Source organism: Chryseobacterium sp. WG23 (genome assembly GCF_024586575.1).
Classification (GTDB): Bacteria; Bacteroidota; Bacteroidia; order Flavobacteriales; family Weeksellaceae; genus Chryseobacterium.
In genome coordinates, this window is sequence record NZ_JALCZE010000008.1 from 230,686 (window position 1) to 288,356 (window position 57,671).

The following is a 57,671-nucleotide window of genomic DNA, read 5'->3' on the forward strand; positions in this document are numbered from 1 at the left end:
TGTTCAAAAACTCTTATTATAAAATAAAATCGGAAGTAGGAAATGATACCGTGCTTTTTTATTCTACAAGGAGTGGCGAAACAATGGCTTTAGAAAGCCACACTGCCCTACTGTATGAAAATGAAAATTATGATGATCTTCCTGAGAATGTTTTTTCTAAGCTTCTGGCATCAGACCTCATTGTACCAAAAGAAGAAAATGAGCTGGATGAAGTGATACTAGAAAATAAAACAAGTATTGCCGAAAGCAGAACGTTGTATCAGGTGATACAACCTACAGCCAACTGCCAGTTGGGATGTGGATACTGTGGGCAAAACCATACCAAAGCCCTATTGAATAATGAACAAATGGATGCTATTGTTGAAAGGGTAAAATTTAAACTTGAAAGAGAAAATAATTTTGACGCTCTGGAAATAGGTTGGTTTGGAGCGGAACCGCTAATGGCCTTAAGCAATATTAAAGCATTAACTCCAAGATTAAAAGCATTAGCCGACAAGCACAATTTAAGATACTCTTCAAAAATGGTAACTAATGGGTTGTCTTTAAAATTGAATGTTTTCCTGGATCTGGTTAAAAACTATCACCTCAGCTTTTTTGAAATTACATTAGACGGTACAGAAGAATACCATGACAAAAGAAGATTCCTGAAATCAGGAGAGAAAAGTTACAGAATCATTCTCGACAATCTTATTGATATATTCAACTATGAAGGTTTTTCTGAATTAAATACTACTGTAAATATCCGCTGTAATGTAGATCAAACCAATCACGACAGCGTTACCCTGTTAATTGATGAGCTGAATTCTTTGGGAATTCATAAAAAGCTTTCCAGTTTCTATGTTGCCCCTATACATTCCTGGGGAAATGACGCCCACCTGATGTCTCTGGAAATTGCCAACTTTGCAGATAAAGAGATTGACTGGGTGATGTATTGCCTTAAAAAGGAATTCAATACCCCTGTGGTACCTAACAGAAAAAAACAGACATGTATGGCTATAGATCCAAAAGCAGAACTGATAGATGCTTACGGAAATATTTATAACTGTACAGAAATTTCATATGTTCCGGCTTATGACAAATCCGGTTATATTTTAGGAAATTTAAACAGAACAGAACCCAGCAATTTATTGGAAGAAAGACCATTTATTGACTGGAACGACCTGATTAGGGAAAACAAATCAAACTCTCCGTGCCATACCTGTAAAATACTTCCTATCTGTGGAGGAGCATGCCCTAAAACATGGAAAGAGGGAATTTTTTCTTGTCCGTCATTTAAATTCAATATGGAAGACAGGATCGCTTTATCCTATATAATTGCTCAAAAAGGATCAGAAGTTTTAAGTGCCTTTTAAAATAAATACCATGAAAAAATTTGATAATCTTTATAGTAAACTAGATCAGCTGGAAAAGCTAAACAAGCAAAAATACAAAGAGCAGCTGAAATTTGACGAACATGTGAATGAGATGATTAATTCTGTATGTTTAAATAAAAAAATATTCCTATTTTACTATGAAAATTATCAGAAAGCTCTGGAACAATCCAGACATGGAAATATCCTTACCGCTGAAAATCTTATAGTAAGAGCAGGAAAATACATAGACAAATCTTCACTGAGTGAAGATGAAAAAAAACTATATGATTTGATTTGTGTACCTATTGATGCCTATCTGCACTACAGGAAAGGAGATTTTTCTGCTGCCTTCACAGGTACAAAAAAAACAATGGAACTGGATTCTTATTTTGAAAAAAGATTTCCTATAGTTTTCTTTCATAAAATTCAGCAGATCCACAACCTGGCAAGAATCAGTTTCAGATCAATGGAAGTGGACCAGGCGCTTATGATCTTAAAAGACATATTCAGACTATTGATAGACAAAATTCCAATCACTTTTGAAAATATTGTTTACGACCCCGCATACCTGGAATACAATAGTGACGACCTTCGCAAATCCATGATTTTTGACATCCTGGCCGATGTGATCACAACAGCAGAAAAACATAAGGAAAATGAAAAAATCACTATCTTAGATTTTTGTGATGAAATAATCAGCCATTCCTCATTTAATAAACTAGAAAACCAGCCAATCCTATGAAAGTATTCAAATTATTTATCGTAATGACCCTTTTCTTCTCTTTTGAAAAAGCTCATTCCCAAATGATTAAAAGCGAATTAAATACCGAAAAAACAGATTTTAAAGAAATCAGGATTGAAGATATTGCCCAGGTATTTTTCACTAAAGGTTCCGAAAATTCAATTATTGTGGAAAGGAGCTCAGACAAAGACAAAGAGATCCAATTCAGCATAACTGATGGTATTGCCTCTGTAAAGGCAGTCCATTCTACCGAAGAAAGCAAAAAAAATAATTACAACCTTTATATTACATCAAAAAGTGATGACATTTTCATCAATGCCTATAATCTGGGAATAGTACAAACCACAGATAAAGCCCAGTTCGGAACAATCAAACTTAAGGTTATCAATGCCGGAAAAATAGATCTCACCGTTGATACTCAAACCTTAGTTCTGAATATAGAAAATGTAGCTTCACTGAGAATTAGTGGAAAAACAGATCAGCTGACGTTAGATAAAAAAAATGTAATGCTTTCTAATCTGAGAAAATTGAAAGTAAAAAAAGATTAAGCACACACTGGGGAAAACAAAATTTTAATAACTGTATCCCTTAATTAATCCTGTTTCCGAAGCATAAATCAAAATGCTCAACAATACAAAATTGAAACAGGTTTTCCATCAAAGCACATGTTTTCATTGTTGCTCAGTATCCTTATTACCAATCAAAGATAAATAATTAAGATAGTGCGTTTTATTGCTCAATATGATCAAATGGATTGCGGCCCTGCTTGTATAAGCATGGTGGCCAATTCTTATGGAAAAGAATACCCATTGGAATACCTTAGAGAAAACTCCTATATTACAAAAGAAGGGGTTTCTCTTTTAGGCATAGGAGAAGCCTCAAAAAAAATAGGATTCGATTACCATGCTGTAAAAGAGGAGTCTGACCACTTAATTTCCAATATTGAAAATAGTAAGAAGCCTGTTATTTTACACTGGGACCAAAACCATTTTGTTGTACTCAATAAAGTTAGCAATTCCTTATTCTCCAAAAAAAAAATATTTGAAATTTACGATCCTGCTCATGGTATCATCAAAATTTCTCAGGAAAAATTCGAAGAATCCTGGATTTCAGATCACAGCAAAGGAGTTTCTGTCTATTTAACTCCTACAGATTCTTTTTATGAAAATGAACCTCCTCAGCAGAAACTACTAACCGTTAAGCAGACTGTTGAATATCTACAACCCTACAAAAAAAAAATAGCACTGATGTTCTGCCTGCTTCTTGCAGGAAGTGCCATCACATTGATCTTTCCATTTCTTACACAGTCTCTGATAGATGACGGAGTAAGTTCAAAGAATTTAAATTTTATTTTTATTATCCTGCTGGCACAGCTGTCATTATTTTTAGGCAGTATCGTTATCAATATCTTCAGAAACTGGCTGACCCTCTATATAGGTACCCATCTGAGTATCAAAATTATTTCAGACTTTTTAAAAAAAATAATAGAACTTCCCATCCGGTTTTTCGACACCAAACTGCTTGGAGATTTCCAGCAAAGAATTCAGGACAATAATAGGATTGAGGAATTTTTAACCTCCCAGAGCTTACTCACATTTTTTTCCATAGTCACCTTCTCTGTTTTTTTTGGTGTTCTCGCGTATTACGATGTCAAAATATTGTTAGTCTATTCCATTTTAACCCTGATCTCTATTGCATGGTCATTTTACTGGCTTAGAAAGAGAAAAGTAATGGATTATTTTCGATTTAAACTCCGTAGTGAAAATCAGGATTCCATCTATGAGATGCTGAACGGAGTTACCGAAATGAAATTAAATCAATTTGAAGATTTTAAAATCTCAGAATGGGAAAAAATTCAAAAGAAACTGTTTAAACTTAATATCAGGATCTTAAAAATTGATCAGTATCAAATGTCCGGATTTGAGTTTTTGAATCAGCTTAAAAATATAATTGTCACTTTCCTGGCTGCTACCTATGTTGTAAAGGGAAACATGTCTTTGGGAGCTCTTTTATCCGTATCTTACATAATAGGGCAGATGAATTCCCCCGTAAGTCAAATGGTGAATTTCTTCCGTTCCTTTCAAGATGCAAAACTAAGTATGGAAAGGCTTAATGAAGTTCAGTTTAAATCCAAAGAAGAAAAAGAAGACGACCAACCTATCGAATCCAATGAAGATACAGCAGGCGATATACGCTTTGAAAATGTATCATTTCAGTATGAAGGGCCTCAATCACCTTATGTATTGAAAGATATCTCGCTTACCATTCCCCACGGCAAGGTCACCGCGATTGTGGGAGCCAGCGGAAGTGGAAAAACAACCTTAATGAAACTTTTACTGAGATTTTATAATCCTGTATCGGGTAAAATAAGTTTCGGAAAAACGAATATTTTAAATATTTCTCCTAAAAGCATCAGAAAAAGTTCAGGAGTTGTTCTTCAGGACGGATTTATATTTTCTGATACCATCGCCAGAAATATCATTACCCATGATGAAGCGGGTGATGATGAAAAATTATTAAAAGCAGTTACAACAGCCAATATCAGTGAATTTGTAAACTCTCTTCCTTTGAGATATAATACCAGAATTGGAGCTTCAGGTAATGGAATTTCCGGGGGCCAGAAACAAAGAATACTCATTGCAAGGGCAGTATATAAAGATCCTCAATACTTATTTTTTGATGAGGCAACATCAGCCCTGGATGCTGAAAATGAAAAAGTAATCCATGATAACCTTCAGGAGTTTTTTAAAGGAAAAACAGTAGTCATTATAGCTCATCGTTTATCAACTGTGAAAAATGCCGACAACATTATCGTTTTACATGGGGGGAAAATAGTAGAAGAAGGCAGTCATCAGGAATTGGTCACTAAAAACGGTGAATATTATAAATTAGTGAAAAACCAGTTGGAATTAGGAAGTTAATATTTTATGGTTTTAACAAAACAAGCTTCCCTTTCACAGAGAAGCTTAATAAATAATGCAAAAAGTGATGATATGTAAAAAAATTATTACATAAAAATAATTAATAAGTTCATTTCACTTTTATGATCAGGATCATATAAAAAAAATCCTCGGAAATTCCGAGGATAAAAACTAATAACCATGAAAACTCAAATTAAACATGAGTTACATATCTACATTGAAAAATCGTGCCAAAATTTAAATTTTGATAAAAATATTTTAATGTATATTTTCAAAAGGTTAAATATTATATTTTAATATTTTCACCTGTTTTTTTCCATATTATTAAAAATAAAATCTCACTAATTACAATTATTCTAAATAGAAAACACCAAATAATCAATATAATTAAAGATCATTCAATAATAAGTCTAATAAAAAAGCTGAATTATAAAAAATAAAAAAAGCAGCCATAAATTCCAACCATTATAAATTGAAAATTAAATCCGTAAATTTAATGCAAAATATCTTGATAATTATAAATTAATTTGAAGATATTTTTTTTAAAATGAAAAATAAAATTTAATTAAAAAATGTTTATTGGGATTACACGTAAATAGTGGCATTGACAAAATACTAAGCTTATTGTTAAAATGAACAAAAGAAGAAACACGAATATTAAATCCTCTGGCTTATGAAGTTCATTTTTATAAGGACTCTTTTTTTTGGCTCCATCTGATTAGGTTATAAAAGCTAGTTCATCAAAATCGATTTCTAATCTATTTTCTCGGCTCATTTAATAAAAATAGAATATTGCATCAAAGAAAGACTGTATTGATGTAAGTTTATATTACCCAAACCTTTGCACCAGATCTGTACTATCTTTTCATCTGCTGTTATTTTTAAAATAAAAAAAGCCTCCAGAAGAGGCCTTAAAAAACACAAATGATGAAAAAAAAATTTTATATATTCAGAAATAAAATAATAATATTTAATCTTTATTCAAAATTATGCTGCTTTTTATTTTTATTTTATGACCTCAGTCATAAAATAATTTTTATTTTGTAATAATAAATCAAAACTAAAAACCTATAAAATAAGAAAAATATATCAACTATACTATGATCAAAGATATGTTTTTCATGAATATAGTTTTATAGTTTTACACATTAATTAACTCAAAAAAACGTGATAAAATTTTCTATACTTATAGCCAACTATAATAATGGAAAGTATTTTAGGGACTGCTATAATTCATTAGTCAATCAAACTTATGAAAATTGGGAAGCCATCATTGTTGATGATGCCTCTACAGATAATTCAGTAGAAGTTATACAATCAATTATCAAAGATGATCCCCGTTTCAAACTGTATCACAATACAGTAAATCAGGGCTGTGGATTCACCAAAAGAGAGTGCATGAAATATGCCGAGGGAGAGCTATGTGCTTACCTTGACCCTGATGATGCTATCTATACGCAAGCATTGGAAAAAACAATCCAGGAATTTGCAAATAATAACGATCTTGTAGCTACCTATTCCCAGATGATGCTGTGTGATGCCAATCTTATCGCTGATAAGGTGTTTGCCAGTACCAAACAAGTCTATAATAACCGATATTTTTTCAATTGCCCTATTCAATTCGCCCATTTTTTTACCTTTAAAAAAGAAACGTATTTAAAAACTTCAGGCATTAATCCAACACTGAGAAGTGCTGTTGACCAGGATCTATATCTGAAAATTCTGGAATATGGTGATGTAAAGTACATCAAAGAACCTTTATACCTCTACCGGCTTCATTCTAATGGAATTTCACAGCATAGCAGCAAGAAGGGAGCAAAAGAATCTTTCGCTAAAGTGATTTATGATACCATGAAAAGAAGAGGAATCAAGAAGATCAATAACCAGAATGTTCCCGAAACCTATACCAATTCAGAAGAAATATATCAACTCCTGGCTTATCAAACCAGTACTTTTCATCGTTTGCTTAACAAGATAAAGGTAACGCTACACTTATAATAAGAACTCCTCATTTGAGGAGTTTTTTATGGAATAAAAATAATTACTTATTGTATCTAAAACTCCTGTACCTTCCTTAATTTAAAGGTAGACATTCATTAAAAAGAATAATTTCTCCATTATTATACATAGAAAAGACCTCCAATCAGGAGGCCTAAAAAACACAAATGATGAAAAAAATCTATTCAGAAAAATCCAAACAGAATATCGTAAAATGTTTACTATTTATACTATAATTACATTTATGATTGATTTTACCATGAATGAAATAATAAGTATAAATTAAGTAACCAATGCAATTAACTTAATAATTAATTAAAAATACTTCTTTTAGAGGTTGGTAAATTTACTAAATATTTTGTTTTATGCAATATTATTCTTCCCAAGTTATTGGAATATATACTGTAATATATCCATCAGCATCTACCTGAGCATCTGAAACAGTCACTACAACCGATCCATAGCCAGTCCAGCCACCCTGTCCCTGCATTGCAGAAAACGTATAAGTTCCTGCGGGAATTCCTTCATAATACTGAGGTAAAGTCTGAAAGCCTCCGCTATAATACGTGTCATACACATCACCCGTAGTCATATTTTCAGCAAGAAAACTACCGACATCATGACTTCCGGAAAGAATTTTTGTTCCATTTTTAGAAAGCAAACCATATCGTATCTTATAAGTCTGTTCTTTTGTTTCATTCTTTGATACCTCTGGACGGGCTTGCGACTGTGTCTTCATAACATTATCAGTAGAAGACCATGAAACAGCAGTACCTAGCAGTCCGATGAAAGCCAGCGCTGTAAATGTTGTTTTTTTCATATTGAAAGTAATTTAGTTCTTCAAAATTAATCATCTCAGATTAATTTAAAGAAAACTATTAATTAATTAAAACTTACAATTAGCTTCTTACAAAAAAAATCCCATTACCAACACTCAAAAAACCTTTTAAACAAATAGCAAAAACTATACTGAACACACACCTAACGTACAATATTTATGATATTTTACACAATAGCTTCTGCCTTATTTGATAATTTTAACATCCTTTAACAGAAATTTGGCTTCATAATTGGAAATAGAAATAAAACTAAAGTTGTTTTGACTCTAGCTTATTAAAATTTGAATTATGAAAAAGGTAATATTAGCAGGTTTTTTATCCGTTTTTTTAATGACGGCCTGCAAAAAGGATGATAACATCGCTGAAAAATCTCTGGAAGCACAAAAACTTGAGTTTCAGGCCAAACAGCTTGAAATAGAAAAACAGAAGCTAGCCATTGAAAAGGAAAAGCTGGTTTACGAAGCTCAGAAAAAATCTGACAGCATTTCAGAACGCAAAAAAGCAAGAGCTGAAAATAATTCAAAGCCACAGGTTATAAGAGAAACCAGAACAGTCTACAGAGATAGAAACTCCGGTTCTAATTCCAGTTCCGGAGGAAGCAATGGAGATTATGCAGATAACGGAAGCAGTTCTTCACAAGGTACAACTAAGAAAAAAGGAATGAGTAAAGCCGCTAAAGGAACCATCATTGGTACTGTAGGTGGAGCCGCTGCAGGAGCTATTATTTCTAAAAACAACAGAGGTCTTGGAGCTGTAATTGGTGGTGTAGTAGGTGGAGCTACCGGATATGCCATAGGGAGATCAGGAGACAGAAAAGACGGAAGAGTACAGCCACGCAGGTAATATTTTTTAACAATACAATATAAAGATTGCTTATTTTTAAGCAATCTTTTTTTATGATACTGATTCTTTTTTCTGCTATTTTTATCATTCCGGTTCTGATTGGTGCAGGTAAAATCATGGACCTTTTCTGGGGCTCTCTCTTTCCTGGTATTGCCGCAAAAGCTTTAGCAGGAATTTTAGGAATAAGTATAGTATGGACTCTCCTTTCCTTTTTTATCCCCTTAAATATTTATGTAGAAATAGGTACCCTCTCATTGGGATTCCTTTTCTTTTTTAGAAATAAATCATACCTGGAATTATATCATTTCTCAGGAAAGGATATTTTTTTAATGATTACAATATCATTTATTATAATATTAGCCGGTACATTTTCGCCTTATATATTAGATCATTTCGGATACTATGTTCCAACCATACAATGGCTTACTGAATATGGATTGATAAAAGGAATTTCCAATCTGGATTTTACATTGGGCCAAATGTCTGTATGGCATATTTTTCAGGCTGGTTTTTCAAATTTCTCAGATCCTTTTTTAAGAATCAATACGATCCTGTTGATTATTTATACCATTTATATTATGGAAAGAAAAGCATGGATCCATCTGTGTTTTCTCCCTGTTTTATTATTGTTTTCACAATCTCCAAGCCCTGACCTCCCTGTTATTGCACTTTCTTTAATTATTTTGAATGAAATAATAGCTGGAAACAGAAATACAACCTTACTTTTTGCATTTTCCATTTTTATTTTTGCCATAAAGCCTACCATGATCTGGCTGCCCTTATTGACATTCCTTCGTACTGTTTTTATTTTTAAATCAGATTTTAAAAAACTGTTTTTTGGAATTTTTATTCTCCTTTTATTTTTCGTAAAAAATATCTGGACATTCGGTTACCCCATATTTCCCGTTGCCTTAGGTGATTTGGGAGTATCATGGAAACCTAATCCTGAAATCTTAAAAACTTCTTCACAATATGCTGTTCAAAAAACATATGATATGCAGTATTCTTATGAAGAAATTCAGAGATTCTCAACCTTTGATTACATCAGAAACTGGTTTTTCCTGGACGGAATAAAATCCATAATCAACATCCTGTTTATGGTAAGCCTGATTACTTTTTCAGCATTTGCCTGGATCAAAAAAAGAAAGCTGGTCACTTTAATTTATATTTCATTACTCATAAAAAGTATACTTGTACTTGCTTTTTCCGCTCAGTACCGTTTTTTCATTGATGTATTCTTTGTGATATTTTTCATATTTTTTTATGACTATTTTGACAAACGGAAATCAGTCACCGTTTTCTCAACATTAAGTATATTATTTATTTTCATTTTGTCCTTTCCAAACTTCATTCAGGAACATCTTCCAAGTTTTAGACCCGGAAATTTTATCGCTGGATTTGAAAAAAAACAATTTTACAGACCATCAACCTATGAATATCATCAATACAATACCTATGAGGTGGGCAATTTAAAATTCAATGTTTCGAAAAATTATCCTTTTAATTTTGACACTCCCCTTCCCGCCATATCAACAAGTTTTATTTTTGATGACGGCAAAGCAGGAATATTTCCCCAGCTTTCCGACAAAAACGACATCAGGAAAGGCTTTATATGGAAAAAAATGATTTCAAAAGAGAAAATAGAAGCCGAAGATGTTATTAACACTATCAAAAACACTGATAAATAGAACAAATACTGAAACTTTATTATCTGGAGAAAAAAAGGTAATTTTGTACTATGTTCAATACATTAGGTAATCTTCTTAGTCTTACAACATTTGGAGAAAGTCACGGAGTGGCTTATGGCGGTATCATCAATAATTTTCCAGCAGGTTTAACGGTAGATCTCGAAAAAGTTCAGTATGAGCTGAACCGGAGAAAACCGGGGCAGTCTGCTATCGTTACCCAAAGAAAAGAAAGTGACACCGTAAAGTTTCTTTCAGGAATTTTTGACGGAAAAACAACAGGTACCCCAATCGGTTTTATCATTGAAAACGAAAATCAGAAATCAAAAGATTATGACCATATTGCGGGTGCATATCGTCCGAGTCATGCAGATTTCACTTATGACCAGAAATTTGGGTTTAGGGACTATCGTGGGGGTGGGAAATCTTCAGCAAGAGAAACCATGAACTGGGTAGTTGCAGGTGCATTTGCCAAACAGCTTCTACCGGAACTTGAAATAAATGCTTACGTTTCTTCCGTAGGAGATATCTTCTGTGAAAAGCCATATCAGGCATTGGATTTTTCTAAAACTGAAAGCAATGATGTACGTTGTCCGGATGCGGAAACTGCTGAAAAAATGATTTCAAAAATTAAAGAAATCAAAAAAGAAGGTAATACCATCGGTGGAACCATTACCTGCGTTATTAAAAATGTTCCTGTGGGAATTGGTGAGCCTATATTTTCAAAACTTCAGGCAGAACTGGCAAAAGCAATGCTGAATATTAATGCATGTAAAGGTTTTGAATATGGCAGTGGATTCTGTGGTGCAAAAATGACCGGAAAGGAGCATAATGATGCCTTCAATACAGATTTCACCACAAAATCTAATCTTTCAGGAGGTATTCAGGGAGGAATTTCCAATGGAATGGATATTTATTTCCGTGTAGCATTCAAGCCTGTAGCTACTATTTTAAGGCCTCAGGACAGTATAGATAAAGAAGGAAACCCTGTTATTGTAGAAGGCAAAGGGCGTCATGATCCATGTGTGGTTCCAAGAGCAGTTCCTGTAGTAGAAGCTCTGGCTGCATTTGTATTGGCTGATCTGTTTTTGATCAACAAAACAAGAAATATCAATAATTTTTAAATATAATTTTTTGGTAATGAAAAATTACTGGGATAAAGGAATTTCATTTGAAGAATACCTTCAAATTGCAAAACAAAGATTAGAAAATCCAGCTAACCAACAGGAAGCGGACTACAAACAATATTACGAACTGGGACTTCAGAGAATGGACAGAACACTCAAGAAGTATGTTCCGGATGAAGAGCAATTGAAGGAATTAGCGGCTAAAAAATTTGACGGAAAGATTTTAATTATTTCTGAAGCTTGGTGTGGGGATGCAAGCGCTACCGTACCCGCCCTTTTCAAGTTCTTTGAAGGCCATAATGAAGTCAAAGTTTTCCTGAGAGACAGTGATAAAAGTCTGATCAATCAGTTTTTAACCAATGGAACAGAGTCTATTCCTAAAGTAATTATCATGGATAAAGATTTTAATGTGAAAAATTCATGGGGCCCACGTCCGAAATATGGATATGAGCTGCTTATGAAACATAAAGCTGATCCTGAAGGATATCCAAAAGACAGTTTTTACAATGACCTGCAGATTTATTATGCAAGAAACAGAGGTAAAGATTCTGTTCAGGAAATTTTAGATTTATTATAAAAATACGTCTGATACTTATTAACAGTAAAAAACAGTAAATGAAAAAGAACATTATTTATATTGTACTCATCGTCATTATTGCCATCATTGCTTTTGTGCCGGGAATAAGAAATTTCATGAAAGATCAGTTCTTTCCTATTGCTACTATTGAAAATGCTGTACATATAAGTGAGGAAGATTATGATATCGACCTTAAAGGGATCAACGCTTCAAGCACCAATCTTAAAAACTTTAAAAATAAAGCTGTTTTTCTGAACTTCTGGGGAACATGGTGTCCACCGTGCAGAAAAGAATGGCCCACTATTCAGAAGCTATATGATTCCAGAAAAGACAATGTTGATTTCGTCCTTATTGCCATGAATGATAAGGAAGAGGATGTAAGAAAATTTTTGAAAGAAAATAATTATACTGTTCCGGTGTATATTGCTCAAAGTCCTATTTCTGAAAAAATTCTTCCAAAAGTATTCCCCACTACTTTCCTTTTAGATAAAACAGGAAGGATTATTATAAAAGAGGATGCTTACAGAGATTGGAATACAGAGACTGTGCATCAGTTCATTGACAATATTATTAAATAATTACTTTAACTAAATTTTATAATTTGTTGGTATAAGATTTGCGAAATTAACAGCGTTGAAAACTTATTTAAAACCAAACACAAAATGAAATATTCAAAGTTAAACATTGCTAAAGAAGCTATCAATCACAAAGGTTTTGTGAGAAAGATTCCCGACATATTCAGAATGGTAAAAATGTGGAGAAAAGGAGCATATCCAATGAAATCCATAGATATCATTCTTCCTCTACTGGGAATTTTATACATCATATCCCCTATCGACCTTCTTCCTGAGTTTGCCATACCGGTACTTGGAGTAATGGATGACCTGGCAGTATTATCGTTAACGATACCCAAGCTCATCAAAGAAGTTGATAAGTTTTTACTTTGGGAAGCCGAGCAAAAATACAGCGGGGCCAAAGTTATTGATGCTGAAATTATAAAATAATAATTTATTATAGTCTTTAAAACCATCCTTCAGGGTGGTTTTTTATTTACAAATAGGTGATAAATTTTTAAGCCTTATTTCAAATCCTTAAATTTGCAATATCTAATAAAAAATAATGGAAAGTAAAAAAGAATTCTTCTTAGAGTGTTACAAGCTAGGGATCATCAAATTTGGAAGGTTTACCTTAAAAAGTGGTATTGAAAGTCCATTTTATGTAGACTTAAGACCTTTAGCTTCAGATCCGAAAATTTTAAAAAATCTGGCCAATTATTTATTGGAAATGCTTCCATTAGATAATTTTGATCTTATCTGCGGAGTTCCTTATGCTGCACTTCCGATGGCTACTGCAATGTCTTTGGAAAGTTACATTCCATTAATTATTAAAAGAAAAGAAGCTAAAAGCTACGGTACTAAAAAGCTGATTGAAGGTATTTATCAGAAAGGCCAAAACTGTCTTTTAGTGGAAGATGTTATCACTTCAGGAAAATCTTTATTGGAAACGATTCCTGAAATAGAGCAGGAAGATCTGAAAGTTTCAGATATTGTTGTAGTTTTAGATAGAGAACAGGGAGGAAAGCAGCTTTTGGAAAGCAAAGGTTACAGAGTTCATACTCTTTTCAACATTTCAGAGGTATGTGTTATTCTTCAGGAAACAGGAGAATTATCTGATGAAGAAGTAAAAAGAATTCAGGACTTCCTACAGGGTAATCATATCCAGTTTGAAGAAGAAATCAGAGCCTCTTATGAGCAAAAACTGAACAGTGCCCAACATTCTGTTTCAAAGAAATTATTAGAAACCGCTTTGTCAAAGAAATCTAACCTTATTGCTTCCGCAGATGTTACTACAACACAGGAACTATTGGATTTAGCTGAAAAAGTAGGCCCCCATATCATTGCTTTGAAAACACATATCGATATCATCTCAGATTTTGACTATGAAAAAACAATTCGCCCATTAAAAACTATTGCTGAAAAACATCAGTTTTTATTAATGGAAGACAGAAAGTTTGCAGATATTGGAAACACCCAGGAGCTTCAGTTCACCAGTGGAGTTTTCAAAATTACAGATTGGGCAGATTTTGTAACCTCACAGGTTATTGGTGGATTTGAATCATTGGATTGCTTTAAAAATGTAGGAGTGGTAGCCATTGTAGGGATGTCTTCTAAAGGAGCCTTAACTACTGCCAGCTATCGTGAAGATGCTTTAAAAGTAGCTTTATCCCATCCTAATGTAATCGGTGGTGTATCCCAGAATAAAATTCCTGAAGACCTTTTATTGTTTACCCCTGGAGTGAATTTAGCTGATTCAGGCGATGGTAAAGGCCAGCAGTACAATACTCCCGAACATGTTTTTAAAACCTTACATACAGATTTCATCATCGTAGGAAGAGGAATTTATAAATCAGACAATCCGGAAGCTTCAGCGCTAACTTATAAAACTGAGGGTTGGAATGCCTATATTAATTCTTTGGAAAAAAAGGCAACTCAGGGTTAAAAATCCTATAAAGTATTTACAAAATAAGTTATATTTGGTACTTTATCACTTATATTTGAAAAAGATCACGTTTTGCCTTATTTTGTTTTTAGGAGTTGTACAGGTTTCTGCACAGAAAGACAGTATATATATTGAAGCAAAGTTATCTGCTGACAGAAAAACGCTTGAAGTCAATCAGGAAATTGTTTATTACAATCACTCCGACAAGCAGCTTCAAACCGTAAAACTCCTGAACTGGATTTCCGCCTATCATAAACGTGGAACCGCATTAGTCTACAGGAAACTGGAAGACAGAAACAATGATTTGCACTTTGCAAAGCCTGAGCAGTTGGGTAAGCTTCTGGAACTGAGTATTAAAAATTCAGAAAACCAGCCTATTGCTATAAATACTCTTTCGGATGAAAATTTATTTCTTCCTCTGAAAGATGCTTTACAACCCGGCGAAGCCGTTACGTTAAAATTACAGTACCGGATACAGCTTCCTGATAAAACATTTACAGGATATGGAACAGCCGGCCAGAATACAGCCTTAAAATATTTCTTTATTGTTCCGGATCAATTTGATCCGGACAATATTTCTAAAAAAGAATACCGTGATATTGAAGAATCTGTAAGTTTTAATACTTTCTGGACCGTCAATTTTGATATTCCTGTCAATAATTTTATCGAAAGTAACCTTCCTCAGGTTCAGATGAATTCTTTTAAAGGATACCTGGATTCTGACCCGGAATTTATAATTTCCACCAACAGCTATCCTTCTATTAAGGTTGATGTTGACGGCTTCAGTTCTGATATTAAATTTGGGTACAATCTGAAACCTGAAGAAAAACAAAACCTGGAATTCCTCCTACCCTTACAGTTGAAATTCCTTAAAGATAAAATTGGTTTTGTCCCGCAAAACCTTTTCATTTCTGATAAATTCAGGGCTAAGGAAGATTTCTTCGGAAATAATGATATCAGATTCTGGAAATTCAAATTCCAGTTATTTACAGATGCTGAAAAAACCGACCTTGATTATTTTGGAATCATAACCAAAAAAATTCTTGATGAAAATATCATTGCTGATAAAGAGAAAGATCACTGGTTTAAAAATGGCTTAAAATCTTATCTTGAAATTCAGTATCTGAAAAAATTCTATAAAGACACCAAACTTTTAGGGGCTCTTCCGGAGACCAAGTTATTCGGAATTAAGCCTTTAAAAATATTTCATGCATCAAAAGTAAAGCTTCTGGATCGTTATGGCTTAGCTTACCAATATATCATGCTGCAAAATCTGGATCAAAAGATTGACGACAATTTTTCTTCACTAAGTAACTTTAATGACATGGCTGTCAGCAGTTTTGAAACAGGAAGCCTATTTGATTATTCTGCTGATAAAATGGGAAATGACACCTTCAATGGTATCATAAAAAATTATATTTCACAAAATTCCGGAAAAAAAATAAAGCCTGAAGAATTTCTGAAAGGCCTTAGCGAAAAAGATAAAGCTTCGGGATATCTCACCAATTTCCTTAAGCAGAAAAACAGGGTTAATTTTAAACTGAAAAACATACGAAAAGAGAATGATTCTCTACATATCAAAATCACAAAAAATACAGATGCCTCTATTCCGGTAAAACTTGAAACCCAAACACGGGAAGGAGAAAAAAAAGCATATTGGATAGAAACAGAAGAAAATAAGAATAATAATGAATTACTTCTTCCGGCGTCAGATAATATTTATAAAGTCACATTAAATACAGGCTATAGCTTTCCGGAATCGAATTACAGGGATAATTTTCTGTATGCAAAAGGTATATTTTCGAATGCTAAAAAAATAAAGCTTAAGCTCATCAAAGACATTCCTGATCCTGAATACAATGAGATCTATATCAGTCCGAGAGTACGCTTTAATAATGCTTATGATAAATTTCTTTTAGGAATCAATCTTAAAAATCAATCATTCTTTGATCAGAAATTTTTGTATTCATTCACGCCAATGTACAGTTCAGGAACAGGAAAACTCACCGGTTCCGGAGCAGTCTCCTATTCTTTTCTGCCTGCTGAAAGTATTATTCGAAGCCTTACCTTTGGGGTTTCAGGATCTTATTTCCACTATGATTACGGATTGGCTTACCGAAAGGCATCGGTACTTTCCAATATCAGCTTCAGGAAAGATCCCCGGAGTACGATAAGCAGAAGTATTGGAATGTCTTATAATTATTTCGACAGGGATCTCAGCCCTGTTATGATTGCTAATAATGATTACAAAAAATATAATCTGTGGAGCTTAGGGTATGGTTACAGTGATAATCAGATGATTCATGAAAAGAGTTTCAGCCTGAGCACACAAGGAATGGAAGATTTCAACAAAGTTACTGCTGAAGCCTTTTACAGGTGGGAATTTGCCCCGAAACAAAAACTGAGCTTACGTTTATTCGCTGGGTATTTCGTAAGAAATGATACCCGAAATAATTTATTTAATTACGGAATTTCAAGAGTTTCAAATTATGCGTTCTCTTACAGCCTTTTGGGTGAGAGTGCTAACAGCGGCCTTCTTTCGCAGCAATTTATTTTAGCTGATGGAGGGTTTAAATCATTTATACCCGGCTCCGTTAACAAATGGATCACTTCCTTTAATGTAGATTCCAGTGTATGGAAAATATTTCATGTATATGCTGATGCGGGGATCTATAAAAATCAAAACCATCCTACCAAGTTTATATGGGACAGCGGTATTAAAGTAAGAATTATTCCGGATTTCCTTGAAATTTATTTCCCTATACAATCTTCACTAGGCTTTGAGCCTTCATTCAAGGATTACGCAAAACGTATAAGATACACCCTTGTTCTCAATCTGGGGACCATTATTAATGCTGCCAGAAGAGGCTGGTATTAATAAATAGGAAACAGATAAAACAATGGTTATATTCTAAACCGGATATTTAAAAATAAAAGGCTATCTTACTTTAAGGTAGCCTTTCTCTATAAAAATTAATCTCTTACAATTTTCTGAGAAATAGGAACATTATTAATTGTCCCTGTTACGAAATAAGTCCCTTTAGGCAATTCTGCAATATCGAGAGCTAAGACAGTTTTTGTAGGTGCTTTTTTCACAACGCGCCTGAAGGTATCATACACTTTAACATCGGTAATTTCCGATCCGAAAATGATCTCATTTCCTTTTATAAATGGATTTTGTACAAAACCGGTTTTTGCAGTACCCTCAAGGGAGAAATCAACCAGATTATCATTGCTTGTACCCATTATTCTTTTGATCCCTGTTGTTATTGTTGGAGATGGAGCCGGACCGTCACCCATAAACTGATCTGCATTAGAGCCATATCCTACAAAATCCAGCACATTGGATGATCCCGGTCCGGGAACCTGTACATTATCGGATGCCAATGCAATTTTTCCGGAGACCCCTGAAATATGTATCCCCTTTGATTTATTAGGAGTTGCATCAAAATTAATTACCGTTGTAGCAATAAAATCAGGAGTTGGTAAATTGATGGTACCACCGCCAATCTCAGCCTCCTGAATCAAATAGGTTTGCTCCGGATTCAGGGTAATGTCAGGTAATGTATGATATTGGTTAAATGCCCCTACTGCCGGTGCATACTGAATAGTAGCTCCCGATAAAGAAACGGGAACACTTCCTATATTTTTTAAAATAATATAATTATTTTTTAATACAGCTCCGGAGTTTTCATTTCCTCCATAGATCTCATTGATAACGATTTGAGCATTTGTAAATACAGCAAACAGTACAGATCCAACAATAGTAAATATTTTTTTCATAGATGTTTAATTTTAGCGACAGGTTAATATAAAAATATCAAAAATAATACCATGGAATTGATAACTATCTAAAGCAACATGTTAGGAATATACCAAAAATACTACTGTTAAAATGATTTTGATTATTATTTTTTGAAAGTAGGAAGAGTCTGAAACTTAATGAGGGGAATACAGTATTCACAGTAGAACCATGGGCTAATGAAATTAATTTCAGGTTTTATTACTATTTTTCCAGTATAAATAGCGACGTTATTATTCGTTCTTTTTGAGTGCTGATTTTATTAATGTTTCTGTACCGAACCAGCCCCAGTAAATACGGTGATTTGTAATTTTGCCATCTTTAATCTTCATTAATTCCAAAATATCAATTTGATCACCATCGGGAGTCTCCCTCGGATATTCCCAGATTAATGTTTCTTTAGCCGTATAAGAATCTCCATTCCTATACCATCTTACCAATTCATTGGGGCGCCTTTTTGTCCCTTCTTCCAAAAACCGCAGAATTTCATTTTTACCTTTTAAAATCCCCGATTTTGTATCCAGAATTCTGGGTACAAGCGGGCTTTCAAAAACAGCATCTTCGGCATACAGATCAATCAGGTCCTGGGGTTGTCTGTTTTTGGCATACAGGTGCCATTTTTCGTAAATATAGTTAAGTTCATTTTCCATCTTTAACCTAATATTTTTCAACTTTTCTCTATTGTAGAAAACTTCAATTTACAAAAAAATTGTTGTTCTTTATATAAGAAACCGTATTCGAGACAGAAGAGGTAGTATTGGAATAAATGGTCAACCGCAAATCAAAACTTTAGATAAAAAATCCGCTATTTCAATGAAATAACGGATCTATATTTTATCTAAAAGCTTAGTTTTAGTCTTTCAAAATCTTTTGAGATACCGGCTGATTGTTTACTGTACCGGTTACAATATAGTTTCCTTTTGTAAGTTCAGCTACGTTTACAGTTCCGTTTTGTTTTACAGAAGCTGTTTTCACAACTTGTCCATACATATTGAAAACTTTTACATCTTTTACATCAGCTCCAAAAGTAATTTCTTCATTTTTAACGAAAGAATTCTTTACAAAGTTTCCTGATTTTCCATTTTTAAATTCTGAAACGGCTAATGTTGGAGAATATACTTTGGCCACTAGATTATCAATGGAGATATTCCCAGTTCCTGAAGTAGCACTTCCACCCTGTCTGATAGCTACCCCACCAATTGTTGCAGAAGCACCTCCTGTTCCTGTACTGTTTGTAAGTAATGGCTGTGAATTGATTTGTAAAGTCGCTGTATTTGTACCAGGAGTTACTGTATTATCAATAATATAAGTTACTGTAATATTGGCAGGTGTCCCATAAGGAATTTCAGTTCCATAAGTAGGTGTTACAGCTCCCGCACCGTTATTCAATACGCCTAAAGTATACCCTGATGCAGTTCCTTTAGCATAAAGTCTTGCATTAAAATTATTTCCCGGACTAGCCCCTGAAGTAATTGTAAACATTAAAAAATAATCTCCAGATGTACTTAAACCCGCTGCACTGGCTACATTAATTGTAGCAGAATATTCGGCTTTGCTAACGGCAGTTGCACTAATAGTATACAAAGATGAAAATGCTTTATTTACATCTTCTGTATTTCCTGCAACTAAATTAGCAGCAGTTCCGTTAGATGTCAATTGTCCCGGAATAGCTCCACTGTGAGTAACCCAGCCATTTGCATTAAGAGCTCCTGTAAAACTAAAATCTTCCGTCAAAACGGTAGTTTGCGCATTCATAAAACCAATAGCAGAAGCTATTCCCAAAATAATAAAGATTTTTTTCATTGTATGATGATTTAAATTTATAGCTTAAAAGTACAAAAAAACCATCACTCTACTAAAGTGATGGTGTATATTTAACAATTAGTTAAAATTATCTTTTAATAACCTTCTCAGAAACGTTTTTACCGTTTACAATTCCTGTTACAAAATAAATACCTTTTTGAAATTCAGCTACATTTAAACTTTCGTTTTCTCTCACTGAAGCTGTTTTGATCAATTGTCCACTTACATTGAAAATTTTAACTTCTGATTGTACTCCGAAGTAAATTTCATTTTCAACTGAAGTATTTTTAACAAAAGATTTGCTTGAAATTCTATTTTCTCCTGTTGCCAAGGTTCCTCCCTGAGGTGTTAAGGAAAAGTCATCTATAGCAAGACCGTCATCAGACTGATCAGCATTAAAATCAACAAACCGGATCCAAAATGTCTGTCCTACAGGAATATTTAGCGCCGTAATTGTTGAACTAAGTGCCGTTCTATAGCTTGCAGCATTCCCGTCTCTTGGTCCTGCAGTTCCTGTAGCGTTAGTGGTTTCATAGGTTAAAGCTGAAACAGCAGTCCATGTTCCTGTAGTCAATGACGCAGCATCCGTGCTGTATTCAAATATAATTTTATCATTACTCCCTCTGTTCAGCTGTCCCATTCTCCATTCTTCACCAGTATACGATATTTGAAGATCTGTAATTTGATTTCCTGTATCATTTTTAAACTGAGCACCCCATCTTGATAATAAGTTACTGCTCGCCACAGATCCTAATGCTCTGTCTGTGCTGCCTGCTGATCCATAACTATAGGTATTTCCAGCATTTAAAGCTCCTGTATCTGCTGCGTATGTAGAATTTGCATTAGCTCCTGTCTCTAGAATGCTCCACCCTGCTAAACCTCCGGTTAAAGCCAGGGAACCTGTTCCCGTATTTGCCAATTCATCAAAATTCTGAACGTAAGGAGTGTTTAGTGTCGTTAAGCTAATTTGACCAAATGCAAAACCTGTTAAACAAAATAAAGCTAACGAATAAAGTTTTTTCATGATTAAAATTTAAATATTAATAATTTCAACCGCTAAATTATAGCTAATTTTCAGTCATTCGCAATAATTATATTAATTTTCTGTTAATAATACTAAACCCCATTCCGTTAACATTTTTTAATTATTTTTACGGATTATTTTCAGGACTTGCGGAATTTTATTCTACTATTCGTATTCTTCTTTTTAGGGATCTTCTCAGGGAGTGCCCAGGTATTTTCATGGAAAAACCCCAATGTTCCTGAAGACAGTATAAAAAAGGACAGTATTCTGGCTGCAAGGCTGGAACAGGATATTTTCACAAAGGATACCCTTGACTTTATAAGGACCAATAATAAAATTATTATTGATGAAGCTGTACTGGCTAAAAATGATAAAAAAAGATTTTTAGGAGAACTGAATTCTAAAGGTTCCATCATCCGGGGGATTACTTTTGGGAATAATCAGGGGCAATCTGTACAAAGTTCTATGGATCTTCAGATTTCAGGACGCCTTTCCAAGGATGTAACCATTCTGGCGAGTATTTCAGATCATAATCTACCAATTCAGGCTGATGGATATACGCAAACTCTGGAAGAATTTGATAAAATTTATATGCAGCTTAATATTAAGGATAAATCTATTCTTAGAGCCGGGCATTTAGATCTTGTTGAATCTAAAAATTACTTTGCCAAATATCAGAGAAGAAGCATGGGACTACAGTTTCAGACTGAATTTGGAACTGAAAATAAAACGCTTGTAGATGTTTCTATGGGAGTTGCACGAAGTGAGTTTCACAGAATCCGTTTTCAGGGGGTGGAAGGAAACCAAGGACCTTACCGTTTAACAGGTAAAAACGGGGAACAGTTTATCACACTGATCTCGGGATCTGAGCAGGTATTCATTGACGGTATTTTAATGAAGCGTGGTGAAAACCAGGATTATATCATCAATTATAATACGGGCGAGGTTACTTTTACCAGCTTCCGCCCTATTTTCCAGCAGAATTTCATTACCATCTCTTATAATTACGCCAACAGAAATTATTCCAGATATTTATTTACGGGTAAACTGGAGCATCAGAGGGAAAAGTTCAAAGTAGGCCTTAACTGGTTTATGGAAAATGATAATAAAAATGCACCTCTTTCTTTAAACCTGTCTAAAGAGGATGAGGAAATTCTTGCCAATGCCGGAAATGACCCTAATTTGATGTATGCTCCATCGGGTGTTGTTACCGAATATGATGTCAATAAAATCTTATATATTTTACATTCAAGTCCTACCGGAGACTTCTATGAGTTTTCCACAGATCAGAATGGAACACTTTATCAGGTTTCCTTTACTTATTTTGGAGCCAATCAGGGAGATTATAAAGTAGCACAAACCACTAATAACGGGCGTGTTTTTGAATATGCAGGGCCTAATGGTGGTGATTACAGAGCCGTAAGAAAGCTTCCTTCTCCTCAAAAATCCCAGGTTTTCTCCCTAAACTCAGAGTATTTGTTACATGAAGGAAAAATAGGCACTGATATTTCCATGAGTAACTATGATATCAACTTATTCTCCTCAAAAGATTCTGATCAGAACATTGGATATGCCTGGCGAATTTTTGGAAATAAAAGTTTTACTAAAAACAACTGGAAAGGAACTCCAAGTTTTGAATACCAGTATATCGACAGGCAATTTCATATTCTGGACCGTATCAATGATGTAGAATTCTCCAGAGACTTCAACTTAGTACAGGAATTCAACAACAGGACTCAAAACAGGTTCACTTTCAGCTTCCTGAATAAGTGGAATAATAAATCTACCTTAAATTACCGTATTAACTATCTGAATGAACAGGATTCCTATAAAGGAATTAAAAACGACCTGGATTTTGGTTGGATCAAAGGAAAATTCTTTACGAAAGGAAACTTTTCATTCCTTAATACCAATGCAACACTGCAGGATACCAAGTTTATCCGTGGTGGTGTTTCCACAGAATATACCGGTAAAAAAGGCAGCTGGACTATTGGAGGGAGCATGGAACATAATGAGAAAAAGTACAATGATACTCAACTCCTGGATGTGACCAGTTTCAGCTGGAAAGAAATTTTTGTTCAAAAGAAAATTGGCGACAGCACCCGAACCAAATTGCTTGCAAAAGTATACATGAGGGATAATGACTCTGTACGTGATAACAGGCTTCAAAGCATGAACAATATTTTGGGAATCATGGCAGAGAGCCAAATCATCAAGACTGAAAGAACTACTTTAAATGCGTTAATTCACTATAGAAAATTCTTCTATCAAAATGATATTGCTGATGCCGTAACCAGAAATAATGATTTTGTGGTTGGAAATATCCTTTACAATCAACAGCTTTTCAGAAACGGAATGCGTTTACAGGCATTCTATGAATTAGGAAACGGACAGGAGGCACAAAGAGAATTTCAATACATTAAAGTAACTGATGGACAAGGGGTTTATAAATGGACTGATTATAATGGAGATGGTATTCAGCAGCTGGATGAATTTGAGATCGCAGAATATTCGGATTTAGCGAAATATATTCGTGTTTACACCAATTCTGTACGATATATTCCTTCCAATAAAAATAAGCTGCAGCTGGCTTTATTTGTGAATCCTGCTATTGTATTTAATTCTGAAAATGCATTTTTAAAGCGTTGGAACTTCAATATTTCATTAAATTCTCAAAACTCTTTCTATAAAAAAGATAGGGTGCTGGTTCTTAACCCTTTTGAAAAAAACAGTGATCAGATTCTTAAAAACCAGAATATACTGACCTCTGTACAGTTTAATCCTACCGACAAATCCGGCTGGAACGGGAACTACCGGTTTATATCTAATGACAATCTTATCAATGCCAACTTCAGCAGTGAAGAGCGTGAGCAGATTTCTCATTTCCTGAATATAGGATATTGGTTCAATAAAGAATTCAGGGTAGACTGGGAAAACTCAATACATGATATTAAAAATTCTTCGCAGCTGTTTGCAACAAGAGATTACCGTTTAAATAATATGGAAACCAAGCCAAAGGCTACCTATAAATTTACTGATGCCATCCAGACTGAGCTCTCCGCTGCTTACCGCAAAAAAGAGAGAGTGGACGGAGAAGAAAACCTTAAAGCCTTTGATATCACCGGAACCATTCAGTGGGAGCGTAAAAAAACATCAATTCGTGGGAATTTCTCATTCATTAACAATACATTCACCGGAAACAATTACAGTATTGTAGGAAACCAGATGCTGGATGGTTTAAAGCCCGGAAAAAACCAGGTATGGAGTATCTTCATCCAGCAGGCAATCAATTCTTTCATTCAGCTAAATTTAAATTATGAAGGAAGAAATTCTGGCGACAGAACAATCCATATCGGAAGTATGCAGGTAAAAGCAAGCTTCTAAGGTTTGAAGACATTAGGAAGACAATGCTATACGCGCATATCTTCCATTCTTAGACGCTTAAAATCACCCCATCACACTCATAGATATTATCATATTTTCTAATCCTTAGAATTTTGTAAATTTGCACCATGATAAAAATAGGCAATATAGAACTGCCGGAATTTCCACTTTTGCTGGCTCCGATGGAAGATGTAAGTGATCCTCCGTTCAGACGTTTGTGTAAAATGCATGGTGCAGATTTAATGTATTCGGAATTTATTTCTTCTGAAGGCTTAATTCGTGATGCTATGAAGAGCCGTAAAAAGCTGGATATCTTTGATTATGAAAGACCTGTCGGAATACAGATCTTTGGAGGAGATGAAGAAGCAATGGCTATGTCTGCAAAAATTGTAGAAACGGTAAATCCTGATTTAGTTGATATTAATTTCGGGTGCCCTGTAAAAAAAGTGGTGTGTAAAGGAGCAGGAGCAGGAGTTTTGAAAGATATTGACCTTATGGTTCGTCTTACAAAAGCAGTGGTAAGTTCTACTCATTTGCCGGTGACAGTTAAGACCCGTTTGGGTTGGGACAGTACATGTATCAATATTGATGAAGTGGCAGAGCGCCTGCAGGAAACAGGAATCAAAGCGCTGACGATACATGCCAGAACCCGAGCACAAATGTACAAAGGAGAAGCAGACTGGGAACATATTTCAAGAATAAAACAGAATCCGAATATTGAAATCCCAATTTTTGGAAACGGGGATATCGATTCTGCTGAAAAAGCATTGGAATACAAACAAAAATATGCATGCGACGGAATAATGATTGGACGTGCAGCTATAGGCTATCCCTGGATATTTAATGAGATTAAACATTTCTTTAAAACAGGTGAACATTTACCTGAACCAACCGTAGCAGACCGTTTGTTAGCAGTACGCCAGCATGCTGAATGGAGTGTAGAATGGAAAGGGGAAAAATTAGGATTAATTGAAATGCGTCAGCATTACAGTAACTATTTCCGCGGGGTTCCCCACTTTAAGGAATTCAGAAAAAAGTTCCTGGAAGTTTTCACATTGGAAGAAATGAGCAGCCTTATTTTGGAAACTCAACAGTTTTACGAAGAATATCAGGCACAGGCATAATAAACAAAACCATCAAAATGAATTTGATGGTTTTTTATTTATATTGATATCAATGTTAATATCCTTCTGATGATGGTTGATTCTTAATTAATGCCAATGCTGAGGAAGTTCCAATTCTTTTCACTCCCATATTGATCATTTTTTCGGCATCTTCGGGAGTTCTTACTCCTCCTGCTGCTTTTACAGGAAGTTTTCCAGCATTATCCAGCATTATTTTCACGCCTTCAAATGTTGCTCCGTTAGGTTTTCCACCAGTGGTTTCAAAAAAACCTGTTGAAGATTTTACAAAAATGTGAGGAAAATCTTTTTCTGCAAAATTTTCTTCAGCCCAGTTGGAAATCTTTTTGGTAAGATCAGCAATTTGTTCATCTGTTAAAGCTGCAATTTCGATAATCCATTTTACAACCTTATGGTGTTCCAGCCCAAGCTGTGTACATTTTACAAATTCATCTTTTACCAAAGCTATATTTCCTTCAAGGTATGCCTTGTAATTAATAACAAAATCCAACTCATCTGCTCCATCTTCAATTGCTGTTGAAGCTTCTGCAAGCTTTTCATCAATAGAGTATGTTCCTTCATGAAAACCTATTACAGTTCCCACTGCAACATTTGAATCTCTTTCCTGAATATATTTTTTGATCTCTGCTACATAATCCGGACGGATCATTACAGCAAACAAACCATTATCAATAGCTTCCTGAGCCAGTTCCTTATCTTTTTGAAGAGTTTCTCCGTGTGAAATTCCTGATTGCTCAGGCGTTTTCAAGTAAGTGGAATCCAAATATTGTCCTATGTTCATATCGTTATACTTTCAATTGTCTGTAAATACCTTGTTCTAGAGATATAAAAGTTTCTGTTCTGGTTACTCCTTTTAGCTTCTGAAGCTTGCTAAGGATCTGCATCAAATGATCATTATCTTTACAAAGAACCTTCAGGAATATGGTGTAATTTCCTGTAGTATAATGGGCCTCCACTACTTCATTAATATCATGCAAAGATTTTACCACGTCAGGATAATGACTTGGCTGATCCAAAAACACACCGATATACGAAATCACCTTATATCCAATTTTCTTAGGATTAAGGAACGAGATCGAGTTTTCAATAACGCCTGCGTGTTCCAGTTTTTTAATTCTTTGATGTACTGCTGTTGTAGAAATTCCAACATTTTTTGAAATGTGTGCTAAAGAAGTTTTAGCATTGTCCATCAACATGTAGATGATTTCTTTGTCGATTGAATCTAAATGATAACTTGTGTTACTCGAATTTTTCATTTTCTACTTTTTTATTATTTATGTTTTTTAAGATAAGCCATTAAATCTGACAAAAACCGGAAAGTGATCGCTGTATCCGCCTAAATACCGTGTACCGGCATAAGTTCGGAAAGGACGTCCTTCAAAATTTCTGGTCCTGCTGCTTATTTTCTCAGAATTGAATACGCAAGCCTCCTGAAAGGCAAGAGTTTTATGGTCAAGAAGTGATCTCGACATAATGATCTGATCATACAGCAATCCAGATTTATAATGAAAAGTAGAATAATTTCTTGTGGAAAACAATTCCTGAAAAGGATTCATCAAAACCTTCTCATGATTATTGTCATAGAGAATTTTTACTAAATTTTCATCATCCGGGTTTTCGTTAAAATCACCACACAATATAACATGTTCCTTATCATCATCTACAATTTTCAGGATCCGTTGCCGGATTTCGTTTAATATAAAAGCTCTTTTAGGTTTATTGATATCTTTTTCGCGCTTAGAGGGAAGATGGGCGATAAAGACATTAATAATTTCCCCTTTATATTTAACCTTAGAAAAAAGTACGTCCCTGGTTGTGTCGTAACTTCCTGTGTTTTTATTTGATATTTCAAAAAAGAAAGTAATGGTTTCAGAATCTACAACCTCTACTTTATTTTTATCATATAGCATTGCTACATCTACTTTTCTTTCATCCATAGAATTGTAATGTACAATTCCATATTCTGAATGAAAAGGATCCATCTCTACAAGTTCTTCCAAAACTTTCCTTCCGGAAACTTCAGATAAACCTATTATAAATGGCAATACACCATTCTCCTCCTTCATCAGTTGGAATACATGAGAGATTTTAAAAAGTTTATTTTTATATCTCTTTTCATCCCAGCTTCTTAAACCTGATTTTGTAGGGTCCAGTTTATGAACAGGTTTTGGATCAGGTAAAAATAAATTTTCAACATTATAAAAAGAGAATAGCTCCATCAGCACAAATTTCTATCTTTAGTTAGTATGCTCTTTTTCAATTATAAATTTACTATTTATTTTAAATTTCTTTAATTAATATTTGTTAATCTCAAAATTAATTTTTCAGTAAGAAACGGTCAAATATAATAAAAATCACTAACAAAACAATACTTAGTGAATTAATTTTTCAATCATTTTGTGATATTACCTCAATATCGAAAATTGAGACAATAAGCAAAATTTAAAATAAATAAAATAAAATATTACCTTAAATAAAAAACTACTAATATTTTTCTTTATAAAATATCATATAACAAATATTATTCCATTTACAAATATGATAAATAGGTTTGATAAAAACCATATTATTTTTTAAAGTAAATCGGGACGTTTTTCTTTGGTAATTCTTACGGCTTCGTCATGCCGCCATTCTTCAATTTTTGCAAAATTCCCGCTCAGTAAAATTTTAGGAACTTCCAGGCCTTTATAACTTTCGGGTCTGGTATAAATAGGTGGTGAAAGCAGATCATCCTGAAAACTATCTGTAAGAGCACTCTGTTCATCATTTAAAACACCCGGCAGCAATCGGATCACCGAATCTGCAAGAACACATGCTGCCAGTTCACCTCCGGTAAGCACGTAATCCCCTATTGAAATTTCTTTTGTAATATGAAGATCTCTTAGTCGCTGATCAATTCCTTTGTAATGTCCACATAGGAAGATCAGATTATTCTTTATTGAAAGTGTATTGGCAATTTTTTGATTTAAAGTGACTCCGTCCGGCGTCAGATAAATAACCTCATCATATTCTCTCTGAGATTTAAGCTCCGAAATACATTTATCCAGGGGCTCTATCATCATAACCATTCCTGCTCCGCCTCCATAGGGTTCATCATCAATCTGCCTGTGCTTATTGACTGCCCAGTCTCTCAAATGATGAAAATGTACTTCTGCCAATCCTTTATCCATTGCTCTCTTCAAAATAGAAGTTTGAAACGGACTTTCCATTAATTCCGGTAGTACGCTTATTATATCAATTCTCATTGTAATGTTCCGTTTTTCTTTGTAGGTATAATAATTAATCTTAAAGATGAATCTTTATTGAAATAGCTCCACATCCAGTTGAAAAATATGGCCAGCTTATTTCGAACGCTCAAAATTAACATTAAATGCAGAAACATCCAGAAATACCATGCAAAAAATCCCTGAAATTTTATAAACGGCAGATCAACAACAGCCCTATGTTTACCAATAGTAGCTAAAGAGCCCTGGTCATTATATTCATATTCTTTCCATTCGGAAGAATTTTTCTTTAAGAAATTTTTTCCTAAATTTTTCGCCTGATTAATGGCCACATTAGCAACCTGTGGATGCCCTTGCGGATATTTCGGAGTTTCCATATAGGCAATATCTCCGATGGCATAAATATTATCGTAGCCTTTTATTTTATTATGCCGATCTACTATATATCGGTTTCTTATTAATTTTTCTTCCGGAAAGCCGTCTATTACATTTCCTGTAACTCCTGCTGCCCAAATAACGTTATTGGACGGAATTTGTTTACCGCTTTTCAGATGTACCTTATCTCCATCATATTCTGTAACCACTTCCCCACTCATAAAAGTTACCCCAAGGTCTTTGAGGTATTTTTCAGATTGATCCTGTGCTTCATTACTCATCACGGCAAGAGGTTTTTCTGTAGAACTTACCAGAATAATTTTCAGCTGATCAAAATTCATGTAAGGATAATCTCTGGGTAGAATTTCTTTTTTCATTTCTGCAAAAGCACCTGCCAGCTCTACTCCGGTAGGTCCGCTTCCTACAATTACAATATTCCAGTTTCCGTCATCACTTCTGCTTTTTTCCAGGATCAGTTTTTCAAAGGTTGTTAAAATATGATTTCTGATCCCGATGGCTTCCTGAGTATTTTTCATCCCAAAAGCTTTGCTTTCAAGATCTTTATTTCCAAAAAAGTTAGTTTTGCAGCCTGTAGCTATAATCAGCTTATCGTAAGTAAATTCAGCTTCGTCGGTAACAACTTTGTTGTGGGCAGGATCAATTTCTTTCACCTCCGTCATACGAAACTGGGTATTTCTGGATTGCTGAAAAATCTTCCTGAAAGGAAAGGAAATATTGGAAGGTTCTATCCTTCCTGAAGCTACCTGATAAAAAAGCGGCTGAAACATATGATGATTCACCCTATCCAGTACAATAACTTTTTTATTTTTATTATTTAATGTTTTTGCAAGCTGTAGCCCCGCAAATCCTCCTCCTATAATGATGATTTTTTCGCGTGTTTCCATAATAAACAAATTTACTGATTTTATTTAGCATTTAGTAGTGAAAAAAGTTAGTTTTGCAAAACTTTATGACACCAAAAAAGTACACCAAAAAAACTGCCAAACAGCTCCATATCAATAGACGGAAGAACTATTTTTTCCGCAGGAAGGTAATATTGGTACTATTACTTATTGCATTGATAGGAACCGGTTTTTATCTGAAACAATCTGTCAGTTATTATTATGCTCTGTACTTTAATAAATTTAGTCACAAAAAACTTCATAACAGCGAGAGAGAGGCATTAAGGATTCAAAAAATCCTTACGGATAACCTTGATAAAACTTATGGCTTTGATATTTCCCATTATCAAAACAGAGAAGATATTAAATGGGACAGCCTCAGTATTGGAAATAAAATCATCCCATTAGAATTTGTCATTATGCGGGCAACTATGGGCAACCGAAATGCCGATAAGCATTTTGAGGAATTTTGGGGAAAAGCTCAAAAACACAACCTTATCCGTGGTGCTTACCATTTTTACAGAGCTGACGAAGATCCCATTATCCAGGCAAATAATTTTCTGGCTAATGTAAAGTTAGAAAGTGGAGACCTCCCTCCTATTTTAGATATTGAAAAAATTCCAAAACGTAAAACAAACAAAAAGCTGATAGAAGATCTTAAAATATGGTGCAAGATAATTGAAGATACCTATGGTGAAAAACCTATCATCTATACCTACTACCATTATTATAAAGACTTTTTAAAAGGTGAGTTTGACGGTTATCCACTTTGGTTAGCCAACTACAATGATGTTCCGTCCCCTTCACCTGATGACCGGTGGGACTTTTGGCAGTTTACCGAAAACGGCATTGTTCACGGTATCAATACCAAAGTGGATCTTAATGTTTATCGTGGAAATTCCTGGTCTTTAAAAAGGTTGACTATAGATTAAGTTGTTTGCCACTTTACAGCATATTCATAATCTCGTTCCAGGATCCTACTCTTTTATAACTTTCATTTTCAACCAGCTCATTGTGAGGCTGTGTAAAGATTAACCTTTCTCCATGGAAATGATCAAGGTTCTTGGGATAATCATCAATCATTACATCTCCCGAAACGACTCTTTTACTTCCACAAAGAACAATCTGTTCCCAGGTAATAAATGGAAAATGCTCTGCGAGCCAGTCGTATTTCTCTCTTAAACTGTTAGGAAATTCCATTCCGGCTGAAACAATATACAGTTCATATTTGCTGTTTAAATATTCCATGGCTTCACGACTGCCCTCCATAACAGGCAAGGTTCTGAAAAAACCTACTTCATTAACGTGTTTCTTTCCGTTGGGGAATGCGTCTATTTCAGGTTTACCCGTCAAATCACTGATCTCTATTTCCGTTCCTGAGTCTCTTTTTTCAAATTGTATCAGCTGATGATATACATCTGCCATTACCCCATCCATGTCGACAATTACTTTTTTCATTATTTCAAATCAGATTTTGTGTTATTAAAATTATTCTTCTCAAAATTACTGAATAGTTTTTTCAGGTAATGAACACAGTCTATTAAAAAATTATAAATATTCATTTTTATAAAAGAAGTTCCGGAAAGTTTTATGGTTACATTTTCGTATTTTTGCGGTTCAATTCAAAATCAAAATCAAACCATTAATTTCCAATGAATTACGTTTCTGCCGAAAATCTTACCAAATCTTATGGTATCAAAGTTTTGTTCGAAAACATTTCTTTTCATATCAATGAAGGAGACAAAATTGCTATTGTTGCCAAAAACGGCAGTGGAAAATCTACCCTTCTGAAAATATTAATGGGTAAAGAAATTGCAGACAGCGGTACTGCAATCATCAGTAAGGATATCCAGGTTGTTCTTTTTGACCAGGAGATTCATTATGATCCTAATTTAAATATTGAGGAATTTATGATGACTCTGGATTCAGCTCCTATCCTTGCGTTGAAAAATTATCATAAGTCCCTTCATTCAACCGATAATGAATTCATTGAAAAAGCTTTGGCTGATATGGAAGCTCATAAAGCATGGGATCTTGAAAATGAAATGAAACAAATTCTTTCCCAGCTTAAGATCACTGATTTGGATGCGAAAATGAGTACTCTTTCCGGAGGGCAGATAAAACGTGTTGCACTGGCAAAGCTATTAACAGAAACCAGAGCCGAGCACAGACATACATTACTGATCATGGATGAGCCTACCAACCATCTGGATGTAGACATGGTAGAATGGCTTGAAAATTATCTGAATAAAGCTAAAATAACTTTACTGCTTGTAACCCACGACAGGTATTTCCTGGACAGCGTATGTGATATTATCTGGGAAATAGAGGATCAGAATCTTTATCTTCATAACGGTTCCTACGCTACTTATCTTGAAAACAAGATGATCCGCGAAGAGAATCTCAGTGCAACCATTGATAAAGCCAACAACCTGTATCGAAAAGAGCTTGAATGGATGCGAAGACAGCCTAAAGCAAGAACAACGAAGTCAAAAAGCAGAATTGATTCATTCTATGAAACGGAAAAGGTAGCTAAAACCGATACCAGAAAACAAGGGCTGGAACTTGATTTCGAAATGAAACGCCTCGGAAATAAAGTTCTGGAACTGAAAAATATTGATAAAAGTTTTGGAGATAAAGTTTTATTAAAAAATTTCAGCTATCAGTTTCAGCGTGGTGAAAAAATTGGAATCATTGGAAAAAACGGAGCGGGTAAATCTACCTTACTAAATATTATCCAGGGCTATGAAAAGGCCGACAAAGGAGAAATTGAAACGGGAGAAACTATTTCTTTCGGTTATTTTGCCCAGAAAGGTCTTACCTATAAAGAAGATGAGCGTGTTATTGATTTCATTAAAGAAATTGCAGAGTTCTATCCTTTAGCCAACGGAAGGAGTCTTTCGGCATCTCAGTTTTTAAGATTATTCTTATTTGATGATCAGGCTCAGTACTCTCCTATTTCAAAACTTTCAGGAGGTGAAAAAAGAAGACTTCACCTGATGTATATTCTTTATCAAAATCCTAACTTTTTGATTTTTGATGAACCAACGAATGATCTTGACCTTCCTACGTTAACCGTTCTGGAAAACTTCCTGCAACAGTTCCAGGGATCTCTAATTATCGTTTCCCACGACAGGTATTTTATGGACAGGATTATAGATCATGTGTTGGCTTTCGAAGGAGATGGAAAAATAAAAGATTTTGTAGGGAATTTTTCAGAATACCGTGAAGCAAAAAGCCGTGAGGATGCTTTAGAAAAAAATACAGCTGTAAAGGCAGAACCTGTGAAAGAAAATACTCCTCTGCCGGAAACCACACCATCTTCCAATGCTAAAAAAAGAAAGCTCACCTTTAAGGAACAAAGGGAATTGGAAACTATTGAAAAAGAAATGCCAGAGCTGGAAGAACAGCGTGCAAAAATATTAGATCAGCTTAATAATGAGACAGATTATGAAAAAGTGGTCAAACTTTCTGCAGAATTGGAAGCCATTTCTGAAAAACTGGAAAACCACGAAATGAAATGGCTGGAACTTCAGGAAGCTTTATAAATAAATGAAAGATAAGTTATAAGTTCTGAATTATGAGTTATGAGTTATGAGTTATGAGTTATGAATTATGAGTTATGAGCTGAAGCAAATCATAGCTCATAATTCATAACTCATTTTTTATAAATAGATTACTTTTTCTTCTTTTGTACTTTTTAGAGAGGCATCTATAATTTTCATATTCTGAATAACTTCTCTTCCCGGAGAAGGTAAAGCATATCCAAATACAATATGTTCATAGATCTCCTGGTAGTAATTCATATAATTTCCTGCTTCGCTTGAAGTTAAAATTCTTTCGGTTTCAGAATTTTCATTCAGGAAATTTAAAATTCCGTCCGGCTGTTTTAATGGTTTCACCCATTCCTTTCCATACACCGGAATAGCACCAGCTACCAATTCATTTTCCTGATTATCGGTTCTTTCCTGTAAGAAACTGCCCTTATCCCCATGTATACTATAGGCATTATGAGCTTCTTTACTGAAAACTGAAGATTTTAATCTAACTCTTAGATCATTTTTGTAAAATAAAAGAATCTCAAAATAATCATTCGCAAAATCCGGACCTTTCATAGAGAAGACATCAGCAAAAAGCTTTTCAGGATATCCGAAATACTGCACAGCCTGGTCTACGAGGTGAGCCCCAAGATCATGAAGAGAGCCTGAACCTATCTGATCAGGATTTTCTTTATGCTGCTTCCCACTGGGTGTTGTCCGGAATCTGTCGAAACGAATTTCAGCTTCTTTAACGTTCCCCAGCTTTCCATCTTTTAAAATTTTCTGTACCTGCAAAAAATCACGGTCAAATCTTCTGTTCTGGTATACACTTAGAAAAAGACCTTTTTCTTCAGCCAGTTTCACCAGTTCTTCAGCTTCTTCAACATTGACGGTAAATGGTTTTTCAACAATAATATTTTTACCTGCTTCCAATGCCATTTTTGCATACTCATAATGCGTCTGAACCGGGGTATTGATTACCACCAATCCTATATCTGCACTTTGAAGCATCTCTTCTACCGACCGATAAATAGTAGCTTCAGGATATTTTTCTTTGGATTCTTCTTTGCTCCTTTCTACTACAGCAGAAATAAAAAATCCAGGATGTTCCTTTAAAAAAGGAGCGTGAAACACTTTTCCACTCATTCCAAAGGCACATAGCCCTGCTTTTACCAATTGCATAATTTTATTTTTATAACAAATATATTCATAAAAAGCTCCTTATTGTCTATCCACAGGAATAATAACAATAAAACACAGATAAGTGATTTAATTATATGATAAAAATCATATATTAATTTTTATCTATTCTAAACAAATACTTACTTTTGCGGCTTATTTAAAACTGTTCTACATAAAAATAAAATGAAAAAACAATTACTTTCTTTAGGGCTTTTGTTTACTGCTGTATCTTTGAGTGCACAGCTGAAAAATGCTGAAGCAGATACTATCAGAACCCAGACTATTGAAGACATTAATCTTCACAAAACGGGAAATCCTAACCAGGCAAGATCATTATCCACAAAATCTAACCTGACGGTAATGGAAAATCCGCAGGCCATTGCCATTGTAACTCATGAGATCATTGAGCAACAGCAGGCAAAACAGCTGAGTGATGTTCTTCAAAATGTAAATGGAATGTATGTGACTTCCTCGAGAGGTAATTCTCAGGACAGCTTTGGTGGGCGTGGTTTCATTTTAGGAAATGACAATATTTTTAAGAATGGTTCAAGAATAAATAGTGGCGTTTTCCCCGAAGTAAGTGGTCTGGAAAGAGTAGAAGTTTTAAAAGGAGCTAATGCAATGCTTTTTGGTAATACAGCTGCTGGTGGTGTTATCAATATGATTACCAAAAAACCTAAATTCAATTTTGGTGGAAGTGTAGGGCTGAATGGTGGAAGCTGGAATTCATATAAACCAACAGTTGATATCTATGGACCTTTATCCAAAAATATTGCATTCAGAATAAATGGTGCCTATGAGCATGCTGAAAGTTTCAGAGATATTGTAGAATCAGAGAAATATTACTTCAATCCTTCGTTCTTATTTAATTTAAGTGATAAATCTCAATTAATTGTTGAGGCAGATTATCTTAAAAATAATTTTACTCCGGATTTCGGGATTGGATCTATTACTGAAAAAAACCAAAGCTATAGATTGAATGATGCAGTTTCCAGAAACACCTTCTTCGGAACTGACTGGCAATATCAAGATGTACAACAAGCTTCTACGAACGTAACCTTTAATCATCAGTTTAACGAAAGATGGTCTTTGAACGCTACTGCTTCTTACCAGAACTATACTAAAGATTATTTTTCTTCTGAAAGAGTACAGTGGATATATGACACTAAAGATGCAACTGTAGATCCTAATAGATTATCTTGGAAAAGACCTTTTGGCAGAACTTACAACGAACAAAATTATACTTCTGCACAAGTAAACATTAACGGTGAATTCAATACAGGAAAAATCAACCATAAAGTTTTAATTGGTTCAGATGCTGATTATAGCCAGGCGGATGCTTATGCTTATAATATTACAGCTCCTAAAAATCTTCTGTATTTAGATGATCCTTCAACATGGGGAAGTATTGATATGCCCAATTCTACTCTCAATACAAGAAATAGAATCAATACAAGAAGAATTGGGATCTATGCACAAGATTTTATCAGCTTAACAAAGCAACTAAAAGTAATTGCAGGGCTAAGATGGTCTTATATAGAAAATATGCCTACACTGACAACCCGTTTTACATTAAATGATAAAATTGAAGTAGCAAATTCTTCAACGTCTGACAATGCATTTTCTCCAAAAATAGGTTTGGTTTATGCACCGAATGAAAATCTTTCGGTGTTTGCAACTTATACGAATTCGTTTGCTTCAAATGCAGGATATACTTCAGATCAATTTGGTAGTGTAAATACCAACCAACCTGTTACTGATGTTCAAAATCAGTTAACTACTTTATCAAAACAAAGCATAAAACCTTCAACAGTTGACCAATACGAAATTGGTATCAAAAAGAATTTCTGGAACAATGCTTTAGCAGTTAACTTAACGGCTTACCAGATTATGTACAATAATTATTATCAAACATATTGGTTCGCTTCTGGTTCCAACGGAGCACCAGTAAATTCCACAGATACTAATCTGAAGGAATTTTCAGGAAATATGAGAAGCCGTGGGGTAGAATTAGACATTACAGGAAATCCTACAGAAAACTTATCTATAATCGGAGGTTTTTCTTATAACAATTCCGTTTACATTGATACTCCTGAAAAGGGATATGTTGAAAATCAAAGACTGGTAAGAACACCTGCTACAACAGCGAACGCTTCCGTTTTCTATAAATTTACAAACTATGTAAAAGGCTTAAAAATTGGAGCTGGAATTTATTACATCGGAGACAGAATCGCTGGATGGAATGATTCAAAATCTACAAACGCAAGTAGAAACAACGTGAGTAGAATGTTTGATTTAAAAGACTACACAACTGTTTCTTTATCTGTAGGCTACGAGTGGAATAAGTTCTCTATCCAAGGGAAAGTGGGTAACTTGTTTGATGTTGTAAACTACAACGTTCACGAGAATTATTCTGTAAACCCAATTACGCCGAGAAATTATTATTTTACATTGACGTACAAACTTTAGAAATAAGTAAACATTTATTTCTCAACTCAAGTGGAAATTGCATTTTTGCAGTTTCCACTTTTGAAATTTAAAAAACAAACTATATAATATGGATAAGATTAAAGACACAAGAAGTTTCATGAGGGTTACACACCGTTACCTTGGATATTTTCTTGCGGGAATTATGGCTGTGTATGCAGTAAGCGGAATTCTGCTTGTATATAGGGATACAGACTTTTTGAAGAATGAAAAAAAATATGACAAAACCGTACCTGCCCATCTTTCAGAGAAGGAACTTGGAAAAGAATTGAAAATTAAAGGTCTGGAAGTTGAAAAAACAGAAGGAAATATTCTTCATTTTAAGCAGGGAACTTATGACAGCACAACAGGTAAAGCTCAATATGCAAAAAAAGAACTTCCGTTTGTACTGGATAAAATGGTAAAACTTCATAAATCCCAATCCAAAGATGCAATCTCCCCTTTAAACGTATTTTTCGGAGTTGCTCTTTTCTTCTTTGTTATCTCAAGCTTCTGGATGTTTAATCCTAAAACTAAAGCTTTCAAACGAGGAATAAAATTTACGATTGCAGGATTAATTATATCCGTGATACTTCTGTTCATCTAAAGAAGAAAGTTAAAATCTGAATACTTGTTATTATGATCTCAACAAATAACTAGTAAAAAGAGAATAGATATTTTTTTTAAAATTAATTATATTCAATTTAGTGCCATTCTTTTTACGTAATATAATTGCGAAATATTCATTAATTATGTTAAAAAAATTAATTCTATCTTATTGATATCGTTAACAATAATTTTGAAAAATTATCTAAAATTAGGAGTCTGGCACATTTATTGTTTTTTCTATAATTCGTGAATAATAAACATTTAATTATTAAAATAATAAATTATGAAAAAACTTATTTTAACAGGGATATTAGCCGTAGCAGGCTTAACAGCAACTGCAAACGCTCAGATTCAAAAAGGTAATTGGATGGTAGGTGGTAACCTTGCAGGCGCCAACTTCGGTTTAAATAAAGGAGGTGGTTATGATTTCAATATTCAGCCGAAAGGAGCTTACTTTATTGAAGACAATATTGCTATTGGGGGTTATGTAGATTTAGGTTTCAAAGGAGCTAAAGATGCACCCACTACTTTCACGTATAACGTAGGAGCATTAGGACGTTACTACCTTAATCCGGGAGAGCAGGGAGTAAGTAATCTTTTACACCACGGAAGATGGTTCTTAGAAGGTAATTTAGGTGTAGGAGGAACATCAATCTCTAAAGGAGGTTCTTCTTCTAACGGACTTAACTTCGGATTTGGTCCTGGTTATTCATATTTCATTACACCAAACATCGGTTTAGAAGGATTGGTGAAATATGACGCTAACGCAGGATTCGGAAGTGGAGGTTATACCAACAAAATTACTTTTGGTCTAGGATTCCAGATTTATCTTCCAACATCTAAAGGAAAACAAATCATCAACGACGTTAAGTAATCACTGAAATACACATAAAATTGAAAGCGCCCTGAAATAATTTCAGGGCGCTTTTCGTACAAATAAAACTAAACTATAAAAAATCAAATAAATCATATATTGGGTTGGGGCGTATATCTCAGATAAGGTTTTATTACTGTAACTCCTTTGGGGAATTTTTCCCTGGCTTCTTCTGTAGATATTGCAGGTGGTATAATAACGTCATCACCATACTCCCAGTTAACAGGTGTAGCGACTTGATGGCTATCTGTAAGCTGTAAAGAATCCAACACTCTCAGTATTTCATTAAAATTTCTGCCCGTTGATGCGGGATAGGTAATAATGAGCCTCACTTTTTTTGCAGGATCAATGATCAGTAGAGAGCGGACTGTAGCTGTAGCAGAGGCATTCGGATGAATAAAATCATACAGCTCCGACACCTTTCTGTCTTTATCAGCAATAATAGGAAACTGAACATGAGTATCCTGGATTTCATTAATGTCTTTAATCCAGTTTTGATGATCTTCTACTTCATCCACACTCAGGGCGATCACCTTTGTTCCTCTTTCAGCAAATTCGGCCTGCAGCCTGGATGTGTAGCCTAGCTCTGTAGTGCAAACCGGAGTATAGTCTGCCGGATGTGAAAATAAAATTCCCCATGAATCTCCAAGATAATCATAGAAGTTGATATCTCCTAAAGATGAAACTGCCTGAAAGTTTGGCGCTGTATCTCCTAATCTGATTGACATATTATTCGCGTTTGTTAGTCTACAAATTTAGTAGACTTTTTGGAACTAACAAAATTTTTCTTGAAAATTTATATCTTTATTAAAAAAATTCATGCAGAAAACAGGGCTCAGCTATATAGAATTGGTATATAAAGTACTGGAAAACTGGTATATAACGTTTGCCGAACTTACTCCCAAACTTATTGTCGGGATTTTAGTATTTACTTTTTTCCTGATAACAAGTAAGTATTTAAGTGTAATTGCCGTAAAATTATTCCATCGGTTCTTCCCCAAAAGCAAAAAAGAGAGTTCTTTAGTTACTTTGATTGGAATATTCAGATTTCTGATTATGATGCTTGGAACCTTTATTTCGCTTGAGATTATGGGCTTCAGTGGCTTCCTTTGGAAGTTTATCGGAAGTTTGGGAGTGGCAGGGGTTATCGCAGGGGTCGCTTTGAAAGATCTTGTTTCAAGTATTTTTTCAGGAATGCTTATTGGAATTGATAAGGCCTTTAAGGTGGGAGATTATATTACCATTGGTACCCACTCCGGAACAGTACAGGAAATTGGTTTTTTAACTACAAAGATCCTTACTGATGATGGGAAAAAAGCATACATTCCCAATCAGATCGTTTTTAATGCACCATTCTATAATATTACAGCATCTCCGCAGCGCAGAATTATCCTGAATTTTGAGATTCCTGCTGATGAAGATATCAGTAAGGCACAGAAAAGCATTCTGGATGTTATTAAGAGCCTTGATAATGTGGACAAACTGGATACTGCTGAGGTAATTTTCACAGATTTGAAGCAGGGTTCATTTAATCTTCAGGTAAAATTCTGGATAAAAATAGGTGCCAATCTAGCCCAGGTAAAAAGTAAAGCTTATTTAGGTATTAAAGAACGTTTTGATGTGGATAAAATCCAGCTGGTCACTCCTACAAGTATCAGTATTACCAATGGAGAAACTAATGTAACTGAGAATCAGGATAAATAAAAATATTCTTTAAAAAATGTAAAAGACTGCTTCAACAATTGAAGTAGTCTTTTTTTTGGAATATTGGATAGACTGGATAAATGCTAAGGCAATAAAGATTTATATACGGTCTGAAAATATTATTAAAACCACTTAATTTCTAAAAAAATTTATTTATAGCAAAATTAAGTTCCATTTTTCGACACTTTTTATTTCACTTTCAATAGAATTAATTTTAAATTTCAAAAAAAATATAATAGTTTTGCAGCCATTAAAAAAAAACAAATTGTTTATGAAGAAAAAATATTTTATAGCTGTTTTGGCTGTAAACATTCTATTGTTTACTTCTATTCAATCCTGCATGCATGAAAGTTTAGAAACAGAGATTGTAAATGTTCAGTCTGATCCTGTTTCTTACATTAAAAGTGAATATATGAGAGGTAAGGATATGGTAGTAGGAAAGCAAGTTGAATGGGAAAAAGCGAGAAAGTATGATGATGGAAAAAATATTATCCTCATTACTGTTCCCATAAAAAACCAAGGAAGCAAAATCATTGAAGAGTTAACATTTAGAATTGATAATAATAAAGTTTCCGGACACCTCTGGAAATTTGAATCTGAAAGAGGATTTAATTCATCAGATTACAGCCTTTCTGCTCATCAAATTATGGAAAAAATGACAGGAACGGCTTCTTATATTGCTTTAGAAGGTTCTATGAGATACAAAATACAGCTTGTGGATGGTAAATTTATTGAAGAAATAGCTTATAGAGATCACGGAGGTATTTTGCCTGGTCGCTGTAAACCCTGTCATGGAGAAATAGATGAAATTGTTATTACTGTTCCTGGAGGAGGAGGAACAGGTGGAGGTATTGATCCGACGACTAATCCTGGCACTCCAATTCCGGGAGGAGTGGGTGGCCCCACTAATCCACAAAACCCCGATAATCCTCCAAAAAATGAAGAGCCATGTAAGAAAATAAAACAACAGAAGAACGATCCTAATTATAAGGCAAAAACCGATTATCTTAAATCTAAAACAGGAGCTTCTTCCGAAAGTGGCTTTAGAGTCGGGAGTCCAGTTCCTGGCTCTGGGCAAACAGAAACGCAATATCAAGAGCTAAGCAACTCACCCGGAACCAGCCAACTTGATTTTAAAATATTCAATAATACTTTTGGAGTGATGCACTCTCATTACGATGGGCTAATTCCTATATTTTCTCCGGGAGATATTAATAACTTCATTCAGCTTCTTCTTAATGCTAAAGCCAATAATATACCTTTAGATAATGTATTTTTGACCGTGGTTACAAGTAGTGGAACTTATCAACTCAGAGGGGATGGAATTAATGCGGATAATTTAAGTTTATATACAGATACGCAGATTGATGCTTTAAATTTAGAATATATTAAGAAAATAGGAGACTCAAATATTTCAACAGAAAATCTCCAAAAAGGCTTTTTAGAATTTATGAAAAGAAACATGAATATTACTGACGCTAAGCTTTTTGATCTCAGTGATGAGGGAAAAAGTAAAGAATTAAAAACCAACGGCAATAATTTGGATAAAGTAGATTGTCCATAATAAATAATAAATAAAATGAAAAAAATAATCCTTATACTTCTTTTATCTTGCATTAATAAAATTAATGCTCAGCAAATATTTCCACTCAATACTCCAAAGATTAATATTCCTAATGGAGCATATTATAAAGATTTGGATGGAGAACTTGATCCTTATATAGGAATTTGGAAAGGAACTTGGGATGGAAAAACGTTATATCTTCAATTAAAAAAAGTTAAAGATAGATCTGTTGCAAATGATGGAACATATTATGAATCTGACCAAATTATGGGCGAACGAAAAGTAATAGCAGCCAATGGAACTGTCGAAATAGATCATATATCTAATTTTAATCAGAATAGTCCTGAATTTTATGGCATTTTTGGACAGTACAATAATTTTGTGCAAAAGTATTTACTTTTCCAACCTAAAAACATGTGTAATTCAAGAGGAAATGTAGATATTAATTTTATAGGAAACCAAAAAGAACAAATAAAATTGCATTACAAATTAATGCCTATGCATATTTCAAAAGGTTGCGAAAATTCTAACCAACAATATCAAAATGATATGCCAATAAATCTTAATTTCCCTAAAGACATTGTACTTACAAAACAATAGAAGTTCTAGTATGTATTCAAAATAGCCTTGTTAATTCAGGGCTTTATCGTTTTACTTATATCATACCAAAGCCCTTTTTAAGGTTAAGGGCGATATTATTTTAAAAGCAATGAAGAAAAGCGAAACTTTCTAAAAGATTTAGATGCTGAAATAAAAGAAAGTAAAATATCTGATAATAATCCAATTGAATTAAATCTTCATTCCATAGAAATTTAGACAACCACTTATTAAAGTACCAGGTTCTTTACGCCCTAAAAAACAGCTTACAATTTAATATTTTTTGCCGCTTTAATAGAAAAAAACCGTTCCAAAAATGAAACGGTTTTCTATTTTATATAAAAATTTCAGATTACGCTAAAACTTCTTTTACTTTGTTTGCAGCTTCTTCTAAAGTAATTGCAGAGTGTACCGGAAGACCAGACTCATCAATTAATTTTTTAGCTTCTACAGCGTTAGTTCCCTGTAATCTTACGATCAATGGAACAGGAAGGCTTCCCATAGCTTTGTAAGCATCTACAACCCCCTGAGCTACTCTATCACATCTTACGATACCTCCGAAGATATTGATCAAAATTGCTTTTACGTTTGGATCTCTTAAGATAATTCCAAAAGCAGTCTGTACTCTCTGAGCATCAGCAGTACCACCTACGTCAAGGAAGTTAGCAGGGTTACCACCAGATAATTTGATGATATCCATAGTTGCCATTGCAAGACCAGCTCCGTTTACCATACAAGCAACGTTACCATCTAATTTTACGAAGTTAAGACCGGCTTCACCAGCTTCTACATCGATAGGATCTTCTTCTCTTGTATCTCTCAACGCTTCAAGATCTTTGTGACGGAATAATGAGTTACCATCTAAAGTTACTTTAGCATCAACAGCGATAATTTTGTTATCAGAAGTTTTTAATACAGGGTTAATTTCGAAAAGAGAAGCATCAATTCCTGTGTAAGCATTGTAAAGAGATGAAATAAATTTCACAAATTCTTTAAAAGCATTTCCTTCAAGACCTAAGTTGAAAGCAATCTTTCTAGCCTGGAAACCTTGAAGACCCAACGCAGGATCAATAAGTTCGTTGTGGATCAAATGAGGAGTTACTTCTGCAACGTGCTCAATATCCATTCCTCCTTCAGTAGAATATACAATTGTATTTTTACCTTCAGCTCTATCTAAAAGAATAGAAACATAAAATTCTTTAGTTTCAGATTCTCCAGGATAATAAACATCTTCTGCAACCAAAACAGAGTGTACTTTTTTACCTTCAGCAGAAGTTTGTGGAGTTACCAACTGCATTCCGATGATATTCTGAGCGTTTTCTTTAAGCTTATCCATGTTTGGAGAAAACTTAACACCACCCCCTTTACCACGACCACCTGCGTGAATCTGTGCTTTTACAACCCAAGCCTGAGCTCCGGTTTCAGCAGTCAATTTTTCAGCAGCTGCTACAGCTTCATCTACGTTGTTTGCAACGAAACCACGTTGGATAGCTACTCCATACTTTGATAAAATCTCTTTTGATTGATACTCGTGAAGATTCATATTATTTTTATTATTTTATTTAAAAATTTAAAGGTTGACAAATTTACTAAAAAGACATGGAAGTTCAAGATTCTTCATTCAAAAATTAAAGATTACTTACCTTGATTTTTGACATGTTACTATAAATTCCTCTATTCTTCCGTTAATTTTTCAGACTGTGACCCGATAAACGGAATTCTTGGAGCCAGGAAATATCCTGTAAGACTGGCGAACAATATGGGTACGAAATAAGTAAACCCTGTGAGTGTTCCCAAAATAATGGTGGTGCTCATGGGTGTTCTCGTCACACAGGCATTGATGGCAGCCATACAGCTTACGATAGCTAAAGTAGTATCAACAGCCGGAAACAAATTATGAATAATTAATCCTAATGTTGTTCCTACAAAAAACAATGGAATGATAAAACCACCTCTCCATCCGGAAGTTACGGTAATGGCTATAGCCAGGATTTTAAATACCAGAACCAGAATCAGGAAGTTCAGTCCGAAATTCCCGCCGATCAGCTGATTGATTTCGTTATGTCCAAAATATCTTGTGATAGGAAAATTATAGGCAATAATTCCTAAGATAATTCCACCTACCAATGTTTTAATATAGATTGGAAAGTTTCTGTATTCAAAAATTTTCTTGAAAAATTTGACCACAAAAATAAAAATCCAGCCAAATAAAGTTCCTACCATTCCAAATGCCGTAGCATAGGCAAAATCATATACTCCCGCATAATGATAAGCCTTCAAATCCCATGTTGCCCCAATTCCCAGATGGATAATTAAAGCAAACATAAGGTAACTGAAGCAGCTGGCTACCAATGCAGGGATAATCGCTTTATAATATTCCACAGCATGTTTATGATGCAAGATTTCAAGGGAAAAAAGACTTCCTCCCAGAGGTGCTCCAAATAAAGCTGTAAAACCTGAAGCCATCCCTGCAATACTTAAAGAACGTAATTCTTCACCTTTCAGTCTGAAAATTTTCCCCAACCATGTTCCTGTGGAGCCCGTTACCTGCACCAGGGGTGCTTCCGGTCCTAAACTTCCTCCCGAAGCTACACAGAAAAGTGATGAAAGGATCATCGAAGGATTATTCTTCGGTTCCAGTTTTCCTTTATTAAACCTGATGTTATTAACGATCAGATGAATTTCTCCGGGATCACCAATAAAGTGAATGACCAACCCTGCCAAAAGACCACAAATTGCCATCGTAGGAATCACCATCCATCCCTGAAAACGAGCTAAAAACTCTGTAAAATGCTCCAGCACGATCCAATATCCGCCGGCAATAATACCTCCTACAAGCCCCGTAAAAGCCCACATGAAAAAAGTACGGCTAAAAACAAACGGATTAAACCTTATCGGCTGATCCAAAAGGTTGAATGTCCTTATAAGCCGTCTTCTTCTATTGATTTTCATTCTTAGATTCTATTTTTAGCAAAATAAAGAATAAGCATTCCCCAGCTTAAGATCATCATCAGACCTCCAAGCGGTGTGATAGGTCCTAAGAATTTAAGGTTAACCCCTAAATAATCCTGCATACTCAGGAAATAGATACTTACAGAGAACAAAAGTGTTCCTGCAATCATTAAAATAGAGGTCCATTTTTCAGTAGAAGTTTCAAATTTTAAAATGTATCCAATGATCAGCAGGAAAAAAGCTGCATACATCTGATACCTCACTCCTGTTTCGAAACTTTCCAGTCTTTCCACAGCTAATATTTTCTTTAAGGCATGCGCACCGAATGCGCCCAGAATCACAGATATCATTCCGTAGACCGCACCAAAAACTAAAGTAATTGTTTTCATTTTATAATTCTTCTAATTCTAGAGTTAAATATTTTTTTGTATTATAATCCTGCCAGGTTCCTACAATTTTTTTTCCGTTCATGTCTGCTTCTACAGAGGCTTTCAGAATCCATTGATTTGTTTCCTGGCTGTAATATTCACTTTCGGTAATTGAGATATGATTTCCTTTCATTTTCCCATTCCACTCAATCAGTTTTTTACTTTTATCATACCAATATACCGCTGAAAAGGAACTTTCTTCGTTCGCATCTTTGGCAGCATAAAAGTCTTTAATAAGAACTGTAACCGGATATTTTCCGTCTATCTTTCCCTTGTACAGCTTATTACTGAAACTGGTTTTATCCACTTTTTCAGATCCGCTGAGTAAATTTCTGGCATAAGGACTCCAATAGTTCTCAAGTTCTTTATAAGGAAACTCAATAACATGATCGTCCAGTTCATCCAGTGCTCTCATCGCGTGGTTCGCACATCTTCCGGCGATAAACTTAAGCTTTTCTTCAGTGAAAAAAAACTTGATTCCAGGTAAAGTATAATCCGTATAGCAACCTTCGTAAATACCAATCTGATCCAACACTTCTTGTGAAGGGTTTTTCTCTGATTTTAACTGTGTGAGAAAGTCATTAATATTTTTTCTTATTCTTTTCTGAATAATGCTTTCCACTGTTTTAACAGCATTTGGCTGGAAAAGATCCTGAATGTTGATCAAATTTCCGGTTCTCAGATCAAAATTCTTCCAGATCATAAAATTTTCCGGATAGGCTCCGGAAGCTTCTCCATCTATGGCAAGACACAAAATATTCTTTGGCGTGTCCCTTTTTTCCCAACTATAAAAATGAACATAGTTTGAGTAAGAAGTCTTTCCGCCGGAAACAAGCTTAAAAGGATTTCCTCCTGATCCGGGAACATATTCCAGCTGATCAACCTGTAAAAAAGTATTGATCTTATTTTCTACAGTTGGATTATCGGGATAAGAAACCACAGGAAAATAACAGTTTTCAGATTTCGGCTGTAAAAAATTAATTTTCAGATTTTTTTGCTGTGAAAAACTTAAGCCGGAAATCAACAGAAAGAATAAGATACTTTTTTTCACTATTTTGATTTTAGGTATATTAAAATAAACTTAGCAACCAATGTAGAAATTCCCAGTATAATAAACATATTGGAAAATCTTTTGGAACTTTTAAAGCCTTCCATATTCGTTCTCTTCAAAAAGATTCCGAAGATGAGAAATACAATGGGTAAGATGATCTGTAACATTAGTTTTCTCTCATTCTGTTAAACTCATTGATAACCTCATGGTGGCTTACCGTTTTATCTTTAAAATAAGTAACAAAATGATGTTTTTCTTCTTCTGTAGCTCCCAATTGGTTTAAGATATTCAATAAGTGCATTTTCATATGCCCTTTCTGAATACCTGTTGTTACCAGAGAACGCAATGCACCAAAATTCTGAGCCAGACCTGAAACGGCCAAAATACTCATTAATTCTTGTGCAGAAGGTTTTCCAAGTAAGGCTAAAGAGAATTTCACCAAAGGATGAAGATTGGTTAGCCCTCCTACTACTCCTACAGAAATCGGAAGATCGATCCAGAATCTGAAAACTCCGTTATCTGTTGTACAGTGAGTCAGGGATCGGTATTGTCCGTCTCTTGCCGCATAAGCGTGAGCACAGGCTTCTGTTGCTCTGAAATCATTTCCGGTTGCAATCACTACAGCATCTACCCCATTCATGACCCCTTTGTTGTGAGTAGTGGCACGGTAAGGTTCAATTTCAGCAATGGTAACGGCCTGTTTAAACTTAGCTGCAAATTCTTCAGGAGAAATTCCGCTATCGTCTTTCAAATCTTCCATTTTACAGGAAACCTCAGCTCTTACCACACAGTCAGGAGTAAAGTTGGAAAGGATATTCATAACAATCTGCAATGAATTTTTTTCTTCCTGATTAAAGTCATCACTGGTTGCCACCTCCTGTCTCAAAGTTTTTCCAAACTGCTCAAGACATGAGTTGATAAAGTTCGCTCCCATTGAATCTACCGTATCAAAACTGGCTTTAAGCTGATAGTAATTGGGCATTTCTGCTGTTTTGTCAATAAGGCTGATGTTTAGAACTCCACCGCCACGTTTTCTCATATTGGCAGTAATGTCTTCAGTAGCTTCAAATAATTTCTTCTTCAAATTAAAATTAAAGAAATGTAATAATTTATGAGGCTCAATATTAAATATAAAATGGGTGTGGCCCAGTTTTTCAGTGTTGATAATGGTTGTTTTAAAACCTCCCTTGTCAATCCAGAATTTAGCAGCTTTCGAAGCGGCAGCTACTACTGAACTTTCTTCAACAGCCATTGGAAGTGCCAATAGTTTGCCGTCAATTAAAAAGTTCGGAGCAATTCCGTAGGGCATATAAAAATTGGAAATCGTATTTTCAGAAAATTCCTCATGAAGTTTCTGAAGATCTGCATCATCATTCCAATATTGTTTTAATATATGTTGGTAGTCCTGATTTCCTTCAAGATATTCGTTTACGAGCCAGTCGATTTTCCCTTGCTTAGGTAGCTTGGAAAAACCTTCGATAGGTTTATGATTCATGATATAAACTTTAATGAGCCGTAAATATAATGATTTTGAGGCTTTTTTTTGTTGATAACTTCTATGAAAAAAGATTGACATTTATCAATTTTGGAACTAAATTTGAGCATTATTTAAACATCAATCTGATACAAATTATACCAATCTTATAAAAAAATGAATTTTGACCGCCTTAAAGAAAAACTTGAAATCCTGGCTGACGCAGCAAAATATGATGTTTCCTGCTCATCCAGCGGAGGCACAAGAAAGAATAAAAAAGGCGCTTTAGGAGACAGCTCTGTAAGTGGGATTTGCCATACCTATACAGAAGACGGAAGATGTGTTTCTTTACTTAAGGTTTTATTGACCAATCACTGTATTTATGATTGTGCCTACTGTGTTTCCAGGAGTTCTAATGATATCAAAAGGGCCGCCTTCACAGTGGAAGAAGTGGTAGACCTCACCATTAATTTTTACCGCAGAAATTATATTGAAGGATTATTTCTGAGTTCCGGAATTTTCAAAAATGCAGATACAACGATGGAACGCCTTGTAAGAGTAGCCAAAAAATTACGCCTGGAAGAAAACTTTAATGGTTACATCCATTTAAAATCTATTCCGGGAGCCAGTGATGAGCTGATGCAGGAGGCGGCTTTATATGCAGACCGGCTGTCTGTTAATCTAGAAATCCCTACGGAAAGCGGATTAAAATTATTAGCTCCTGAGAAAAACAGACAGGATATGATCAGCCCGATGCGGTATATCCAGAAAGGGATCAGCCAGTATGAGGATGAAAAGAAAATCTTAAAGAAAGTTCCCAAGTTTGCTCCAGCAGGGCAGTCTACTCAAATGATTGTAGGGGCTACCAATGAAAACGACCTGCAAATCATCAAGGTTGCCGATCATTTTTATAAAAATTTCAATCTGAAAAGGGTATATTACTCGGGTTACGTTCCGGTTTTGGAAGATAAAAGATTACCTTCACTGGCAACAGAGGTTCCGATGTTACGGGAAAACAGACTCTATCAGTCCGATTGGCTGATGAGATTTTACGGTTTTAAAGCAGAGGAAATCTTAGATCCTGCTATTCCTTTTCTTGATCTGGAAATGGATCCGAAATTAAGCTGGGCATTACGACACTTAGATCAGTTTCCTGTTAATATTCAGACTGCCGATTATCAGATGATTTTAAGAATTCCCGGTATTGGTGTAAAATCTGCACAGAAGATTGTGAGTGCAAGGCGTTTTCAGATTTTAAGTATGGATCATCTGAAACAATTGGGAGCAGCAGTCAATAGGGCAAAATATTTTATTGATTTTAATACAGGGAATGCTTATTTGAAATATTTAACGGATAAAAATTTCAGAAAACTCCTGGTAGGAGGAAGCTCATCTAAATTTCACAATCAATTTTCACAACAATTGAGTTTATTTTAAATATGACCGAAAATGAATTGAAATTAATCTGTTATAGAAAATAAAAAAGCTCCTTATCGTTCTGAAAATACAATAGAATGACAAAAACAACAATTGTTATATTTTCAAATTCTCAAATTTTCAAATTAAACTATGACAACCCTTATCTATGACGGAAGTTTTGACGGTCTTTTTACTGCAATATTTGAAGTTTTCGAATACCGTTATAAAGATGTTCAAATAACGGGCAGGGAAAAGTTTTTTCAGGAAAATATTTTTGCTGAAATTCATGAAGTCATTACGCAGACAGAGAAATCAGACAGGGTTTTAAAGAAATTAGAACAAAATATCGGGAAACAGGGAATTCATCAGTTGCTGAAAGTTTTTTTATCTGATGATCCTGAAAGTGAGATATTGATCTTATCTGCTGTTAAACAATTTATACAACATCCGGGAGAAAATATTCTGGAAAATTTTGCAGATCCTGATATTTTAAAAATTTCAAAAATCTGTAAGTCTGTTGACCGGGAACGACATAGAATGACCGCTTTTGTACGCTTTGAAAAAATGAAAGATGGTATTTTTTTCGCCAAAATAGATCCGGACTTTAATGTTCTTCCGTTGATCAGAAAACATTTTAAAGACCGTTATCAGGATCAGAAATGGATGATCTATGATCTCAGAAGAAACTACGGAGTCTTTTATGATCTTGAAAATTGTGATTTCTTTTATCCTGAAGAGAAACCGGATTTCAATCAGTATCAACAGAAATTTCATGATGAGGAAAATAACTATCAAACGCTTTGGCAGCGGTATTTCATAAAAACCAATATTGTGGAAAGAAAAAACCTAAAACTCCATATTCAGCATGTGCCGAAAAGATATTGGAAGTATTTGACGGAGAAGTGGTAAAGAGACAATTTGAAAATTTGAGAATGAAATAATTTGAAAATGATTATGCACCGGCTTGTAATATGCAGAAGAAATTATTGCTCAGACCTCAGATTGTGGATAACTTTTATTTACCAATATAATTAATCTCAATTTATCATACAAAATGTTAAATACCAATACTATACAATAAAATAATTTAGTATCTTACTTTGTGGATAACTTTTTATTGGCTAAAAAAACACCTAAGCCTTTTTTAAAGCCCTCTTTTAAGCTTTGATATCCGGCACAATGTTAATCCTACTTCCATTTTGTGGATAACTTCTATTTGCCTTGCTTAATATAGATCGCCCGAAAATAATTCTACTTATTTGTTGGAAACATTCAAAACTTCATATTGTGGATAACTTTTTCCTGTCACAAATATCCTCAGGCTCATGTGGCAGGGCTTTCATACAATATATTAAACGTCAATTATTTACAATAAAACAAAATCAACATTGCAGCTTTGTGGATAACTTTTAGATTCAATAAAAAAATATAAATATGAAATAATACCCGGAATGCATCATTAACAATACATTTTTTAACTATTTATAAATCTGTAACATATCTCTACAATCTGAATTCATCATTCCATTTTGTGGATAACTTTATTTATGAATAGTTCGCAGGGCTTTTTTGACGATATACTGCGTTTCTTTCGTAGGACTTTCACGCAACCATTCATCACAGATTTCCGTAACGAATTCCGGTTGTGATTTACTGGCATCATTCAGCCAGTTTCCTACACTATCCTGTACATATTTTGAAGAATCTGACCGTAATGGCTCTAAGATGACCAATCCTAATCCCGGATTTTGCTTTAATTCCGGAATATGCTCGCACCAGACTCCTCTGGGTCTCGTTGATTCACTGGCAAAACGTCTGATATTTTCATCTTTATGTGAGGTCCAGCCTGATAAAATTGACAGGCTTTCTGTAAGATTCTTTGAAATATCCGGACGTACCGTCATCCAACAGATTTCCCTTACTCCGAAATGACAATCAGAAGCAAAAGGCTGTATATTTTCCAGTTTCTGTTTAAGGTCTGCAGCTGTATTTCTTCCCACGGTATAAGCAGCCCAGCAGCGCACCAAATCTGCCTGATGTCTGGAAAGCATCAGTAAAAATGCTTGATCTTGATTTTGATCAGTAAGATGCAGCAATCCCATTCCAATCGTTTCATTGATTGTATTAACGGTCTTTTTTTTCAGCTGATTCACATTTTCTACAATAGGTTTCAGATATTCTGTCCGCCCATTTTGCTGAAGAAGATTTTCCAGCAGTAATTTTTGATCTACGGCCAGCCATTCTGTAAGATTAGCTGTTTCAAGTTCTCCCCTGTTCAGCTGCTCCAGAATACCTTCCGGAATGTCTTTGATGGAACGTGCTCCTTTCCTTTTTTCTGTCATAATGCTTTTATTAATTCTTCTATATCCACTCTGTTCATGTAATTTACATCTAAAAACTTATAGATCACCATTCTATTTTCATTCACCACAAAAACAGCAGGAACGGGTAAACTATTTTCATCATTTTTATTAAACTCAGAAAGCTCTATTCCTAAATTCTGATAATAAAGAAGTACAAAATCCTGAAGCTGAAACATAATCCCCAGCTTTTGAGCGAGATTATTATCCACATCCGTCAGCACTTCAAACTCAAATTTATTTTTTTCAGCCATAGCCAGCGAATGATCAGTACTTTGTGGAGAAACAGCAACTAAAGTAGTATTTTTATCTTTTAATAAAGAAAGCTGATCCTGCAAAAATTTCAGTTCCAAATTACAGTATGGGCACCAACTTCCTCTATAAAAAGCTAGCACCATTTTACCCTTTTTAAGGATTTCCCGGGAAGAAATTTGTTTACCATAGGCATTAAAAAGAGAAAATTCAGGCATATGCTCTCCAACCTGAATACTGTTTTCTTCAATATTTTTTGTCTTTATCTCTTCAATAGACCGCCCAAACACTTCAAAAACTTCTTGCGGAAGCTGCGAAAATAATTCCTGATTCAACTGTTCAATCTGCTTTGCCAACTTATTCATTACTTTTTAATTTATTATTTTTACAAAGGTCTAAAAGCCTTTAGAAACAGGCAATACCGCATATTTTTCACCCATAGGGATAAAAAAGTCAATTTTATGGAAACAAAGGGAAGAGCTGAAGAAAATAAAATATGTCCACTGGAGGTAGCTGTGAACAGCATCAGCGGAAAATGGAAAATTCCTATCGCATGGCAGATCAATGAGGGCAAAAAACGACCCAGTGAATTTCTTCGTGGTATTGCCAAGGTGGACCGGAGGGTTCTTAATCAACAGCTCAATGAAATGGTGGAAGACGGTATTTTAATAAAGCAGTCTTTCAATGAATTACCTCCCAGAGTGGAATATACCCTCACGGAGCTTGGTGAAAAACTGGTTAAGATTCTCTGGCAGCTTAATGACTGGGGAAAACTGTTGGTTCCTGAAGAAGAGAAAATATAGTTTTTTACCCGCAGATACTCCCAATTACCATAGATCTAAAATATTCTTCAGTACACGAGTTTTATATTTTATAAACCCCACCTATTACAAAAATCATCATATTTGTAACTGGATCAAAATATGATATGAAAAAAATTATTTCAGGACTAACTCTTATTAGTGTCCTGGCAAGTTGCACCCGGGATAAAGCATCTTCAAAACTTGGTTCTCAGGAAACCCAGGATTTCCTTTCTGAAAGCTCCGTCCGGATCAATAAAGATAAAAATACTACCAAAGAAAGATTCCCAGCTCCTAAGGATTATGAATGGCAGGATGAAGAATCCGGCTCTTTCGGATATTTTATTGAGAATTTTAAACTGAAGCCTTATGGAAGCCAGATCCTGAAATATGATGGAACTCCTATTTCTACGCAACATCTTCATGAAGCTGTTTTTGATATTGATACAGGAAATAAAGACCTGCAACAATGTGCCGATGCCGTGATACGGCTGAGAGCAGAATATTTGTATGCTGATAAAAAGCCTGATGCCATCAAATTCCATTTTACAAGTGGAGATTTGCTCAGCTGGAATGATTATAAAAACGGAACAAGAGCTTTTGTCAATGGCAATTCTGTACGTTTCAGAAAAACAGCAGGATTTGATGATTCTTATCAGAATTTCAGAAGTTATCTTGACCTCATCTTCAACTATGCAGGAACGATCTCTTTACATCAGGAGACGAAACCAATCACTAAAAATTCAGATTTAAAAACCGGAGACATCCTGATTACTCCAGGAAGTCCGGGCCATGTGGTATTTATTGCAGGAGTGTGTAAAAACAAGGAAGGAAAGAGATTATTTTTGCTCGGTGAAGGGTTTACTCCAGCCCAGTCCGTTCATTTGCTTTCTAATCCTTTTAACAAAAATACTTCGCCCTGGTATGATCTTAATATTGATTCGCCGGAAACCAAAACGGCACGATATATTTTTAAGCCTACAAACTTCAGAAGCTTTTAATAATTTATATTCAAAACTATTAGAAAGTTACTGCCATAATCTGAACTTGTTTTTGTAAATTTGTGTTCGAAATTTTTTACTAGATGAAAGAGAGTGCTGTAAAAAAAATTGCAGTTCTTACTTCAGGAGGAGATTCTCCAGGTATGAATGCTGCATTAAGAGCGGTAGTAAGAACCGCCAATTATTATAATATCGAATGCTACGGAGTGAGAGAAGGCTACAACGGCCTTATCAACGATGATTTCCTGAAAATGGGAGCCCGTTCCGTAAAAAATATAATCAACCAGGGTGGAACCATTCTAAAGTCTGCCAGATCCCAAGAGTTCAGAACTAAAGAAGGCCGTCAGAAAGCTTATGACAACTGTGTCAAGCTTGGAATAGACGGATTGGTATGTATTGGTGGAGACGGAACCTTTACAGGGGCTAAAATCTTCAATGAAGAATTTGGAATCCGGGTAATAGGTATACCGGGAACTATTGACAATGATATCTTCGGAACTGATAATACCATCGGGTATGATACAGCCCTGAATACAGCTATGGAAGCTATTGACAAAATCCGTGACACGGCCACTTCTCACAACAGGGTTTTCTTTGTAGAGGTGATGGGTCGTGATGCAGGTTTTATTGCTTTAAACAGTGGATTGGCAACGGGTGCTTTAGATATTCTTATTCCTGAGAAAAAAGACAGCATGGATGATCTTTTTGCGAAATTCAGAAAAGCTGAAAAAACAGGAAAAGCATCCAGTATTGTAGTGGTAGCAGAAGGTGAAAAACTAGCCAATGTTTATGGATTGGCAGAAAAAACAAAGGAAATATTCCCTGACTATGACATTCGTGTGGCGGTTTTAGGACATATGCAAAGAGGAGGATCTCCAAGTTGTGCAGACAGAGTATTGGCAAGCAGGCTTGGATATGGTGCCGTAGTAGGATTAATGGAAGGACAAAACAATGTAATGGCAGGAATGCGCTCCAATGATGTAGTGTATACTCCTATTGAAGAAGCCATTAAAAAACATAACGAAATCAACAAAGATCTGATGTTGATTTCAGAAATTTTAGCAATCTAATTATTTTTATAATCTAATAAAAACAAACTATTATGTCAACAATTAAAGTAGGTATCAACGGTTTTGGTAGAATTGGACGTCTTGTTTTCAGAGCAATGACTGAAAGAGACAACATTGAAGTTGTAGGAATCAATGACCTGATCAATGCAGAATACATGGCTTACATGTTAAAATATGACTCTGTACATGGTGTTTTCCCAGGTGAAGTTTCTGTAGAAGGAAATGATCTTGTAGTAAACGGAAAAAAAATCAGAGTAACTGCTGAAAAAGATCCTAACAACTTAAAGTGGAATGAAATTGGAGCTGACTATATCGTAGAATCTACAGGTCTTTTCTTATCTAAAGATTCTGCTCAGGCTCACATCAATGCAGGTGCAAAAAAAGTAATTCTTTCTGCTCCTTCTAAAGATGATACTCCAATGTTCGTAATGGGGGTAAACCACAAGGAACTTACTGATGATATCAAAATTTTATCAAACGCTTCTTGTACTACAAACTGTTTAGCTCCTTTAGCTAAAGTAATCCACGATAAATTCGGAATCGTAGAAGGTTTAATGACTACTGTACACGCTACAACAGCAACTCAAAAAACTGTTGACGGTCCTTCAATGAAAGACTGGAGAGGTGGTAGAGCTGCTCTAAACAACATTATCCCTTCTTCTACAGGTGCTGCTAAAGCAGTAGGAAAAGTAATTCCTTCATTAAACGGAAAATTAACAGGTATGTCTTTCAGAGTACCTACTGTAGACGTTTCTGTAGTTGACCTTACGGTAAGACTAGAAAAAGCTACTTCTTACGATGAGATCTGTGCTGCGATCAAAGAAGCTTCTGAAGGTGAATTGAAAGGGATCTTAGGATATACTGAAGATGCAGTAGTTTCTCAGGACTTCGTAGGAGATAAGAGAACTTCTATCTTCGATAAAGACGCTGGTATCATGCTTTCTCCAAACTTCGTAAAACTTGTTTCTTGGTATGACAACGAAATGGGCTATTCTAACAAGTTAGTAGATATGCTTGTACACGCTGCTTCTTTATAATAAGTAATAATGAGCATTAAGTAATATAAAACCTTCCCGATGGGAAGGTTTTTGGTTTTTAGGATTACTGTTTTTCAAATTCCATAAAAATTTTGAATCTGGCATTTCCGGAACAATGCCTTCTTCTATCCGGAAATGGATCCTGCCAGCGTCTGACTGAAATTACCGGAACATTCCATCCGTATCTGATCCATTTCAAGTTCTTGTGTTCAAACATTTTCGTTTTAATCCAAGCATTGGCTGTAGCTTCGATCTTATTACGCGGTGTCGGTGCATCGCCACAACCTCTTACTCCCCTCCAGGAAGATACAAGGTCGCCCTCAACTCTCAAAATGTTTGATGCAATTATTTTAGTCTGATCAACCTCAGGATTAATAAATTTCGCATTTAATGAATCCTTAACTTGTCCGAAGATCACTCCTGTCCAAAGCAAAAGTGGCAGTAAAATTTTTGTGTTCATAATTATTTGTTTTAGGGTTAAAGTTTTTACCATTGAAAATAAGAGCAGAGCAATTCAATTCTGAAACAATATCTTTTTAGAACTGATATTTGATGACTCTTAGCTTCACAACAAAGTTTGGATTTTTATGGAGACAAAAAAATAACCCGTTTGTGTTATTTTTTTGAAGGCCCGGAATAACATTTCATATAATAGCCTGATAAATCTCACCAGGGAATTTCGGTGTAAAACTTGTACTTTTATGTAACATGGAAAGAACAATGATACAACCACGGTTTAAAGACTCTCCTCACTTTAAAAACTTTTGGAAAGAAGGCAACGGAAAGCTGCTTATTGAATTTTCAGGAGCTGAAGTAAGCTTTGAAAACTTTGAGAAATATTCTCAGTTTTTCTATCATGTAGACGAAATTGGTGATGAGGTTGTAAAAGAAGTTTATTTTACAAAAAAATACCAGGAAGCCTCCAGAGAAATTGAAGGTTATATCCGCAATGGAGTTTCTGAAACCGACAATGTTCCTGACAGCGTAAAAAAATTATTTGCCCAAACTCAAAAGATTCCTGAGTGGCTTGATTATAACCTGCTCAAAAGCGGC

At 34.8% G+C, this 57,671-nt stretch carries 51 protein-coding genes (2 of these 51 only partly in view); 30 read left to right on the plus strand and 21 right to left on the minus strand.

Annotated features, from left to right (window positions below; genetic code table 11):
* From MP477_RS14120 to MP477_RS14140, 5 genes are all read left to right on the plus strand, one after another.
* A protein-coding gene (locus tag MP477_RS14120) for a radical SAM/SPASM domain-containing protein (protein ID WP_230041220.1) crosses the window boundary here: on the plus strand, window positions 1-1,352 show its 3' portion. It extends 1 nt beyond the left edge of the window; 1,352 of the gene's 1,353 nt are visible here — the last part of the coding sequence; only part of the start codon is in view: it crosses the left edge, with 2 bases visible at window positions 1-2; it ends in the stop codon at window positions 1,350-1,352.
* A 10-nt stretch (window positions 1,353-1,362) separates the two neighbouring features.
* A complete protein-coding gene (locus MP477_RS14125; protein WP_257190910.1) occupies window positions 1,363-2,094 on the plus strand; it encodes a hypothetical protein in 732 nt (243 codons plus the stop codon).
* The gene (locus MP477_RS14130; RefSeq protein ID WP_257190911.1) at window positions 2,091-2,642 is read left to right on the plus strand and encodes a DUF2807 domain-containing protein; all 552 of its coding nucleotides are present in this window, start codon (window positions 2,091-2,093) and stop codon (window positions 2,640-2,642) included. The genes MP477_RS14125 and MP477_RS14130 overlap by 4 nt, the downstream gene beginning before the upstream one ends.
* A 201-nt stretch (window positions 2,643-2,843) precedes the next feature.
* Window positions 2,844-5,015 (plus strand): peptidase domain-containing ABC transporter, encoded by a 2,172-nt coding sequence (locus MP477_RS14135; RefSeq protein ID WP_373567430.1) that lies wholly within the window; start codon window positions 2,844-2,846, stop codon window positions 5,013-5,015.
* Window positions 5,016-6,182: 1,167 nt separating this feature from the next.
* On the plus strand, window positions 6,183-7,013 hold the full coding sequence (locus MP477_RS14140; protein WP_257190913.1) for a glycosyltransferase: 831 nt from the start codon (window positions 6,183-6,185) through the stop codon (window positions 7,011-7,013).
* 373 nt (window positions 7,014-7,386) lie between these two features.
* On the opposite strand, the gene MP477_RS14145 is transcribed toward MP477_RS14140, so the two are convergent.
* On the minus strand, window positions 7,387-7,833 hold the full coding sequence (locus MP477_RS14145; protein WP_230038006.1) for a hypothetical protein: 447 nt from the start codon (window positions 7,831-7,833) through the stop codon (window positions 7,387-7,389).
* A gap of 307 nt (window positions 7,834-8,140) precedes the next feature.
* Between MP477_RS14145 and MP477_RS14150 the strand changes: the two genes are divergently transcribed.
* From MP477_RS14150 to MP477_RS14185, 8 genes are all read left to right on the plus strand, one after another.
* Window positions 8,141-8,695, plus strand: coding sequence for a YMGG-like glycine zipper-containing protein (locus MP477_RS14150; protein WP_257190914.1), 555 nt, complete (start codon window positions 8,141-8,143; stop codon window positions 8,693-8,695).
* Between the two features lie 53 nt (window positions 8,696-8,748).
* The gene (locus tag MP477_RS14155; protein WP_257190915.1) at window positions 8,749-10,383 is read left to right on the plus strand and encodes a hypothetical protein; all 1,635 of its coding nucleotides are present in this window, start codon (window positions 8,749-8,751) and stop codon (window positions 10,381-10,383) included.
* Between the two features lie 50 nt (window positions 10,384-10,433).
* Window positions 10,434-11,504: a chorismate synthase gene (aroC, locus tag MP477_RS14160; RefSeq protein ID WP_257190916.1), complete on the plus strand. Its 1,071-nt coding sequence runs from the start codon at window positions 10,434-10,436 to the stop codon at window positions 11,502-11,504.
* 16 nt (window positions 11,505-11,520) lie between these two features.
* Window positions 11,521-12,084: a thioredoxin family protein gene (locus tag MP477_RS14165; RefSeq protein ID WP_257190917.1), complete on the plus strand. Its 564-nt coding sequence runs from the start codon at window positions 11,521-11,523 to the stop codon at window positions 12,082-12,084.
* A gap of 38 nt (window positions 12,085-12,122) precedes the next feature.
* The gene (locus MP477_RS14170; protein WP_257190918.1) at window positions 12,123-12,662 is read left to right on the plus strand and encodes a TlpA disulfide reductase family protein; all 540 of its coding nucleotides are present in this window, start codon (window positions 12,123-12,125) and stop codon (window positions 12,660-12,662) included.
* A gap of 84 nt (window positions 12,663-12,746) precedes the next feature.
* A complete protein-coding gene (locus MP477_RS14175; protein WP_230038018.1) occupies window positions 12,747-13,088 on the plus strand; it encodes a YkvA family protein in 342 nt (113 codons plus the stop codon).
* A gap of 115 nt (window positions 13,089-13,203) precedes the next feature.
* Complete coding sequence (gene pyrF, locus MP477_RS14180) at window positions 13,204-14,583, plus strand: orotidine-5'-phosphate decarboxylase (RefSeq protein WP_230038021.1); 1,380 nt, start codon at window positions 13,204-13,206, stop codon at window positions 14,581-14,583.
* Window positions 14,584-14,638: 55 nt separating this feature from the next.
* Window positions 14,639-17,461: an aminopeptidase gene (locus MP477_RS14185; protein ID WP_257190919.1), complete on the plus strand. Its 2,823-nt coding sequence runs from the start codon at window positions 14,639-14,641 to the stop codon at window positions 17,459-17,461.
* A 95-nt stretch (window positions 17,462-17,556) separates the two neighbouring features.
* Here the strand turns inward: MP477_RS14185 and MP477_RS14190 are convergent, their stop codons facing one another.
* The 4 genes from MP477_RS14190 to MP477_RS14205 form a co-directional block, all read right to left on the minus strand.
* A complete protein-coding gene (locus MP477_RS14190; RefSeq protein WP_257190920.1) occupies window positions 17,557-18,366 on the minus strand; it encodes a T9SS type A sorting domain-containing protein in 810 nt (269 codons plus the stop codon).
* 252 nt (window positions 18,367-18,618) lie between these two features.
* Window positions 18,619-19,035, minus strand: a complete 417-nt coding sequence (locus MP477_RS14195; RefSeq protein ID WP_257190921.1) for a nuclear transport factor 2 family protein — start codon at window positions 19,033-19,035, stop codon at window positions 18,619-18,621.
* A 202-nt stretch (window positions 19,036-19,237) separates the two neighbouring features.
* Window positions 19,238-20,188, minus strand: coding sequence for a T9SS type A sorting domain-containing protein (locus MP477_RS14200; RefSeq protein ID WP_257190922.1), 951 nt, complete (start codon window positions 20,186-20,188; stop codon window positions 19,238-19,240).
* Between the two features lie 88 nt (window positions 20,189-20,276).
* Complete coding sequence (locus tag MP477_RS14205; protein ID WP_257190923.1) at window positions 20,277-21,212, minus strand: T9SS type A sorting domain-containing protein; 936 nt, start codon at window positions 21,210-21,212, stop codon at window positions 20,277-20,279.
* A gap of 147 nt (window positions 21,213-21,359) precedes the next feature.
* Between MP477_RS14205 and MP477_RS14210 the strand changes: the two genes are divergently transcribed.
* Together MP477_RS14210 and dusB are read left to right on the plus strand one after the other, a co-directional pair.
* Window positions 21,360-24,596, plus strand: a complete 3,237-nt coding sequence (locus MP477_RS14210; RefSeq protein ID WP_230038033.1) for a hypothetical protein — start codon at window positions 21,360-21,362, stop codon at window positions 24,594-24,596.
* A gap of 128 nt (window positions 24,597-24,724) precedes the next feature.
* The gene (gene dusB / locus MP477_RS14215) at window positions 24,725-25,720 is read left to right on the plus strand and encodes a tRNA dihydrouridine synthase DusB (protein ID WP_115920552.1); all 996 of its coding nucleotides are present in this window, start codon (window positions 24,725-24,727) and stop codon (window positions 25,718-25,720) included.
* A 55-nt stretch (window positions 25,721-25,775) separates the two neighbouring features.
* Here dusB and deoC read toward each other — a convergent pair whose 3' ends face one another.
* From deoC to MP477_RS14240, 5 genes are all read right to left on the minus strand, one after another.
* Entirely contained in the window at window positions 25,776-26,519 is a 744-nt protein-coding gene (deoC, locus tag MP477_RS14220) for a deoxyribose-phosphate aldolase (protein WP_257190924.1), read from the minus strand.
* Window positions 26,520-26,523: 4 nt separating this feature from the next.
* The gene (locus tag MP477_RS14225; RefSeq protein ID WP_047490188.1) at window positions 26,524-26,994 is read right to left on the minus strand and encodes an Lrp/AsnC ligand binding domain-containing protein; all 471 of its coding nucleotides are present in this window, start codon (window positions 26,992-26,994) and stop codon (window positions 26,524-26,526) included.
* 27 nt (window positions 26,995-27,021) lie between these two features.
* Entirely contained in the window at window positions 27,022-27,957 is a 936-nt protein-coding gene (locus MP477_RS14230; RefSeq protein ID WP_257190925.1) for an endonuclease/exonuclease/phosphatase family protein, read from the minus strand.
* A gap of 354 nt (window positions 27,958-28,311) precedes the next feature.
* Complete coding sequence (trmD, locus tag MP477_RS14235; protein ID WP_230038041.1) at window positions 28,312-28,983, minus strand: tRNA (guanosine(37)-N1)-methyltransferase TrmD; 672 nt, start codon at window positions 28,981-28,983, stop codon at window positions 28,312-28,314.
* Window positions 28,980-30,242 (minus strand): NAD(P)/FAD-dependent oxidoreductase, encoded by a 1,263-nt coding sequence (locus tag MP477_RS14240; RefSeq protein WP_257190926.1) that lies wholly within the window; start codon window positions 30,240-30,242, stop codon window positions 28,980-28,982. The genes trmD and MP477_RS14240 overlap by 4 nt, the downstream gene beginning before the upstream one ends.
* 65 nt (window positions 30,243-30,307) lie before the next feature.
* Here MP477_RS14240 and MP477_RS14245 point away from each other — a divergent pair, with 65 nt between their 5' ends.
* Window positions 30,308-31,171 carry a glycoside hydrolase family 25 protein gene (locus MP477_RS14245; RefSeq protein WP_257190927.1) on the plus strand — a complete coding sequence of 288 codons (864 nt, stop codon included), beginning with the start codon at window positions 30,308-30,310 and terminating at the stop codon, window positions 31,169-31,171.
* Window positions 31,172-31,184: 13 nt separating this feature from the next.
* Here the strand turns inward: MP477_RS14245 and MP477_RS14250 are convergent, their stop codons facing one another.
* A complete protein-coding gene (locus MP477_RS14250; RefSeq protein ID WP_257190928.1) occupies window positions 31,185-31,697 on the minus strand; it encodes a 5'(3')-deoxyribonucleotidase in 513 nt (170 codons plus the stop codon).
* Window positions 31,698-31,891: 194 nt separating this feature from the next.
* Between MP477_RS14250 and MP477_RS14255 the strand changes: the two genes are divergently transcribed.
* Window positions 31,892-33,787, plus strand: a complete 1,896-nt coding sequence (locus MP477_RS14255; RefSeq protein WP_257190929.1) for an ABC-F family ATP-binding cassette domain-containing protein — start codon at window positions 31,892-31,894, stop codon at window positions 33,785-33,787.
* 117 nt (window positions 33,788-33,904) lie between these two features.
* On the opposite strand, the gene MP477_RS14260 is transcribed toward MP477_RS14255, so the two are convergent.
* On the minus strand, window positions 33,905-34,960 hold the full coding sequence (locus MP477_RS14260) for a Gfo/Idh/MocA family oxidoreductase (RefSeq protein ID WP_257190930.1): 1,056 nt from the start codon (window positions 34,958-34,960) through the stop codon (window positions 33,905-33,907).
* 183 nt (window positions 34,961-35,143) lie between these two features.
* Between MP477_RS14260 and MP477_RS14265 the strand changes: the two genes are divergently transcribed.
* From MP477_RS14265 to MP477_RS14275, 3 genes are all read left to right on the plus strand, one after another.
* Complete coding sequence (locus MP477_RS14265; RefSeq protein WP_257190931.1) at window positions 35,144-37,429, plus strand: TonB-dependent siderophore receptor; 2,286 nt, start codon at window positions 35,144-35,146, stop codon at window positions 37,427-37,429.
* A gap of 88 nt (window positions 37,430-37,517) precedes the next feature.
* On the plus strand, window positions 37,518-38,033 hold the full coding sequence (locus MP477_RS14270) for a hypothetical protein (RefSeq protein WP_230038054.1): 516 nt from the start codon (window positions 37,518-37,520) through the stop codon (window positions 38,031-38,033).
* Window positions 38,034-38,318: 285 nt separating this feature from the next.
* Window positions 38,319-38,909 carry a porin family protein gene (locus MP477_RS14275; RefSeq protein WP_230038056.1) on the plus strand — a complete coding sequence of 197 codons (591 nt, stop codon included), beginning with the start codon at window positions 38,319-38,321 and terminating at the stop codon, window positions 38,907-38,909.
* Between the two features lie 92 nt (window positions 38,910-39,001).
* Here the strand turns inward: MP477_RS14275 and MP477_RS14280 are convergent, their stop codons facing one another.
* Window positions 39,002-39,637 (minus strand): peroxiredoxin, encoded by a 636-nt coding sequence (locus MP477_RS14280; RefSeq protein WP_257190932.1) that lies wholly within the window; start codon window positions 39,635-39,637, stop codon window positions 39,002-39,004.
* Between the two features lie 91 nt (window positions 39,638-39,728).
* Here MP477_RS14280 and MP477_RS14285 point away from each other — a divergent pair, with 91 nt between their 5' ends.
* The 3 genes from MP477_RS14285 to MP477_RS14295 all read left to right on the plus strand — a co-directional run bounded on the left by MP477_RS14285 (window position 39,729) and on the right by MP477_RS14295 (window position 42,777).
* Window positions 39,729-40,613 (plus strand): mechanosensitive ion channel family protein, encoded by an 885-nt coding sequence (locus MP477_RS14285; protein WP_257190933.1) that lies wholly within the window; start codon window positions 39,729-39,731, stop codon window positions 40,611-40,613.
* A gap of 271 nt (window positions 40,614-40,884) precedes the next feature.
* Window positions 40,885-42,177 (plus strand): hypothetical protein, encoded by a 1,293-nt coding sequence (locus MP477_RS14290; protein WP_257190934.1) that lies wholly within the window; start codon window positions 40,885-40,887, stop codon window positions 42,175-42,177.
* Between the two features lie 15 nt (window positions 42,178-42,192).
* A complete protein-coding gene (locus tag MP477_RS14295; RefSeq protein WP_257190935.1) occupies window positions 42,193-42,777 on the plus strand; it encodes a DUF6705 family protein in 585 nt (194 codons plus the stop codon).
* Window positions 42,778-43,126: 349 nt separating this feature from the next.
* Here the strand turns inward: MP477_RS14295 and sucC are convergent, their stop codons facing one another.
* From sucC to MP477_RS14320, 5 genes are all read right to left on the minus strand, one after another.
* The gene (sucC, locus tag MP477_RS14300) at window positions 43,127-44,317 is read right to left on the minus strand and encodes an ADP-forming succinate--CoA ligase subunit beta (RefSeq protein ID WP_047490155.1); all 1,191 of its coding nucleotides are present in this window, start codon (window positions 44,315-44,317) and stop codon (window positions 43,127-43,129) included.
* A gap of 131 nt (window positions 44,318-44,448) precedes the next feature.
* Entirely contained in the window at window positions 44,449-45,726 is a 1,278-nt protein-coding gene (locus tag MP477_RS14305; RefSeq protein WP_257190936.1) for a chloride channel protein, read from the minus strand.
* Window positions 45,727-45,728: 2 nt separating this feature from the next.
* Complete coding sequence (locus tag MP477_RS14310) at window positions 45,729-46,115, minus strand: DUF423 domain-containing protein (protein ID WP_230038068.1); 387 nt, start codon at window positions 46,113-46,115, stop codon at window positions 45,729-45,731.
* 1 nt (window position 46,116) lies between these two features.
* Window positions 46,117-47,205, minus strand: a complete 1,089-nt coding sequence (locus tag MP477_RS14315) for a hypothetical protein (RefSeq protein ID WP_257190937.1) — start codon at window positions 47,203-47,205, stop codon at window positions 46,117-46,119.
* A 166-nt stretch (window positions 47,206-47,371) separates the two neighbouring features.
* Complete coding sequence (locus MP477_RS14320) at window positions 47,372-48,700, minus strand: hydroxymethylglutaryl-CoA reductase, degradative (RefSeq protein WP_257190938.1); 1,329 nt, start codon at window positions 48,698-48,700, stop codon at window positions 47,372-47,374.
* A gap of 156 nt (window positions 48,701-48,856) precedes the next feature.
* On the opposite strand from MP477_RS14320, the gene MP477_RS14325 reads away from it, so the two are divergent.
* Together MP477_RS14325 and MP477_RS14330 are read left to right on the plus strand one after the other, a co-directional pair.
* A complete protein-coding gene (locus MP477_RS14325; protein WP_257190939.1) occupies window positions 48,857-50,116 on the plus strand; it encodes a putative DNA modification/repair radical SAM protein in 1,260 nt (419 codons plus the stop codon).
* Between the two features lie 132 nt (window positions 50,117-50,248).
* The gene (locus MP477_RS14330) at window positions 50,249-51,007 is read left to right on the plus strand and encodes a TIGR03915 family putative DNA repair protein (RefSeq protein ID WP_257190940.1); all 759 of its coding nucleotides are present in this window, start codon (window positions 50,249-50,251) and stop codon (window positions 51,005-51,007) included.
* Window positions 51,008-51,639: 632 nt separating this feature from the next.
* Here MP477_RS14330 and MP477_RS14335 read toward each other — a convergent pair.
* On the minus strand, window positions 51,640-52,440 hold the full coding sequence (locus MP477_RS14335) for a DNA alkylation repair protein (RefSeq protein WP_257190941.1): 801 nt from the start codon (window positions 52,438-52,440) through the stop codon (window positions 51,640-51,642).
* Window positions 52,437-53,075, minus strand: a complete 639-nt coding sequence (locus MP477_RS14340) for a peroxiredoxin-like family protein (protein WP_257190942.1) — start codon at window positions 53,073-53,075, stop codon at window positions 52,437-52,439. The genes MP477_RS14335 and MP477_RS14340 overlap by 4 nt, the downstream gene beginning before the upstream one ends.
* A gap of 96 nt (window positions 53,076-53,171) precedes the next feature.
* Between MP477_RS14340 and MP477_RS14345 the strand changes: the two genes are divergently transcribed.
* From MP477_RS14345 to gap, 4 genes are all read left to right on the plus strand, one after another.
* Window positions 53,172-53,513, plus strand: coding sequence for a helix-turn-helix domain-containing protein (locus MP477_RS14345; RefSeq protein ID WP_257190943.1), 342 nt, complete (start codon window positions 53,172-53,174; stop codon window positions 53,511-53,513).
* Window positions 53,514-53,638: 125 nt separating this feature from the next.
* Window positions 53,639-54,511: a DUF4846 domain-containing protein gene (locus MP477_RS14350; RefSeq protein ID WP_257190944.1), complete on the plus strand. Its 873-nt coding sequence runs from the start codon at window positions 53,639-53,641 to the stop codon at window positions 54,509-54,511.
* Between the two features lie 83 nt (window positions 54,512-54,594).
* Window positions 54,595-55,581 carry a 6-phosphofructokinase gene (pfkA, locus tag MP477_RS14355; protein ID WP_230038086.1) on the plus strand — a complete coding sequence of 329 codons (987 nt, stop codon included), beginning with the start codon at window positions 54,595-54,597 and terminating at the stop codon, window positions 55,579-55,581.
* A 32-nt stretch (window positions 55,582-55,613) separates the two neighbouring features.
* The gene (gene gap / locus MP477_RS14360; RefSeq protein ID WP_076354623.1) at window positions 55,614-56,618 is read left to right on the plus strand and encodes a type I glyceraldehyde-3-phosphate dehydrogenase; all 1,005 of its coding nucleotides are present in this window, start codon (window positions 55,614-55,616) and stop codon (window positions 56,616-56,618) included.
* 64 nt (window positions 56,619-56,682) lie between these two features.
* Here the strand turns inward: gap and MP477_RS14365 are convergent, their stop codons facing one another.
* Window positions 56,683-57,078 carry a hypothetical protein gene (locus tag MP477_RS14365; RefSeq protein ID WP_257190945.1) on the minus strand — a complete coding sequence of 132 codons (396 nt, stop codon included), beginning with the start codon at window positions 57,076-57,078 and terminating at the stop codon, window positions 56,683-56,685.
* A gap of 248 nt (window positions 57,079-57,326) precedes the next feature.
* On the opposite strand from MP477_RS14365, the gene MP477_RS14370 reads away from it, so the two are divergent.
* Window positions 57,327-57,671: the 5' portion of an oxygenase MpaB family protein gene (locus MP477_RS14370; protein ID WP_257190946.1), read on the plus strand. It continues 852 nt past the right edge of the window; only the first 345 of its 1,197 coding nucleotides appear in the window; it begins with the start codon at window positions 57,327-57,329; the stop codon falls past the right edge of the window.

Excerpts from the sequence above, each read along its gene's own strand:
- MP477_RS14250 (WP_257190928.1), bottom strand. The coding sequence starts at position 31,697 with ATGAAAAAAGTAATTGTCGACATGGATGGGGTAATGGCAGATGTATAT.
- MP477_RS14155 (WP_257190915.1), top strand. The coding sequence starts at position 8,749 with ATGATACTGATTCTTTTTTCTGCTATTTTTATCATTCCGGTTCTGATT.
- MP477_RS14255 (WP_257190929.1), top strand. The coding sequence starts at position 31,892 with ATGAATTACGTTTCTGCCGAAAATCTTACCAAATCTTATGGTATCAAA.
- MP477_RS14205 (WP_257190923.1), bottom strand. The coding sequence starts at position 21,212 with ATGAAAAAACTTTATTCGTTAGCTTTATTTTGTTTAACAGGTTTTGCA.
- MP477_RS14230 (WP_257190925.1), bottom strand. The coding sequence starts at position 27,957 with ATGGAGCTATTCTCTTTTTATAATGTTGAAAATTTATTTTTACCTGAT.
- MP477_RS14225 (WP_047490188.1), bottom strand. The coding sequence starts at position 26,994 with ATGAAAAATTCGAGTAACACAAGTTATCATTTAGATTCAATCGACAAA.
- MP477_RS14275 (WP_230038056.1), top strand. The coding sequence starts at position 38,319 with ATGAAAAAACTTATTTTAACAGGGATATTAGCCGTAGCAGGCTTAACA.
- deoC (WP_257190924.1), bottom strand. The coding sequence starts at position 26,519 with ATGAACATAGGACAATATTTGGATTCCACTTACTTGAAAACGCCTGAG.
- MP477_RS14330 (WP_257190940.1), top strand. The coding sequence starts at position 50,249 with ATGACAACCCTTATCTATGACGGAAGTTTTGACGGTCTTTTTACTGCA.
- MP477_RS14350 (WP_257190944.1), top strand. The coding sequence starts at position 53,639 with ATGAAAAAAATTATTTCAGGACTAACTCTTATTAGTGTCCTGGCAAGT.
- gap (WP_076354623.1), top strand. The coding sequence starts at position 55,614 with ATGTCAACAATTAAAGTAGGTATCAACGGTTTTGGTAGAATTGGACGT.
- MP477_RS14260 (WP_257190930.1), bottom strand. The coding sequence starts at position 34,960 with ATGCAATTGGTAAAAGCAGGGCTATGTGCCTTTGGAATGAGTGGAAAA.
- pyrF (WP_230038021.1), top strand. The coding sequence starts at position 13,204 with ATGGAAAGTAAAAAAGAATTCTTCTTAGAGTGTTACAAGCTAGGGATC.
- MP477_RS14125 (WP_257190910.1), top strand. The coding sequence starts at position 1,363 with ATGAAAAAATTTGATAATCTTTATAGTAAACTAGATCAGCTGGAAAAG.
- MP477_RS14290 (WP_257190934.1), top strand. The coding sequence starts at position 40,885 with ATGAAGAAAAAATATTTTATAGCTGTTTTGGCTGTAAACATTCTATTG.
- dusB (WP_115920552.1), top strand. The coding sequence starts at position 24,725 with ATGATAAAAATAGGCAATATAGAACTGCCGGAATTTCCACTTTTGCTG.
- MP477_RS14305 (WP_257190936.1), bottom strand. The coding sequence starts at position 45,726 with ATGAAAATCAATAGAAGAAGACGGCTTATAAGGACATTCAACCTTTTG.
- MP477_RS14245 (WP_257190927.1), top strand. The coding sequence starts at position 30,308 with ATGACACCAAAAAAGTACACCAAAAAAACTGCCAAACAGCTCCATATC.
- MP477_RS14265 (WP_257190931.1), top strand. The coding sequence starts at position 35,144 with ATGAAAAAACAATTACTTTCTTTAGGGCTTTTGTTTACTGCTGTATCT.
- pfkA (WP_230038086.1), top strand. The coding sequence starts at position 54,595 with ATGAAAGAGAGTGCTGTAAAAAAAATTGCAGTTCTTACTTCAGGAGGA.
- MP477_RS14150 (WP_257190914.1), top strand. The coding sequence starts at position 8,141 with ATGAAAAAGGTAATATTAGCAGGTTTTTTATCCGTTTTTTTAATGACG.
- MP477_RS14165 (WP_257190917.1), top strand. The coding sequence starts at position 11,521 with ATGAAAAATTACTGGGATAAAGGAATTTCATTTGAAGAATACCTTCAA.
- MP477_RS14310 (WP_230038068.1), bottom strand. The coding sequence starts at position 46,115 with ATGAAAACAATTACTTTAGTTTTTGGTGCGGTCTACGGAATGATATCT.
- MP477_RS14285 (WP_257190933.1), top strand. The coding sequence starts at position 39,729 with ATGCAGAAAACAGGGCTCAGCTATATAGAATTGGTATATAAAGTACTG.
- MP477_RS14130 (WP_257190911.1), top strand. The coding sequence starts at position 2,091 with ATGAAAGTATTCAAATTATTTATCGTAATGACCCTTTTCTTCTCTTTT.
- MP477_RS14320 (WP_257190938.1), bottom strand. The coding sequence starts at position 48,700 with ATGAATCATAAACCTATCGAAGGTTTTTCCAAGCTACCTAAGCAAGGG.
- MP477_RS14270 (WP_230038054.1), top strand. The coding sequence starts at position 37,518 with ATGGATAAGATTAAAGACACAAGAAGTTTCATGAGGGTTACACACCGT.
- MP477_RS14280 (WP_257190932.1), bottom strand. The coding sequence starts at position 39,637 with ATGTCAATCAGATTAGGAGATACAGCGCCAAACTTTCAGGCAGTTTCA.
- MP477_RS14325 (WP_257190939.1), top strand. The coding sequence starts at position 48,857 with ATGAATTTTGACCGCCTTAAAGAAAAACTTGAAATCCTGGCTGACGCA.
- MP477_RS14340 (WP_257190942.1), bottom strand. The coding sequence starts at position 53,075 with ATGAATAAGTTGGCAAAGCAGATTGAACAGTTGAATCAGGAATTATTT.
- MP477_RS14175 (WP_230038018.1), top strand. The coding sequence starts at position 12,747 with ATGAAATATTCAAAGTTAAACATTGCTAAAGAAGCTATCAATCACAAA.
- sucC (WP_047490155.1), bottom strand. The coding sequence starts at position 44,317 with ATGAATCTTCACGAGTATCAATCAAAAGAGATTTTATCAAAGTATGGA.
- MP477_RS14365 (WP_257190945.1), bottom strand. The coding sequence starts at position 57,078 with ATGAACACAAAAATTTTACTGCCACTTTTGCTTTGGACAGGAGTGATC.
- MP477_RS14200 (WP_257190922.1), bottom strand. The coding sequence starts at position 20,188 with ATGAAAAAAATCTTTATTATTTTGGGAATAGCTTCTGCTATTGGTTTT.
- MP477_RS14295 (WP_257190935.1), top strand. The coding sequence starts at position 42,193 with ATGAAAAAAATAATCCTTATACTTCTTTTATCTTGCATTAATAAAATT.
- MP477_RS14145 (WP_230038006.1), bottom strand. The coding sequence starts at position 7,833 with ATGAAAAAAACAACATTTACAGCGCTGGCTTTCATCGGACTGCTAGGT.
- MP477_RS14195 (WP_257190921.1), bottom strand. The coding sequence starts at position 19,035 with ATGGAAAATGAACTTAACTATATTTACGAAAAATGGCACCTGTATGCC.
- MP477_RS14335 (WP_257190941.1), bottom strand. The coding sequence starts at position 52,440 with ATGACAGAAAAAAGGAAAGGAGCACGTTCCATCAAAGACATTCCGGAA.
- aroC (WP_257190916.1), top strand. The coding sequence starts at position 10,434 with ATGTTCAATACATTAGGTAATCTTCTTAGTCTTACAACATTTGGAGAA.
- MP477_RS14345 (WP_257190943.1), top strand. The coding sequence starts at position 53,172 with ATGGAAACAAAGGGAAGAGCTGAAGAAAATAAAATATGTCCACTGGAG.
- MP477_RS14240 (WP_257190926.1), bottom strand. The coding sequence starts at position 30,242 with ATGGAAACACGCGAAAAAATCATCATTATAGGAGGAGGATTTGCGGGG.
- MP477_RS14190 (WP_257190920.1), bottom strand. The coding sequence starts at position 18,366 with ATGAAAAAAATATTTACTATTGTTGGATCTGTACTGTTTGCTGTATTT.
- trmD (WP_230038041.1), bottom strand. The coding sequence starts at position 28,983 with ATGAGAATTGATATAATAAGCGTACTACCGGAATTAATGGAAAGTCCG.
- MP477_RS14135 (WP_373567430.1), top strand. The coding sequence starts at position 2,844 with ATGGATTGCGGCCCTGCTTGTATAAGCATGGTGGCCAATTCTTATGGA.
- MP477_RS14170 (WP_257190918.1), top strand. The coding sequence starts at position 12,123 with ATGAAAAAGAACATTATTTATATTGTACTCATCGTCATTATTGCCATC.